This window comes from Arthrobacter sp. TJ-265 (assembly GCF_058269135.1).
In genome coordinates, this window is sequence record NZ_JBZCND010000001.1 from 731,689 (window position 1) to 787,063 (window position 55,375).

Below are 55,375 nucleotides of genomic sequence, written 5' to 3' on the forward strand. Positions count from 1 at the left end.
TGTTATGGTTCTCGACCATCCTTCCGTCGCCCAAGCTGATCAAACGCCACGACATTTCCTACGGCTTCTACATCTATGCCTGGCCCGTGCAGCAGTTGCTGGCCGTGTACGGGCTGCACAAGATCGGACTCGTCGGATACAACGTTCTTGCCGTCGTCGGTACTGCCATCCTCGCGTTGGCCAGCTGGCTCCTCGTGGAACGCCCCGTCATGAGGCGCGTGCGGAGGGGCGGTCGCACGAACGAACCAGAAAAGACGACGTCGCCCGTTTCTCCTGCCGTTCGCTGAGCAACTCGATCCGGGGTCGTCGGGTCGTTGCTGCCGCACCACCTGGACCACGTGTAGACGGTCAGTCGCCGTCCTTGCCCTACCGGAGCGCGTGCCTGAGGAGGAGCTTCAGTGCTTCAACGTCGGGCGAGCGCACGGCCTGCGGGAGGAGGGAGAGAGCATGTGCCCTTGACGTCCAGCGCGTGCGCGCCGCACGCTCGGCCCTCCACCACCCCTTGTCGTGCATGAGTCCGGCCGCGATCACAGCGTAGTCCCGGTCACCTTGAAAGCGGGAGCCGTCGAGCAGGGTCGCCGCGGATGCGCTTTGGGAATGCCTCCGGTAGGAGAAGCAGAGCGTCGGAGCGTACACCAAAGACGTGCCGGCGAGGGCCAGATCGACGACGAGTGCGAGGTCCTGCACGATCGGGAACCCGTCGCGGAAGTCGACCGTAAGTAGCTCCTCCCGGCGGAACACCAGGGAGGGCCAGTAGAGCCAGTTCCCGTGCAGGAGCCCGGTGACGAGTTTTTCACCCGACAGCTCCGTGGCGGTCGAGGTCCTCGGTGCGGTGGCGTACTTCTTCACCTTATCAACCAGTGGGCTGATGACCGTGCCCTGCTCATCGATGATCTGCACCCCGGGCTGGATGATGCCTGCCCCCGGGAAGTGTGCGTGCGTGTCGAGGACGACGTCGACGTAGTTGGGGAGAAGTACATCATCGCATCCGAGGAGGACCACGAGTTCCTCCGTCGCCAGGGAGACGCACCTACGGTAGTTTTCGGTGATGCCCTGATTGCGCTCGTTGCGGACGTAGGTCACCCGCGGGTCGGTAATGGCGTCGAAGTATGCACCGACACTCGCGTCGGGGTAGCAGTCGTCGACCACGGTAAGGGTCCAGCTCGGGCTCGACTGTGCGAGCACGCTCTGTACGGTCTCGAAGAGGAGCTGAGGATCGCCCCAGAACGGGACGAAAATATCGAGTTTCATGAGGACTTCCACTAGTACGGGTGAAATGGCACGCGCCCGGTCCAGCAGGACCGGGCGCGTGAATCGCCTCCACTAGAGTACGCGGGTGTGGGGGCTAGTTGCGGTAGGTGAGGAGGGTGTAGCCCTTGCCGGCGTCCCAGGTGATCTGTCCGTTGCTGAAGGCTTGCCAGCACTGGGTGGCGGTGCAGGATTCGGGGACGACGGGGTGTCCGAAGATGCCGGTCTGTCCGCCGTGGTGACGCCAGGTGGCGCTGATGCCGGAGGGGTGGACCGCGATGGTGCCGCGGGCTGCTGTCCAGGAGAGTTGGCCGCCCTGAAATTCCTGCCAGCAGGCGGTGCTGCCGCATTTCTCGTCGGAGGTGGGGTAGCCGAAGCGTCCGTTCTGTGCTCCGTTGCGGGTCCAGATGGCGGTGATGGCGTTTTTGTAGACGGGCCAGGGGCCCGAGGCGGCGGTCCAGTGGATGGTGCCGTTGGCGAAGGTCTGCTTGCAGGCGTTGCCGGTGCAGTTCTCTTCTTCGACTGGGTAGGACAGGCGTCCTGCTTCGTTGCCTTGCTGGCGCCATTTGGCTCCGATGCCGGAGTTGTAGACGGCGTAGGTGCCGGCGGGGCTGTAGACGATGCGTCCACCCTGGAAGGCCTGAGCGCAGACGGCGGTGCCGCAGGTTTCGTTGGTGGTGGGGTAGCCCAGGCGTCCGTTCTGGGCGCCGAGCTGCTGCCAGCGGGCGTGGATGCCTCGGTAGAGCACACCGTTGGCCCCGGTGCTGGCGGTCCAGTAGAAGCGTCCATTGGCGAAGTCCTGGGAGCAGACGGTGGTGCCGCAGGTCTCCTTGGTCACGGCGCGGCCGAAGGATGAGTTGTCGCCGCCCATGCTGCGCCAGGTCGCCTCGATCGCCGACATCTTCACCGCCGCAGCTCCGTTCCGTGCAAATGTCCTCAGTTGTTCGAAGGAGCCGTTGAAGACGTTCGAGTCACCGGCGAACGGTCCGGCGTCGTCGTGCTGCCACACCGTGAAGTTCTGCCATCCTGCCGGCAGTGTCCCGGGCCCGGAGTTGTTGTAGGCGGCTATGTGAAGGGGGTGGTCCCCGAACGCGGCGCTGTTGCCGGTGCAGGAGGCCCACCAGTCGGTCGTTGAGTAGATCATCGGGACGCGTCCCGTGAGGCCGACCATTGTGTTGGAAAAATCACGGATCCACGAGACCATTTGTGCGGCGCTCATCCCGTAGCAGACGTTGCCCCGGCCCGAGGGGAGGATGTCGGCCTTGTACGGGTTGTACTCAATGTCCAGCAAAGGCGGCAGGGTGTTGCCGTCAGCGGTCCAGCCCCCACCGCGGGCTACGAAGTATCGCGCCTGGGCCGAACCCGAACTCTGCGACGGGATCGCGAAATGATAGGCCCCGCGCAGCATCCCCGCGGAACCGGATCCGTTGTACTGCTGTCCGAAGAGTGGACTCGTATAGTAATCGCCCTCGGAGGCCTTGACGTAAGCGAATCGTGAGCCCAGCGCGCGCTGGTAGGACCAGTCGACCGTGGGTTGGTGTGAACTTACGTCCATACCGTGGACCCCATAGGGTGGGAGCCACCGATCGGCCGTCGGCCGGACTATCCCGACCGGAGCTGCGGGCAGAGCTTGGGAGCTGATGTCGGAGTCGACGAGCTCGACGGCGGACAGGAGTTCCTCCTTAGTGGGCGCCTGTGGATCGCCGTTCTCGATCAGGCGCGACAGACCCTGGCCAAGGCTTGCGCCGGCCGGATGCTTCCCGCCGGTTTCCTCGAACAGCGTCCCGGCCATCTGCTTGGACTCCTCGGCGGTCGGGGTGCCCGGTTCGTCGAGTTTTTGTTCGATTGCGGCGATGTCCGACTCCGACTCGCCCGTCGAAGTCTCGGGAATTACCCGTGCCGGTGCCAGGACGACCTGGGGTTCAGTAGTTCTGGCAGCCTCTGGCGACTCCGCTGCGGGAATCCCACCAGGATCAGTGGACGCCGTGGCCTGTGGGGAGGGATGCGCGGTAGGCGGAGAGGTTGGGGCCACTCGATCGGATGCAAGGCTTGCGCCTGCGGGCATCACAATCAGGGGGACGAGCAGGGCGAGGCCCGCCAGCGTGGCGAGCTTTTTCTGAAGTGTCATTATCAATTCCTTGCCTCGATGCCGCTTCCGACCCCGTTATCGATATCGATGACGGGTCGGACGGCGGGTGTGGGGGCTAGTTGCGGTAGGTGAGGAGGGTGTAGCCCTTGCCGGCGTCCCAGGTGATCTGTCCGTTGCTGAAGGCTTGCCAGCACTGGGTGGCGGTGCAGGATTCGGGGACGACGGGGTGTCCGAAGATGCCGGTCTGTCCGCCGTGGTGACGCCAGGTGGCGCTGATGCCGGAGGGGTGGACCGCGATGGTGCCGCGGGCTGCTGTCCAGGAGAGTTGGCCGCCCTGAAATTCCTGCCAGCAGGCGGTGCTGCCGCATTTCTCGTCGGAGGTGGGGTAGCCGAAGCGTCCGTTCTGTGCTCCGTTGCGGGTCCAGATGGCGGTGATGGCGTTTTTGTAGACGGGCCAGGGGCCCGAGGCGGCGGTCCAGTGGATGGTGCCGTTGGCGAAGGTCTGCTTGCAGGCGTTGCCGGTGCAGTTCTCTTCTTCGACTGGGTAGGACAGGCGTCCTGCTTCGTTGCCTTGCTGGCGCCATTTGGCTCCGATGCCGGAGTTGTAGACGGCGTAGGTGCCGGCGGGGCTGTAGACGATGCGTCCACCCTGGAAGGCCTGAGCGCAGACGGCGGTGCCGCAGGTTTCGTTGGTGGTGGGGTAGCCCAGGCGTCCGTTCTGGGCGCCGAGCTGCTGCCAGCGGGCGTGGATGCCTCGGTAGAGCACACCGTTGGCCCCGGTGCTGGCGGTCCAGTAGAAGCGTCCATTGGCGAAGTCCTGGGAGCAGACGGTGGTGCCGCAGGTCTCCTTGGTCACGGCGCGGCCGAAGGATGAGTTGTCGCCGCCCATGCTGCGCCAGGTCGCCTCGATCGCCGACATCTTCACCGCCGGAGTGACGGTCACGGACGCAAAGTCGCCACTAAGGGAGTTGATCTTCACTTTGGTGCCGGAAAAGGTCGTGAACGTCTGGCCGGCCTGCCACGTAAGGGCCCCGTTGCCGTATCCGTAGTTGCGGCTGTTCGGGCTCAGGACGACCGAGGCATTGCCGTTCCAGCCTAGATAGTCCTGTTTGATGACTTTGATCCCGCGATTGCCATTGACGGCTGAGACGCCGTCATAGCCCACGGCGGCGCGGTACTCCAAATAGTAGATTTCGCCACTGTCTGGATCGGTGAACTTCAGTGCACGGTTGGACGCGCTTCCGGCCCATGGCCTCAGGGTGTGGGTCCCGGCGCCCGTCGGCACCCCGATGTTGCGGATCTCGTCGCCGCGACCGAATCCACCGAAATCCCACAGGAAGGAGTTGATGGCGGGGGAACTCGTCTGTGCAAAACCCATCAGATCCGAGGTGTCACCGTACTCATAGCTCCAGCAGGCGCTATCGGCCCAAGAACCCCCGGAGCGAGCGACGTCGGTCTTTCCGGTGTTGCAGACCAACTGGTTCGCGTGGTGCAGGCCGAGCACGTGGCCGAACTCGTGCGTCACGACGTTGTTCGTGAGTGCGGAGGGGTAGGGCATGATGACGCGACCGCTGGTGGCACTGTCCGTGAAGCCACCGCCCAAGATCCCCCAGGACCCGTTGTAGTTGAGGTCCGCGTGGGGGACGAAAATCACCAGGGCTTCATAGGCCCGGTACTGCCAGTTCAGTTCCTTCGTGACCGTTGCCATGATCGTGCCGTAGGAGTCCGTGATCTTCGCCTTAGAGACGTGCCGGAATTCGTTGACCTTCGTCATCGAAAGCCGCCCGGCAGAGGCCGAGTTCCAATACGCGTTGGCACTCGTGATCGAGTTGCGCGCAGCCGTCATGTTGATCGCATTGGTGTCGGCAACTGTCTTCCCCGACAGTTGCACGGTGACCAGCGTGACCTTGAAGGCTCCGGTACGGGGGGCGATCGCCGCCGTCCCGGCGCTCCCATCGAGGTTCAGCGGGGACCCCGCCTTCAGCGGGGTGACCGGTTCCGCGTAGTGCTCCCCGTAGCGGGCGTTCGAGCCCGGCTCGTCGAGCGGATTCCAGTTTAGATCCGGCACGAACGAGGTCACTTCATCCTGCGCCGCGGGCTGCTTCACCGGCGGGGCTTCCTTGATGGGGGCCGGAGGAGTGGGCGCGACCGTCGCAGCCGGCGCCGGAGCTGCACTCGGCGTGGGGGCCGTCGCCGGAGGGGTCGGCCCAGCGGTCGGGGCAGCTGGGGTGGTCGATGGGGCGACAGGAGTCGCTGTCGCCGACGGCGACGGGGCGGTCACCGTGTCGGTTGCTACAGCGGGGACGGCGCTGCCCAGAAGTCCGAAGGACAGCAGGGCTGCGCTCAAAAGTCGGGCGGGGAAGGGCAAAGTCACGGGTTTCTCCAGCAGATTCCGGGCGTCAGCCAGCTGATTGAATTCCCGTGCAGACTACAGTTCTGTTACGAACGTGACTAACGTTTCGGAAGTGAAAGTGGAATCTTAGGCAAAACCTGCGCTTATGTCCGTATCCGCGCTGGCGTGTCGCTCTTGCGCGGTGCCCGTTGCCGTGATTGTCATCTCGTCCTGGGATTTATGCACATGCCTAGCACGCTCTATTCGGGCAGGCTCCTGTTCAGTAGGGTGAAGGCGGCGGAAGCAATTCCGCGCCCGAACGGCGGAGAGACGTCGGTGGGTGGACATATGGGGGACATCAATGGATGCTGTTCGCTTGGTCGAGGGTGAGGTGCGCGAACTCATCCGCCGGCGCGGCCTCGACCCCGCCCGCCAGGTCGGCGAGGTGCAACTCCTCGTGCACGACGCCGTCGCCGACTACGAGGAGCGTTCGGTGCTCGGGGTCCTCCCGCCGCTCGGGCGGCTGGACGCCGCGCGCAAGCAGATCTACGACGCCGTCGCCGGGTTCGGTGCCCTCCAGCCCCTGCTCGACGATCCGACCATCGAGGAGATCTGGATCAATGCGCCCGCGGAGATCTATATCGCACGGGACGGGGAGTCGGAGCTCACGGCGCTGTCGCTGACCGACCAGCAGGTCCGGGACCTCGTCGAGAAGATGCTGAAGTCCTCCGGGCGGCGGCTCGACCTGTCCTCGCCGTTCGTCGACGCCTCTCTGCCCGACGGTTCCAGGCTGCACGTCGTAATCCCGGATGTGACCCGCAACCACTGGTCCGTGAACATCCGGAAGTTCGTCGCGCGTGCTTCGAGGCTCGAGCACCTCGTGGAGCTGGGGACGCTGTCTCCCCAGGCGGCGCGATTCCTCGGAGCAGCTGTCGCCAGTGGCCTGAACATCCTGGTCTCCGGGGCGACCCAGGCAGGCAAGACGACGATGCTGAACTGTCTGGGGGCATCCATCGGCCCACGGGAGAGGGTCATCACCGTCGAGGAGATCTTCGAACTGCAGCTGCCGCTGCGGGACGTCGTCGGCCTGCAGTGTCGCCAGCCCAACCTCGAAGGACACGGCGAGATACCCCTGCGGCGCCTCGTGAAGGAGGCCCTCCGGATGCGCCCCGATCGGCTGATCGTCGGCGAGGTGCGCGAGGCCGAGAGCCTGGACATGCTCATCGCCCTCAACAGCGGCCTGCCCGGGATGTGCAGCGTCCATGCCAACAGTGCGCATGACGCCATCACCAAGATCTGCACGCTGCCGCTCCTGGCGGGGGAGAACATCTCGAGCAGTTTCGTGGTGCCGACCGTCGCCTCCTGCATCGACCTCGTGGTGCATTGCGCACGGCTGCCCGGCGGTCAGCGCCGGGTCACCGAGATAATGGCCCTTGGACGACGGGTGGAGAACGGGGTCATCGAGTCCTCCCCGGTCTTCACACGGATCGACGGAAGCCTGGAGCTGACGGCCACCGGCATGCCCGCCGAGGAGAAGTTCGCGGCCGCGGGCGTCGACGTCTCGGCCGTCCTGGGCGTGCGGGCGTGAACACGGCGGCAGGGGCGGGCCTCGGCGTCGGCCTGTTCCTGATCTGGTGGTCGTGCTGGGAGCGGCCCGCGCGCGACCGTCGGGCCCCCGCGCGCCGGTATCCACTCGAGGACCTCCTCCTGCGTGCAGGGATCGAGCGTGTCTCGGCCCGCGGGCTGCTCGCCACCTGCGCCGCCACGGGACTGATCGTGCTGCTCATCGGGTTCGTGGTGACCGGCTCGGCACCGATCGCGCTGTGCTTCGCCCTGTTCGGTGGATTCCTGCCGTTCTCGATCGTGAAATGGCGTGCGACGAAGCGCACCGCTTCGCTGCGCGAGCTGTGGCCCGACGTCGTGGACCACCTTCGGTCGGCCATCCGCGCAGGGCTTTCGCTTCCCGAGGCCCTCATCCAGCTGGGAGAGAAGGGGCCCGTCGAACTGAGGGCGGCCTTCCGCGCCTTCGGCTCCGACTACCGCGCGGGCGGACGGTTCGACGACGCGCTCAACCGGCTCAAGGAGCGGCTGGCGGACCCGGTCGCGGACCGCATCGTCGAGGCACTCCGCATGACCAGGGAGGTGGGCGGGTCGGACCTCGGCCGCCTCCTGGGCACGTTGTCCGAATTCCTGCGGGACGCCGCCCGCACCCGTAGCGAACTGGAGGCGCGGCAGTCCTGGACGATCAACGCTGCGCGCCTGGCCGTCGCGGCACCGTGGTTCGTCCTCATGCTCCTGTCCACCCGTCCGGAGGCCGTGCGTGCCTACAACACGGCAGGTGGCGCGGTCGTGCTGCTGGGAGGGCTCCTCGTGTCCGCGGTCTGCTACCGCGTCATGCTCCGGATCGGTGCGCTGCCCGAGGACGAGCGGGTGCTCCGATGACGCCGACCCTTGCGCTGGCGGCGCTCTGCGGTCTCCTGCTCGGAGCGGGTCTGTGGCTGGTCCTCGTCCGCCTGCCGGCCATGCGCGCCACAACCCTGACACAGCGCATCGCACCCCAACTGCGCGCGGTGGACCTCCGGTCCAGGCTGCTCGCAGACGCGCCGGGCAACGCCACACCCTTCGGGCCGCTAGAGCGGATCCTCCGCCCCCTGCTCGCCGACGCCGTCGCGTGGTCGCACCGCTTCAACCCGGCAGCCGCGACCCTTGCGCGCAGGCTCGCCCAGGCCGGCCGGGCGCAGACCGCCGCGGACTTCCGGGCTCAGCAGCTGCTCTGTGCTGCGGGCGGCCTCGCCGCATCGACCCTGATCATGGTGCTCCTGGCGGCCTCGGGATCGGTCAACGTACCGCTCGCCGTCGTGATCGTCCTCGCCGGCGCCGTTCTGGGATTCGTCGGCCGCGACTACGTCCTCTCGTCCGAGATCAGGAGACGCGAGGCACGCATGCTCGCCGAGTTCCCCAGCCTCGCCGAGCTCATGGCCCTGGCTGTCTCGGCGGGGGAGAGCACCACGGGCGCGCTCGAGCGCATCTGCAGGACTGCCACCGGGGAGCTGGCCGGCGAGTTCGCCCTCGTGCTCGCCGCGACGAGGGCGGGCAAGCCGCTCGTGGAGGCGCTGCAGGAGTTCTCGCACCGCACCCGCCTCGCGCCGCTCGCGCGCTTCGTCGACGGCATCACCGTGGCGGTGCAGCGCGGGACGCCGCTGGCGGACGTGCTCCGCGCGCAGGCGCAGGACGTCCGCGACCTGGCGAAGCGCGAACTGATGGAGTCCGCCGGGAAGAAGGAGATCGCGATGATGGTGCCGCTGGTGTTCGGTGTCCTTCCGCTGACCGTCCTCTTCGCTGTCTACCCTGGCATCGCCCTGATCAACCTCGGTTTCTGACACCACAACGACGACGACTGAAAGGGGAACGCCATGAAGATCCTGACCGGAGCCTCACGCCTCGCCCAACTCCTCCTCGGCGCCATCGCAGCCCTGCTGGCCGGAGCCGGGGACCGGGAACGGGGGGATGTGCCGGGCTGGGTGATGATCACGCTGATGTCGGCGGTCCTCGTCGCCGCCCTGCTGGCGATCGCCGGGCCCGCCCTGAAGGGCTTGTTCAACCAGGCGATCGACCAGGTATCGCCCTAGGCCATGGCCCTCGCGCTGGTCGTTCCACGCACCGCTCGGAAGGACCCGGAGCGTGGTGCCGCCGTCGTCGACTTCGCCCTGATCGGGGGCCTGCTGACGGTCGTCTTCATCGCGATCCTCCAGCTGACGCTCGTCCTGCACGTCCGGAACACGCTCATCGACGCCGCCGCCTCGGGAGCACGGTACGGCACGCTCGCGGACCGCTCCCCGCAGGACGCCGTCGGACGCGCGGAGGACCTGATCCGCGGGTCACTCGCGGATTCCTACGGGTCCGACGTCTCGGTCGGTGAGAGCACGGTCGGCGGCGTGAGGACCCTCGAAGTGGTCGTCCGCGCTCCGCTGCCCGTCATCGGACTGATCGGACCGGCAGGAATCATGGAGGTGCGCGGCCATGCAGCGCTCCCGTCCTGAGTGCAACCCCGGACGGTCCGGAGAGCGCGCAGGGCCACGGGCCTGCGCTGTCCCGGCGGCAGGCCGTCCGAGCCCGGGACACCTGTCCCCAAGACGCCCGCGGTTCGGGGCGGAGCGCGGGAGCGCCGTCGTGGAGTTCGTGTTCCTGGGGGTCCTGCTCCTCGTGCCGGTCGTCTACCTTGTCCTGACGGTCGGGCAGCTCCAGGGTGGCTCCTTCGCCGTCGTCGGGGCGGCCGACCAGGCAGCGAAGGTGTACGTGGATGCCGCGTCGCCCCAGGAAGCCGACGCACGGGCGCGAGAGGCGGCCCGCATCGCGCTCGCGGACTTCGGCTTCGGGCCGGAGCAGGCCGCGGTGGACATCGCCTGCAGCGGTCGATGCCTCGCGCCGGGGACGACCGTGACCGTCGTCGTCCGCCTCGACGTCCCCCCTCCGCTGGTCCCCGCGATCGCCGGGACCCACCCCTCGGCCGCCACCGTGGACGCCACCTCCACCCAGATCGTCGAGCGCTTCGGGTGACGAGGCGCACAGGCGGTGCAGACTCGACGGCCGACCGCTCGGAGGAGGGGCAGATCGGTGTCCTGGTCATCGGCTACCTTCTCGTCTGCCTCCTCGTCGTCACCGTCGTCCTCGCGGTGTCGGCCGTCTACATCGAGCACAAGAAGCTGCTGTCGGTGGCGGACGGTGCGGCACTCGCTGCCGCCGACAGCTACAGCATCGACGTCGGAGTCGGCGGAGGGGACCCCATGCCGCCCCTTCCGGCCCTGCAGGATTCCGGCGTGGAGGAGTCGGCGGCCGGTTACCTCGCCGCCACCGGGGCAGCGGCGCGGTTCGAGCAGTTGGCCGTCGACCCGTCCTCCGGCGCGGAGGACGGGCGGACCGCGCGGGTCGTGCTCACCGCCGTCGTACGCCCACCCATCGTGAACTTCCTGGTGCCCGCGGGCATCCCGATCGTCGCGCAGGCCGATGCACGGGCCGAGCTGGTCCGATAGACGGGCGGGAGAGCCCATGACGTAGGCTGGAAGGACCATGGCAACCACTGATTTTCCCGCAGAGATCCGCGCCCTCCGCGCCAAGTACCAGTCCATCGAGCAGGTCTCCGACGTCGAGGGAATCCGCAAGGACATCGAGGAGCTGAGCGAGGAAGCGGGAGCCCCCGACCTCTGGGACGATCCCGCCGCGGGCCAGAAGGTGACCTCGAAGCTGTCGCACCGGCAGTCCGCCCTCGAGCGCCTCGAGACCCTCGAGAGCCGGATCGACGACCTCGAGGTCCTCGTGGGACTCGCGCAGGACGAGAGCGACGAGGACACCCTGGCCGAGGCCGAGAGGGAGCTCGTCTCCCTCGGCAGATCCCTCGACGACCTCGAGATCGTCACGCTGCTGGCCGGGGAGTGGGACGAGCGCGAGGCCGTCGTCACCATCCGCTCCGGCGCCGGGGGTGTGGACGCCGCCGACTTCGCCGAGATGCTCCTGCGCATGTACCTGCGGTGGGCCGAACGCCACGGCTACCCCACGCAGGTCCTCGACACCTCCTATGCGGAGGAGGCGGGCCTCAAGTCCGCGACCTTCGAGGTCAAGGCCCCCTACGCCTTCGGCACGCTGTCCGTGGAAGCCGGGACGCACCGCCTCGTCCGCATCAGCCCCTTCGACAACCAGGGCCGCCGCCAGACCTCCTTCGCCGCGGTCGAGGTCATCCCGCTGATCGAGGGTACGGACGTCATCGAGGTTCCGGACAACGAGATCCGCGTCGACGTCTTCCGGTCGTCGGGACCCGGCGGCCAGTCGGTGAACACGACGGACTCGGCGGTCCGCCTGACGCACCTGCCCACGGGGGTCGTCGTCTCCATGCAGAACGAGAAGTCGCAGATCCAGAACCGCGCCGCAGCCATGCGGGTGCTCCAGTCACGGCTGCTGCTGCTCAAGAAGGAGCAGGAGGACGCCGAGAAGAAGGCGTTCGCGGGCGACGTCAAGGCCTCCTGGGGTGACCAGATGCGCTCCTACGTGCTCAATCCGTACCAGATGGTCAAGGACCTCCGCACCAATCACGAGGTCGGCAACACGTCGTCGGTGTTCGACGGCGAGATCGACGACTTCATCGATGCCGGCATCCGCTGGCGCACGAACAACCGCAACGACGCCGGGTAGGGCTACGCGTCTTCCGGCGCAAACCACTTGTTTTCTGCTCGAGCTCTTGCCCGCGACACACCGCAGAGGTAAAGGGCGTTTCTCGACAAGTCGTTATAGTCGAGGAGCCGGCGCTTCCTTCCCCGAGCCAATGCCCGTGCCCCGGCGATCCACGGGCGCAGAGTGATCATGATCAGATTCGACGACGTCACGAAGACCTACGACCCCACGTCGCAGCCCGCCCTCGATGCCGTCTCCCTCGACATCGACCGCGGCGAGTTCGTCTTCCTCGTGGGCGCCTCGGGCTCCGGCAAGTCGACGTTCATCCGTCTGGTGCTCAAGGAGGACCGGGCCTCGCGGGGCGCGGTCTACGTGGCCGGCCAGAACGTCGCGAACATCCCCAGCTGGCGCGTGCCCCGCCTGCGCCGGGGCATCGGCGTCGTCTTCCAGGACTTCCGCCTCCTCCCCAACAAGACGGTCTTCGCGAACGTCGCCTTCGCGATGCAGGTCATCGGCAGGAGCCGGGCCGTCATCCGCGAGACCGTGCCGGACGTCCTCGCCACCGTGGGCCTCGAGGGCAAGGACAACCGGATGCCGCACGAGCTGTCCGGCGGCGAGCAGCAGCGCGTCGCGATCGCGCGCGCGATCGTCAACCGTCCCGGTATCCTCCTCGCCGACGAGCCCACCGGGAACCTCGACCCGACCACCTCCATGGGCATCATGAAGATCCTCGACACGATCAACCAGAACGGCACCACGGTGGTCATGGCCACGCACGACGACGACATCGTCAACACGATGCGCAAGCGCGTCGTGGAACTCCGCGGCGGGTCCGTGGTGCGCGACGACGCCCAGGGCATCTACGCGGCCCGCCCCGAAGCGATGGCCGGATGAGGGTCGCCTTCATCCTGTCCGAGATCGGCTCGGGCATCCGCCGCAACCTGTCGATGGTCACCTCGGTGATCCTGGTGACCTTCATCTCGCTGACCTTCGTGGGTGCGGCGGGCCTGTTCCAGCTGCAGATCAACCAGATGAAGGGGTACTGGTACGACCGCGTCCAGGTCACCATCTACCTCTGCGTGGACAACTCCTCCGAGGCGAGCTGCGCTGCCGGACCGGTCACGGAGGACCAGCGTGCAGCCATCGAGGCCCGGCTCGAATCCGATCAGTTCGCCCCGTACGTCGACACCGTCACCCACGAGACGCAGGAGGAGGCACTCGTCCACTTCCGCGACCAGTTCGCCAACTCGCCGATCGTCGACTCCGTCACCGCGGAGCAGCTGCCCGAGTCCTTCCGGGTCAGCCTCGTCGACGCCGAGAAGTACGAGGTCATCGACGAGGCCTTCTCCTCCGAACCGGGCGTGGATGCGGTCAGCGACCAGCGGGACTTCCTGGAGGCGATCTTCCGCTACATGAACTGGGCGTCCGTCGTCGCGCTCGCGATCGCCGGCATCATGACGTTCTGCGCGATCCTGCTGATCGCCACGACCATCCGGCTCTCGGCCTTCAGCCGCCGCCGTGAGACGGGCATCATGCGCCTCGTCGGCGCGTCCAAGGCGATCATCCAGCTGCCGTTCATCCTCGAGGGCGTCATCGCCGCCGTGATCGGGGCCGTCCTCGCGTCGGCGACGCTGTGGGGGGCCTCCCGCTTCCTGATCGACGGCTGGCTCGTGAACACCTTCCCGCAGACGGCGTTCATCTCCTCCCAGCAGGTCCTGCTCCTGGTTCCGGTGCTCATCCTGCTCGGAGCCCTCCTCGCAGGGATCTCATCCCTGCTCACCCTCCGACGATACGTAAAGGTCTGACAGCGATGACGCCCAGCGCCAGGGGACCCGTGCGCCCGCCAGGATCATCGTGGCGACCACGGCAGGACAGGCGGACCTATCTTGTCCGCGCCACCGCAGGGACATCGATCGCACTCGTCGCGGCCCTCGCCCTCGGCTTCGGTACCCCGGTGGTCGCGGATGAGCTCGAGGACCGCAAGAGTGCCCTCGAGAACGAGGTGGCAGAGGTGCAGCGGTCCATGGAGTACCTCGACGCGGACATCGCCGAGACCATCGGTGCGCTGAGGACCTACCAGGGCCAGCTCCCCGCAGCGCAGCAGTCCCTGGCTGAGGCCCAGGGCCGGGTCGAGACGGCGGCGGACGACGTCGGAGCCCTCGCGGTGCGCGTCGACCTGGCGCAGGAGACGAAGACGAAGATCACCGAGGAGCTCCGCGCCGACCGGCAGGAGATGGACGAGACTCGCGAGGTGATCGGCCAGATCGCCACGGAGGCCTACAAGAACGGCGGCGTCCCCACCAACGTGTCGCTGCTCCTGGGTGCCGACGGCGTCGAGGACTTCACCCGGTCGATGGACATGGTGGACCAGGCCCTGCGCAGCCAGAACGCCGCAATGGCCCGGCTGTCCGAGCAGAACGCGACGAACGCGAACAGCCAGGCACGCCTGATCGCCGTCGAGGCCGAGATCGCGAGACTCAAGGAGAAGGCGGACGACGCACTCGCCGCAGAACAGTCGGCACGGGACGCCGCGGCGGGGGAGAAGGCCAAGGTGGACCGGCTCGTGGCGGACACCTCCGCCCTGTCCGCGAAACTCCAGGAACAGAAGCCCGTCATCGAGGCGAAGCTCGCAAGCGTCGAGAAGGCCCAGCAGCAGGTCAACGCGGACATCGCCGAGCGCCAGCGCCGTCAGCTCGAGGAGGCGCGCAAGGCCGAGGAGGCCCGCCAGAAGGCCGAGCAGGCCCGCCAGAAGGCGGAGCAGGATCGCCTCCGCGCCGAGGCGGAGGCGGCGGCCGCCGCCGAGGAGGCCCGCCGGAAAGCCGAGGCCGAAGCTCTCGCAGCTGCCGAGACGGCTCGCCGTGCAGCCGAGGCGGCCGCCGCGAACAGGCCCGCGCCCGCTCCCGTACAGCCCAAGGCGGTCGCTCCTGTCGCGCCCGTCGTCCCCGTCATCCCGGACCCGCCCGCTCCCGCGCCGTCGAACCCCACCGCGTTCGGCCTGAGGTCGCCGGTCGGCGCCCCGATCTCGTCCGGCTTCGGGTGGCGCCCGACGCCGGTGGGAACCATCGACTTCAATGGCACGGGCGGCTACGTGCACACGGGCATCGACTACGGGGTGGGCTGCGGCACGCCCCTGTACGCGCCCGCCGCCGGCGAGGTCTGGTACGCGGACTCGAACGTCCTGCCCGGTGCGGGCAACCGGATCGTCCTCAACCACGGCGTGATCGGCGGGAACGCGCTCGCGACGAACTACTACCACCTCACGAGCTACGTGGTCTCGGTCGGGCAGCGCGTCAGCGCAGGCCAGCTGATCGGCCACACCGGCACCACGGGGAACTCCCAGGGCTGCCACCTCCACTTCGAGACGATGCTGAACGGTACGCTCGTGGACCCGCTGGGCCTGCTCGGGTCGTAGGATGGAAGGCACTGCCCACCCGCGGGCCGCCGTCCGCAGCAGTGTCGCGAGAAGGAGTATCGCCGTGCCGAAGGAAAGTGGCCGGAAAGTGGTGGCCACCAATCGGAAGGCCTTCCACGACTATGCCGTGCTCGACACCTACGAGGCCGGGCTCGCCCTGATGGGCACCGAGGTGAAGTCCCTGCGTGCCGGACGCGCCTCCCTCGTCGACGGCTATGCGGTCTTCTACAACGACGAGCTCTGGCTCGAGGGCATCCACATCTCCGAGTACTCGCAGGGCAGCTGGACCAACCACGCCGCGCGTCGCCGCAGGAAGCTGCTGCTGCACCGCGAGGAACTCACCAAGATCTCCCAGAAGATCCGCGAGTCCGGCTTCACCCTCGTCCCGCTGCAGCTCTACTTCCTCAACGGCAGGGCCAAGGTGGAGATCGCCGTCGCCCGGGGCAAGCGCGACTACGACAAGCGGCAGACCCTGCGCGAGAAGCAGGACAACCGGGAAGCGCTGCGCGCCATGCGCGAGAAGAACCTCGGCGCATGAGCGATGTCTTCTGGGAGACCCAGGAGGACGACGGACCCGAGCCGTCGGAGCTGCGGTACAGGCGGCCCTGGTGGGTGACGCTCGGCGCCCTGGTGGACCTGGTCCTGCTGCTGATCGTGGTGCCGGTCGGCATCCTCTCCCTGATCCCGTTCGTCTTCCTCGTCTACGTCTACTTCGCGCAGGTCCTCGTCTGGGTCTCGCCCGTCCTGGTGGTGATGAACGCAGCCATCTTCTGGTGGGGTTTCCGGCGCAAGCAGGCGGCAACCACCGCGCTGGCCGCCCTCGGCATCGCCTTCGTCACCCTCGCCTTCGTGATCGTGCGCCTCTGGCAGTCGCCCGTCGTCATCCTGGGGGTCACCCTGGGGCAATGACCCGGCCTCGTTCACCTGCGGCGAAGCCCTGCCGGCAGACCATGCGGGTGCGGTAGAGTGGAGGAACTGGACGGCCGGTGGGCCGGGCAGCGCAGGAATCACGCTCAGGAATCATCTGACGCCTGAGCACCTTGATAACTGAACATGGGGATGACAGGTTTCGACGATGTTAGTCGCGACAGGGGAAGCGGGCCGAGGACACAGGGTCATCTCGTAAACGCTCCTTGTAAAACAATAAGTGCCGAACAAAAGCGCACTGACTTCGCTCTCGCTGCCTAAGCAGCCTAGCTAGTCCGTCAGCCCGGGTTTGCTCTCGCCCCGGATACTGGCGTCATTTAGAGGGCCACTGCTCCCGGTCCTCGTTGTAGGGACCGGGGGGACTCTTATACAACTGGGCTCGGCAGTCACTCGTTCGCACGATGACTGGAGCCGAGAAAAACCGACGCGAACTGCGCCCGGAGAAGCCCTGACTACACTGCATCGGACGCGGGTTCAATTCCCGCCATCTCCACAGCTCCACGACGAAGCGCCCTGCCGGTCTCCGGCAGGGCGCTTCGTCGTTCCTCCGGCCGGCCGACTCTTGTCCGGCGCTATCGGCGCGTCTACCGTTGAGCCACGCCGACGTCCGGGGGACAGAGTGAACCGCATGCTCGTGCATCTGCTGATCGCCCTGTGCTGCGCCCTGATGACCGCTGGAAGCCTCGCCACAGCGCCGTCGAGCCACGCCGGGACGGCGATCGACGCGCGGCACGCGCAACTCGGCGGCGCCGGCGGGCGCCTCGGCCCCCCTACGGGTGCCGAGTTCTGTGGACTCCGCAACGGAGGGTGCCAGCGGAATTATCAGCGCGGCGTCATCGTCTGGTCGCCGGCCACCGGGGCACAGCCTTCGTACGGCGCCATCGGTCAGACCTGGCGGGCCTATGGCTCCCAGAACGGCCGCTTCGGGTACCCCACCGGGCCCGAGGTGTGCGGCCTGCGCGGCGGCGGCTGCTACCAGAACTACCAGGGCGGTTCGATCATCTGGTCCCCGACCACGGGAGCAAGGATCTCGGTCGGGGCCATCAGGGCCCGGTGGGCCTCCACCAACTTCGAGAACGGCGCCCTGGGCTATCCGATCTCCGACGAATCCTGCAGCGCGGGAGCCTGCAAGCAGCGATACCAGCGTGGCGTCATCACCTGGACCGCCAGGGGTGGAACCGTGCTGAGCCGTGACATCGACGTCGCCGCATCGTCGGTGGTCGTCGTCAACAAGCGACGCATGCTGAATCCCGCCGGCTATACCCCGGGCCCGCTGGTGAACGTGGGGGGCCCATTGCTGCGCAGCGACGCGGCGCAGCAATTCACCCGGCTGCTCGCCGATGCGAGGGCCGCGGGTGTCGCCATGGTGCCGGTCAGCGGATACCGGTCGTTCGCTACGCAGGCCTCCCTCTACGCCTCCTACGTCAACCGGTACGGGCAGGCGAGGGCAGACCTCATCTCGGCGCGTCCTGGCTACAGCGAACACCAGACAGGCCTCGCCATCGACATCGGGAACCGCAATGGATCGTGCGGTCTGCAGGAATGCTTCGCGGGCACGCCGGCGGGGGCCTGGGCCGCGCAGAACGCGTGGCGGTACGGATTCATCATCCGCTACCCCCAGGGCCGGACCTCGACCACCGGGTACGCGTACGAGCCCTGGCACCTGCGTTACGTCGGCACCACGATCTCCTCGGAGATGCGTGCCCACAGGCTGCCGACACTCGAGCACTACCTGTCGATCCCGGCGGCGCCGTCCTACTGATCGATCGCCCATGGGGAGGGCCGTTCCGGGAACTACACTGGGGCCATGAGCTGGACCGACAGGACGCCGTCGTGGCTCCCTCCACTACCGCCGCCCCGCCGGGGACGTGCCTTGATCGTGCTCGGCTGGATCCTCGTGGGGAGCACCTTCGTGTACATCTTCGCCATGAGCTACTTCGGCGGGACGCACACGCTGTACACCCTCGTCCCCCTCCTGCTCGGTCTCCTCTGCCTGATCGTCGGCCTGCTCCGGCGGGACACGCGCGCACGGTAGGTATTTTGTCCGGGGGGTTATTTACACGGTAAAAATAACCAATGACCTCCGAACCCCTCCATCTCTCGCGCGGCGGCACCAGCGTGGTGCTCGATCCGCATCCGCACGGCATGCCGACGATCGCCTACTGGGGTCCGGCCCTCGGCGACGTCGGCCTCGACGAACTGCGGGGGATCACCGCAGCGCACCAGCCGCAGCGTGTGTCCGGCGGCATCGACGTCCCGGCCCTCCTGACGCTCCTGCCCCTCGAGTCCGCCGGCTGGCAGGGGACCCCCGGACTGGTGGGCGACCGCGCGGGCGCCCAGCTCTACCCGCGGTTCACCGTGACCTCGATGGAGCGGGAAGCCGGCGGCGCACTCGTCGAGGCATGCGACGACGACGCGGGACTCGCCGTGCGCGCCCGCCTCGGCCTCACGGCGTCGGGCCTGTTCACGCAGGCTCTGGAGCTCACCAACACGGGCGACGACGACTACGAGGTGCGCGCGCTCAATCTGTTCTTCCCGCTGCACCACACGGCGGCGGAGATCCTGGACACGACCGGGCGGCACCTGCGCGAACGGTCGCCGCAGCGCCACGACCTGACCACCGGCACCTACTCGCGGACGAGCAGGCGCGGCAGGCCGGGAGCGGACGCCACGGTCCTCCTCGCCGCGGGTACCCGCGGCTTCGGGTTCGAGCACGGCCTCGTCCAGGGCATCCACCTGGCATGGAGCGGCAACCAGCAGGTGCTCGCGGAGAGGACCCCCGCAGGCTCGGTGTTCCTCTCGGCAGGCGAGGTGCTGTCCCCCCGCGAGGTCGTCCTGGCGCCGGGGGAGAGCTACTCCACCCCGCCCGCCGTCGGCTCCTGGGGGCACGGCCTGAACGAGCTGTCCGGCCGGTTCCACCGACACCTCCGGGCCCGTGACTCCCACCCGCAGCGCCCCCGCCCGGTCACACTGAACACGTGGGAGGCGGTCTACTTCGCGCTGGACCTCCCGCGCCTGCTGGCCCTCGCGGACCGCGCGGCGTCCCTCGGCGTCGAACGGTTCGTGCTCGACGACGGCTGGTTCCGTGGGCGGCGCGACGACACCTCCAGCCTCGGCGACTGGTATGTGGACGAGACCGTCTGGCCCGACGGACTCGCTCCGATCATCGATCACGTGCGGAACCTCGGGATGGAGTTCGGCCTGTGGTTCGAACCCGAGATGGTCAACGCCGACTCGGACCTCGCGCGCGCCCACCCGGACTGGATCCTGCAGGCGGAAGGCCGCCTGCCACTTCCGGGCCGCCAGCAGCAGGTACTGAACCTGGGCAATCCGGACGCCTACGCCTACATCCTCGAACGCCTCGACGACATCCTGACGACCAACGACATCGCCTACGTCAAGTGGGACCACAACAGGGACCTGCTCGAGGCCGCGGATGCGAGGACGGGCCGGGCCGCCGTCCACCGGCACGTCGAGGCGCTCTACCGGCTGCTCGACGAACTGCGGCGCCGGCATCCGGGGCTCGAGATCGAGAGCTGCGCCTCGGGCGGTGCACGCGTGGACCTCGGGATCCTCGCACGGACGGACCGCATCTGGACGAGCGACTGCATCGACCCGATCGAACGGCTCGTGAACCAGAAGTACACGGGTCTCGTCGTGCCGCCCGAACTGCTGGGCATGCACATCGGCGGCCCCGTCTCGCATTCGACGGGCCGCGCCCACACCCTGCCGTTCCGGGCCGCCACCGCGATCTTCGGCCACTTCGGCATCGAGTGGGACATCTCGGACCTGACGGAGGCGGAGTACGGGGTCCTCGGCCGCTATGTGGCCCTCCACCGGTCCTGGCGCGACGACCTGCACCGGGGGAGGGTGGTGCACGCCGAGTGTCCGGACCCCGCGATGGACCTGCGGGGCATCGTGTCCGAGGACCGGCGCCGCGCCCTGTTCGGTTACTCGCTCACGGCGTCGAGCGCGAGCTACCCGCCCGGTCCCGTGACCTTCCCGGGCCTCGACCCCGACGCGCTGTACGAGGTGCGTCCCGCGGTACCGGAGGAGGGGCATCCGGGCAACGGACAGTCGCCGCTGGCCTGGCTGCAGCGGGCACTCGACGGGGACCCGGTGCGCCTGTCCGGCCGCGCCCTGGCGCAGGCCGGTCTGCAGGCGCCCGTCCTGCTCCCCGAACAGAGCATGCTGATCGAGTTCCGCGCGGTCGGCGCCTAGCGGGTCCCGGGCGGCCCCGACCCGTGACGGACACTGACTGCCGGAGCGGTCGGGGTCTTGGTGACGGCCCGGACCGTGGGGCATACTGGCGCGATGCATCGGCGCTCCAGGCCCTCGGCCCCATGACCATCCCCAGACCGCAGGTCGTCTTCGTCACCGGGGGCAGCCGTGGCGTGGGCCGGGGTATCGCACGGGCGTTCGGCGAGGCAGGAGCCACCGTCTACGTCGGCGGCCGGACGACCACCGAAGGAACAGCGCCCTCGCGGATGCCGGGAACCATCCACGACACCGCGAGGCTGGTCACGGAGTCGGGCGGCACGGGGATCCCGCTGAGACTCGACGTGAGTGACGACAGTCAGGTGGAGGCCGCGCTCGCCCGCATCGACGCCGAGCAGGGACGCCTCGATGTGCTGGTCAACAGCGCCTGGGGTGGCTATGAGCGGTTCACCGACGGCAGCGAGTTCAATCCCGGTCCGTTCTGGCAGCAGCCCCTGTCCTTGTGGGATTCGATGCACCGCACAGGGCTGCGGGCGCACTACGTGGCGTCGTCGTTCGCCGCACCACTCCTGATCGAAGCCGGTACGGGGCTGATCGTCACCCTCTCCTCCTTCGCCGGCCAGGTCTTCGTGCCGCCCGTGCCCTACGGGGTTGCGCACGCGGCCATCGACCGCCTCGCGGCGGATATGGCCGTGGACCTCGAACAGCACGGGATCACGTCGGTGTCCCTCTATCCGGGGCTCGTCCTCACGGAAGGCGTACTTGCGAACATCGAGCATTTCGAGCACGAGACGAACCGCGAGACGCCCCTCTTCGTCGGTCGGGCCGTCGTGGCACTGGCCGCCGACCCGCACGTTCTCCGTCTCACGGGCCTGCCGCTGGTCGCCGCGGAAGTGGCCCGCGCCTACGGGGTGAAGGACGAGCACGGACATCAGCCGTACTCGAACCGGCCGGCGATCAGCGGTGAGCCGACCCCGGCCTTCCCTGATCCCTTCGCACCGCCCGCCTGACGCCCCTACGCGCCCTCGGTGAGAGTCCGTCCGAGGAGAGACAGCAGCGAGTCGATGCCGCCGTCGTGCATGGCGCGGCGCTGGCGCTGCGCGCCGGTGCCTCGTTCGGCGATGGTCTCGATGCTTGCCTTGACCCAGTCCGTGTCGCCCTCGTCCTCGAGGGCGGGGCCGATGTGTTCGAGGAAGGCCGCGAGGTGCCGCTCCGCGGGCACGGGCTCGGCCGTGGCGAGGTCCACGAGGTGGCGCCCCATGCCGTCGCGTGCGGCCTGCCAGAGGGCTGCGTCCAGCAGCTCCGGATCCGGGACGAGGGGAGCGGTATCGGCCTCGGCCGCCCGGAGTTCCGTGACGACGAGCGCGCGCGTCAGGGCGCCGAGCAGCACCGAGTCCCGGGCCTCGAGCTGGACGTCGCACGCCCTGAGTTCCAGCGTGGGGTAGTGGTCGGAGAGCCGTGCGACCCAGGTGAGGACACCGCGGTCGAGGATCGCACCCGTGGCGGCCAGGCGGGTGATCCGGCGTTCGTAGTCGGCGGCGTCGGCGAAGTACGGGGCGATTCCCTGGACGGCCCAGCGGCGATAGTGGATGACCCGCCAGCTGGCGAACCCGCTGTCGCGGCCCAGCCAGTACGGCGAATTCACGCTCAGGGCGGCCAGCAGGGGGATCCAGGGCCGGATCCGGTTGAGCGCCTGCACGCCCTGCTCGGGATCCGGTACGCCCACGTGCACGTGCAGGCCGTTGACGAACTGGTCGCCCACGATGCCGGGCGCGCTGGCCCGGAGGTCCTCGTAGCGCTGCTTGTCGGTGAGCTCCGGATACGCCTGGGGGATCCGTGGTGCCGTGCCGGTGGCCGCGCCGATACTCCCCGTCCGGGCGGCAGCGTCCGCGAACTTCCTCCTGAAGTTCAGCAGCGACTCCTCGGCCTCGGTCAGGGTCGAGCAGACCGGGGTGGCCGTCTCGATCTGGCACGAGAGCAACTCCCGCTGGATCTCGTCCGAGTCGACCTCCGGATGGGATTCGAGCATGCCCTCCACCTCGGCGGCGTGATGGGCGGGCAGCCCCGACCGCGGGTCGAGGAGCAGGTACTCCTCTTCGAGTCCGAGTGTGGTCATCGGGGCACTCCGTTCAGCTGGCAGGGCGCGGGGCAAGGCGGGTCCCGACCAGTCTAGGAGGAGACGCCACGCCGTCGTGACGCGGCGTCGATCGTGCAGTCCTCGTGCGGGACGGTGCTCTCGATCCACAGCGACCGCGCGAGGGCGCCGTCCGCGGAGAGGCTGGGCGCCGAGGGGTCTGCACCGAGGCGCAGCTCGATCGACGGCCCGGGGCCGCGGCGGGCCACGAGGAGGACGGCGTCGAGGGCGACGCCGTGCCGGTCGAGGAGGCGTAGCACCTCGGGGTCGTCGTCGCTGACCCGTGCGAGCCTGCCGAGGTGGCCTTCGTCCAGGTTGTCGAGCCGGTGCGCCGGAGGGTAGTGGACGCGGCCGTCCGCCCCCGGGATCGGATCACCGTGCGGGTCGCGCGTGGGCCGGCCCAGTTTGTGGTCGAGGCGCTCCACGAAGGCATCCGAGACCGTGTGCTCGAGCAACTCCGCCTCGTCGTGCACCTCGTCCCAGCCGTAGCCGAGCTCCGTGACGAGGAAGGCCTCGATGAGCCGGTGGCGGCGGACCATCGCGAGGGCGAGTGCCCGGCCCGACGGCGTGAGGCCGATGGGCCCGTACTTGCGGTGCTCGGCCAGGCCCAGGCCCACCAGCTTGCCCACCATCCCGGTGACGGACGAGTTCGCGACGGTGAGGCGGACGGCCAGGTGCGTGGCGGTGATCGGCTCCGCCTGCCATTCCGTGAAGGCGTAGATGGCCTTCACGTAGTCCTGCACGCTCGTCGATTCGATGCTGAGCACGGCTCCCCTGCGGCCCGTCATCAGGCGTCCCGCAGCGACGTCGCGGCGGGCGTGCTGGACGGGGCGACCGTCCTGCGTCGTCGTCGTGCCCGCCAGAGCATGCCGTCCGGCCGGCCCACGAGGTAGACGACGGCGAACACGAGGGCCTGGCACAGCACGACCGCGGCACCGGTGGAGATGTCGAGGTAGTAGCTGGCGTAGATGCCGGCCACGGACGCGGCCACGGTCAGCACGACGGCGATCACCAGCATGCGGTCGAAACTGCGGGAGAGGAGGAACGCCGTGGCGCCGGGCGTGATCAGCATGGCCACGACGAGGATGATGCCCACGGCCTGGAGGCCGACGACGACGGTCAGCGCGAGCAGGCCGAGGAGGAGCGCGGACAGGAACCGGGTGTTCAGGCCGATCACGTGGGCGTGCGTGCGGTCGAAGGCCAGCAGGGTGAGGTCGCGCCGCTTCACGAGGAGGACGGTGAGGGTCACCGCGCCGAGGATCAGCACCTGCCGGACATCGCCCGCGGACACCCCGAGGACGTTGCCGAACAGGATGTGCATGAGGTCGATCTGCGACGGCGTGGCCGAGACGATGGCCAGACCGGCGGCGAAGAGGCCGGTGAAGACCACACCGATCACGGTGTCGGCCTTCAGCTTGGTGGTGGACCGGACGAGCCCGATCAGAGCCACGGCCCCGACGCCGAACACGAACGCTCCGATGGAGAAGGGGATGCCGAGGATGTAGGCGAGGGCGACGCCGGGCAGGACGGCGTGCGACACGGCGTCCCCCATCAGGGACCACCCCATGAGGATGAGCCAGCAGGAGAGCACCGCGGCGACGACGGCCGCTGCGACGGTGACGGCGAGGGCCCTCGTGAGGAAGCCGTACTGGAGCGGTTCGAGGAGGAACGCGAGGACGTCCATGTCAGGACGCTCCCTTCGGTGAGGAGGGAGCCGCACCGGGGGAGGCGGAGGGGATACCGGCGGGCAGGGGGCCGAAGGCGAGGGCGAGGTTTCCGTGGGTCAGGACCCGCGACGGCTCGCCCTGCGCCAGGACCCGCTGGTGCAGGAGGACGGCTTCGTCGCAGAGGTCCGGCACCCCCGCGAGGTCGTGCGTGGACACGAGCACCGACCGCCCCTCGTCCCGCAACGCCTTCAGGAGTGCGGTCATGGTGTGCTCGCTCGACTGGTCGACCCCCGCGAACGGCTCGTCGAGGAGCAGGAGCCGGGCGTCCTGGGCGATGCTCCGCGCAATGAACACGCGTTTGCGCTGCCCGCCCGACAACTGCCCGATCTGGCGCTTCCTCAGTTCCGACAGCCCGACGCGCTCCAGTGCGTCGTCGACGGCCGCCCTGTCGGCCGCCCGCAGCCGGCGTGCCGTCCCGAGCCGCCCGTACAGGCCCATGCCCACGACATCCGACACCGACACCGGGAAGGTCCAGTCGACGCCCTCCGCCTGCGGCATGTAGGCGACGAGCCCGTTCTTCCTCGCCCGGGCGATGGAGCTCCCGAAGAGCTTCACGGACCCCGCCTGGGGCGTGAGGAGACCCATGAGGGAGGTGAAGAGCGTCGACTTCCCGGACCCGTTGACGCCGATGAGCCCGCAGATCCTCCCGGGCGCGAGGTGCACGCTGACATCGTCCAGGGCCAGCACGTCGTCGTAGCGGACGGTGAGGTGCCGTACGTCGATGACAGGCACGGGCTCTGCCTCCCGGGGGGTGGTCATCGTGTGAGTCCTTCCGCGATGGTGTCCAGGTCGTAGCGGATGAGGTCCAGGAACGTCGGCACCGGCCCCTCGGGTCCGGACAGCGAGTCGACGTACAGCGTTCCGCCCAGCCGGGCGCCGGTGGCGAGGGCCACCTGTTCCTGGGCGGAGGGGTTGACCGTGGATTCGCAGAAGAGCGTCGGCACGCGGTTCTCCTCGACGAACGTGATGACACCGCGGATCTGCCGTGGCGTCCCCTCGGAGTCGGCGTTGACCGGCCAGATGAACGCCTCCTGGATCCCGGCGTCGCGCGCGAGATAGGAGAAGGCCCCCTCGCAGGTCACGAGTGCCGCGGCGTCGACGTCCGCCAGGTCCTCGCGGAAGTCGGCCAGCAGGGCCGCGAGCTCGGCCTTGAGCTGCCGGCCGTTCGCCTCGAAGTCGGCGGCATGCTCCGGGGCGAGTTCGGAGAGGGCCGCGACGGTGTTGTCCACGTAGGTCTGTGCGGCGACGGGGGACATCCACGCGTGGGGGTTCGCCCGTCCGCGGTAGTCGCCGGTGCGGATGTCGACGGGTTCGACGCCGTCGGACAGGACCACATGGGGCGCGTCGACGGAGTTCAGGAACCGCTCGAACCAGCGCTCCAGCCCCAGCCCGTTGTCGACGACGAGGTCTGCGTCCTGGGCCCGCACGAGGTCGGACGGCGTGGGTTCGTACCCGTGGATCTCCGCTCCCACCTTGGTGATCGACTCGACGCGGACGTGCCCGCCGCCCACGGTGTCGACGAGGTCGGCGAGGACCGAGAAGGTCGTCAGGACGCGCGGGCGGTCGTCGGGGGCGGAGGACGGCGGGGCCTGACGGGCGCACCCGGTGACCAGGACGGCGAGGACCAGGCACTGGAGCACCGTGGCCCGGCAGGACGTCCACCACCGGTTTTGAGGCATGCCTAAACCTACCGTTTAGGCATGCCGAAATCTAGGCCGTTCGCAGGGAGGTACGCCAGGCGTGGGTGTAATAGGGCAGGCGGAGGGACGCCGTCCCGGCGAAGGCGAGGTAATCGGTGAGGTACCACCGGAGATTCGCTTCGACGCGGCCCTGCAGCGCAGGCGCCGCCCGCTGGTAGTAGCTGCGGGACCGCGCAAGGTCGAGGATGCCGGGGACGTCCAGTTCCTGGGTCCAGTGCACCACCAGGTCCTCCGGGGCGTCGAAGGCGGCCCCGAACACGGGGCGGTAGGAGGGCGAGAACACGTCACCGGCGTGCATGATGCGGGACAGCCGGTGCACCCACGGGACCGAGACGTCGAGCTGGTTCCAGAGGAGGGCGAGCCGGCCCGCCGGCTTCAGGATCCGTGCTGCCTCCCGGACCGTGGCGGTGTGGTCGCACCAGTGCCACGCCTGCGCCAGGGTGAGCAGATCCAGGGAGGCCTCCGGGAGGTGGGTCTCCTCCGCCGTGCCCCGGACGGCGGGGACCCCGGGCAGCCTGTCTCCGAGGACGGCCAGCATGTCCTCGGAGGGATCCACCGCCGTCACCGCGACTCCGCGCTCCACGAGCAGTTCCGTGAAGAGGCCGGTCCCGGCGCCGAGGTCGGCTGCGCGGCGAGCGCCTGCGGGGATGATCCAGTCGGCGGCGGCCTCGGGGTAGCCGGGGCGTACGCGATCGTAGCGACCGGCTCCGGACAGGTAGGCGGCGGCGAGATCCCTCCGGCGTTCCTCCCCGAGCCGCGGCCCGCCCTTCACCACGGCGCGCCCGCCGCGCTGCGCGTGCTGCTAGAGCAGGTCATCCACATCGGGGTTGAGGGTCCGCAGCACCTCGCTGTGCAGGGTGCCGTTGGTCGCGAGGGCGTTGCCGCCGTGAGGTCCGTCCTCGCCGTCGAGGGAGGTGAAGCGACCCCCGGCCTCGGTGACGATCGGCACGAGCGCCGCCATGTCGTACAGGTTCAGGTCGGGTTCGCAGGCGATGTCCACCGCTCCCTCCGCCACGAGGCAGTAGGACCAGAAGTCACCGTAGGCACGCGTGCGCCAGACCCGGTCGGTAAGGTTCACGAATTCGGCGAGCGTCCCGCGTTCGCGCCAGCCGGAGAGGCTGGAGTAGGACAGCGAGGCGTCCTCGAGGCGGGAGACGTTGGAGACCCGGAGGCGCTGTGCGGCGGCGAGGGACTTCCCGGTGTAGGCGCCGGTGCCCTGGGCCGCCCACCAGCGCTTGCCCAGTGCGGGAGCGCTGACGAGGCCGACGACGGGCTTGCCGTCGTCGATGAGCGAGATGAGCGTGGCCCAGACCGGGACGCCGCGTACGAAGTTCTTGGTGCCGTCGATCGGGTCGATGACCCAGCGGCGCGAACCGGACCCGGTGCTGCCGAACTCCTCGCCGAGGATCGCATCCCGGGGCCGTGCCCGGGAGAGCTGCCCGCGGATGGCCTCCTCCGCGCTCTTGTCGGCGTCCGTCACCGGCGTGAGGTCCGGCTTGGTCTCCACCCGCAGGTCGAGCGCCTTGAAGCGCGACATGGTCTGGTCGTCCACCGAATCGGCCATGATGTGGGCGAGGCGGAGGTCGTCGTTGTAGCCCTGCGTGAAACTCATACCGTTCAACCTATCGTCTCGGTGGGCGCATCCCGTGCGGGGCGCGAGGAGTGGCCCGGAACAGCAGAAAGCCACCGGGGGCTCGCGCCGCGCGGTGGCTTTCTGACCGTCACCGCCAGGCGGTGTCGGAGGAATCAGAGAACGGTGATGTTCTCGGCCTGGGGACCCTTGGGACCCTGGGTGGTCTCGAAGTTGACCTTCTGGTTCTCTTCGAGGGAACGGTAGCCGTTCGAGTTGATCGCGGAGAAGTGGGCGAACACGTCAGCGCCGCCGTCCTCGGGAGCGATGAAGCCGAAGCCCTTTTCGGCGTTAAACCATTTCACTGTGCCAGTAGCCATTGAGATTTCCTTACCATGTGAGAGCGTCCCGACGTTCGGGGCTCATCGTGCAGTTCGTTACCCGCTTATCAAAAAAGCTGTCGAACTCCAGGTGGAGGGTCAAGGCTTAGAGATGTAATGCGCAAACAACAACAGGATCGAGCCTACCAGTGATCGGGCCGATCACTGGTGTCCGAGTTCCTTGGCGTCGTGTGAGCTGCCTCGCGCCTCGGCCGTCCCGGCGCTGAGCAGGCGCCGCAGCGAGGCCAGGCGCACGGGCCCGGAGTCGCCGGCGAGGCCTTCAGCCACGTAGCTGTCCAGTCCGCATCCGACGGCGTGGTCGTCGTGCCGGCAGCCACGCTCGCAGCGCTCGGTCCCGGGGTCGAGGTCGGGGAACGCCTTGAGGATCCTGTCGGCCTCCACGTGCGCGAGCCCGAAGGACCGGATGCCGGGGGTGTCGATGATCCAGGTGCCGGGCGCGGCATCCGCGGCTTTCAGCGCGAGCGCGGAGGAGGACGTGTGCCGCCCCCTGCCGGTCACCGCGTTCACGCCGCCCGTCGCGCGTGTGGAACCCGTCAGGGCGTTGACCATGGTGGACTTGCCGACGCCGGAGTGGCCGAGCAGCACGCTCACCTGTCCGTCGAGCTCCTCCCTCAGGGCGTCGACGGCGGTGGAGGACAGGTGCGCGGACTCGCCGTCGTCGGAGGTGGCCTCGATGCCTGTGCTGTCGTCCGTCCGGCTGATGATCACGCGGAGGTCCAGGTGTTCGTAGTTGGCGAGCAGGGGCGCGGGGTCGCGGAGGTCGGCCTTGGTGATGCACAGCAGGGGTTCGATACCGGCGTCGTAGGCGGCGACGAGCGCCCGGTCGATGAAGCCCGTCCTCGGCTCGGGGTTGGCGGCCGCGACCACGATCACGAGTTGGTCCGCGTTGGCGACCACCACGCGCTCCACCGGGTCGGTGTCGTCCGCGCTCCTGCGCAGGACCGTCGTCCGTTCCTCGATGCGCACGAGCCGCGCGAGGGAGTCGGGGCCGCCCGACAGATCACCGACGAGGGCCACGAGGTCACCGGCGACGACGGCGTTGCGGCGTAGTTCGCGGGCCCGCGCGGCGATGACCGTCCGCTCGCCGGCCGTGCCCTCGTCGACCACGGTGGTGTAGCGTCCGCGGTCGACCGTCACGACGCGGCCCGTCTCGGCGTCCTCGTAGGCGGGGCGGTTCTTGGTCCGCGGACGGGTCCCCTTCTTGTTGGGGCGGATGCGGACGTCGGACTCGTCCCAGGCCCGCGATCCGCGGCGGTTGCCGGTCTCGCTCATGCCCTGGCCACGGGTGCGGTGGAGAGCGGCGCGCCGTCGGATCCCGGCTCGCCCGCCGTGCGCGCGAGGGCGGTCCAGAGATCGGGGAACTCCGGCATGGTCTTGGCCGTGGTGCCGATGTTCTCGACGTCCACGCCGTCCACGGCGAGTCCGATGATCGCGCCCGCGGTGGCCATCCGATGGTCGTCGTACGTGCTGAAGAGACCGCCGTGGAGCGGTGCCGGGCGGATGACGAGGCCGTCGGCCGTCTCCTCCGCGTCCCCGCCGAGCCCGTTGATCTCCGCGACGAGCGCAGCGAGCCGGTCGGTCTCGTGCCCGCGCAGGTGCGCGATGCCGGTGAGGGTCGACGGCGTCGTGGCCAGGGCGCAGAGCGCGGCGACGGTGGGGGCGAGCTCCGAGGTGTCGGCGAAGGTCCCGCCGTCGACCGACGCCCCGCCGGTGACGGTGAGGACCCCGCCGTCGAGGTCCGCCGTGGCGCCCATCAGCGGCAGGATGCGCCGCCAGGCGTCGCCGACCTGCGTGGTGCCCTCGGGCCAGTTCCGCACACGGACGGTGCCGCCCGTGACGACGGCGGCTGCGAGGAAGGGGCCGGCGTTGGAGAGGTCGGGTTCCACGGCGGCGTCGAACGCGGTGATCGGCCCGGGGGAGACGCGCCAGTGGTTCGGCACGGAGTCGTCGACGGCCACGCCGACCGCCCGCAGGGTCTCGACGGTCATGCGGACGTGGTCGAGGCTGGGCACGGGCTTGCCCACGTGCTCGAGGTGCAGCCCGTCCGTGAAACGCGCGCCGGCGAGCAGCAGCGCCGACACGAACTGCGAGGACGCGGAGGCGTCGATGACCAGGCGCCCGCCGCGCACCCGGCCCTCACCCTCCACCGAGAAAGGGAGGGATCCGGCCCCGCCGTCGTCGATCCTGAGGCCGAGGCCCCGGAGGGCGTCGATGATGCTGCCCATGGGGCGGCGGCGCGCGTGCGGATCGCCGTCGAACGTGGTGGTGCCGGACACCAGGCCGGCCAGCGGGGGCACGAAGCGCATGACGGTGCCCGCGAGGCCGCAGTCCACGGCGCGGGAGGCCGGCCCGCCGCTCCGCAGGGGGATCACCCGGAGGTCCGGGCCGAAGTCGCCGTCGCCGGGGACCTCCTCGATGACGGCGCCGAGCGCCCGCAGTGCGGCGATCATGAGGGCCGAGTCACGTGAGTGCAGGGGCCGGCGCAGGCGGCAGGGGCCGTCCGCCAGGGCGGCGAGGACGAGATAGCGGTTGGTGAGGGACTTGGAACCGGGAACCGAGATGTCGGCGTCGACCGGCCGGGTCAGGCGGGGCGCCCTCCATCCGGTCCGGTGGGGCACCCCGCCTGATGACGCTGCCATGGAGCCTAGGAACCGACGACGTCGGACGCGGTCTTGCGGACGGCCTTGTCGGCCTTCTTCAGCTGCTTCCTGGCATCCGTCGCGAGGTGCTCGGCGCGCCAGGCGATGCCGGGGCGTCCGTTGGTGTCGACGGCGGCGAGCAGGACGGCGCCGATCAGCGAGAGGTTCTTGAGCAGCTGCGAGCGGCGGGCCTTCTTGCCCTCGGGGCTCGATGCATCGGCCGAGCGGTAGTCGACGAGCGCGTTCACCGTGGTGGTGACCGTCAGCAGCAGCGCCGCCACCCGGGAGAACCGGCCGATACCCAGGAGGATGGCCGCGCCGACCTGCGTGGCACCGAGGACCTGACCCACGAGCTTCTCGTTGCCGGTGATCGCGCCGGCCGAGGGGACGATCTTCGCCACGCCGGTGAGGACCGGCTTGAGCTGCGGTGCCGTGGCACCCGCCGTACGGAGTCGATCGACGCCGCTCACGACGAAGCTGCTGGCGATCAAGGGTCGGGCTACTACGCGGACAAGGGTCATAACTGCCTCCTGGTTGCCGGCGGGTCGGCCGGGCATCGGTTTCTCGGGTACGAAGCACGCTGGTCCTAGTTTTGCATGCCCCACCACCGGGGACGATCCGCGAGCCCGCGAGCGCGTGGGGTTGCGGCGCGGCCGGGAGGGGACGGTCCGCGCACGGCGGGTGCGGGGACAGGAATAAGGGGACGCGGGGAGGGGTTGGAACAGGCGTAACGGACATGGAAACGGGAGAAGGGATTCGGGATGACAGGTGCGTGCACCGCGACGGTCGAAAGACCGGATTTCCAGTTGTCGACGTCTCCCGGGCGGGTCGACACCACGGTGTCGCAACGGCGGGAACGCGTAGACTTTGGCTCGATGAATACCACAGCCCCCGCAGGCAGCAACCAGGCCGAAGATGCACAGTTGGACGTGTCGACGGAGTCGGAAGCCGACCGCAAGGCACGCTTCGAGCGTGATGCGATGCAGTACGTCGACCAGCTCTACTCGGCCGCCATGCGCATGGCCCGCAATCCCAGCGATGCGGAGGATCTGGTGCAGGAGGCCTACACCAAGGCGTTCTCGGCCTTCCACCAGTACAAGCCGGGCACCAACCTGAAGGCGTGGCTGTACCGCATCCTCACCAATACCTACATCAACCTGTATCGGAAGAGGCAGCGCGAACCCCTCCAGTCGCACTCGGACACCATCGAGGACTGGCAGCTGGCCAAGGCTGCCGAGCACACCTCCCTCGGGCTCCGCTCGGCCGAGGTGGAGGCGCTCGACCACCTGCCCGATTCGGATGTGAAGGACGCGCTTCAGGCCATCCCCGAGGAATTCAGGCTCGCGGTGTACTTCTCGGACGTCGAGGGCTTCGCGTACAAGGAGATCTCAGAAATCATGAACACGCCCATCGGGACCGTCATGTCCCGGCTGCACCGCGGCCGCAAGCTGCTCCGCGAGCATCTCGCGGAGTACGCGCGTGATCGCGGGCTGGGCGCCAGCACCGCTGCTGGCGCGAAGGCCAAGGTCGCAGCGGGCGCGAAGGGTAAGGAACAGGAGATGGAGAAATGAGCGATTGCGGGAGCATGGGCGACTGCGCCGATGCGAGGATCGAACGTCTGTACGAGTACCTGGACGGTGCGCTGTCCCACCAGGACCTCGTCGAGATCAAGGATCACCTCAACGACTGCCCACAGTGCGCCGAGGAGCACGACCTCGAGTGCGTCATCCGGTCCGTCGTGAAGCGATCCTGCACCGAGGTGGCGCCCTCGACCCTGAAGGCGAGCATCCTCGACCGGATCAGCCACCTCAAGACCGTGGACCACTGACGACCCGGGAGACACAGAACCCGGTTCACCCGATCAAGACAAAACCTCCGGCCCCTTCAGGGACCGGAGGTTCTGTGTCTGCGTCCTCCGGTGTCGGAGGACGCCTCGTACGCCTGGACTCAGGTGTTGGGGCGCTTACCGTGGTTCGCGCCACCACGCTTCCGGTCGCGACGCTTGCGTGCTCGCTTGCTCATGGCTGCCTCCTTCTTCTTCAGGCTCTGTAGTCGTGCAGAACTGCACCCAAGTCTCCCACACGGCGAGGGGCGTCGCCTAAACAGCCCGCCGCCTAGGATTGGGGGACCATCCATGATCGAAGGAGCTTGTGTATGCGCGCCGCCTACGCCGCAACCCAGTCCGCGGACACCCCTCTCGCCGGCCTCACCGTCGGGGACTTCGACATCCCCGCTGCGCCGGACGGCTTCGTCCGGGTGAGGGTCGTTGCCTCCTGCCTGAACCACCACGATCTGTGGTCGCTGAAGGGCGTCGGCCTGCGGGAGGACAGCCTGCCGATGATCCTCGGCTGCGACGCGGCGGGGATCGATGACGACGGCAACGAGGTGATCGTGCACGGCGTCGTCTCCTCGGAGGGCTGGCGCGGTGACGAAACCCTCGACCCGAAGCGCTCCCTCCTGTCCGAGCGCCATCCCGGCACGATGGCCGACTACGTCTGGGTCCCCGAGCGCAATCTGGTGCCCAAGCCGGCGGAACTGTCCTTCGAGGAGGCGGCCTGCCTGCCCACCGCGTGGCTGACGGCGTACCGCATGCTGTTCACGGTCTCGCCCGCGGCCCCCGGCTCGACGGTGCTCGTCCAGGGATCGGGAGGCGGGGTCGCCTCGGCCCTGATCGCGCTCGCCTCCGCGGCCGGCTTCCGGGTGTGGGCGACGAGCCGCAGCGGGCAGAAGCGGCAACGGGCCCTCGACCTCGGGGCCGAGCAGGCGTTCGATGCCGGAGCCCGCCTGCCGGAGCGCGTCGACGTCGTCTTCGATTCCGTGGGGGAGGCCACGTGGGCCCACTCCCTGAAGTCCCTCGTACCGGGCGGCACCGTGGTCACGTGCGGCGCGACGAGCGGCCCGGCCCCCTCGGCGGACCTCAACCGCGTGTTCTTCCTGCAGCTGCGCGTGCTGGGCTCCACCATGGGGACACGGGACGAGCTCGTCCGGTTGACGCGTTTCCTGGTGGCCACCGGGGTGCGGCCCGTCATCGACGCCGTGCTCCCGCTCGACGACGCCGCCGAGGGGTTCCAGCGGATGCTCGACGGCGACCTGTTCGGGAAGATCGTCTTCCGCCACTGAGCGGGACTCCCGCACGACGACGAAGGACCCCTCCGCTTGGAGGGGTCCTTCGTCGTCGTGCGGGGACTGCTACTCGGCCACGCCTGCCGCCAGGATCGCCGAGCGCTGCCGGCGCCGCAGCGACTGCTCCGTCGGGTCCGGCACGGGCGCCGCCGCGAGCAGCCGGCGCGTGTACGGGTCACGGGGATATTTCAGGATCTGCTCCGTGCTGCCCTGCTCCACGAGTACGCCCTTGTTGAGCACCGCGATGTGGCTCGCGAGCAGTTCGACGACCGCGAGGTCGTGGCTGACGAAGAGGCACGCGAAGCCCCGCTCGCGCTGGAGCTCCTGCAGCAGGTCGAGGACCTTCGCCTGCACGGAGACGTCGAGGGCCGACGTCGGCTCGTCCGCGACGAGGAGGTCGGGCTGGAGCGACAGCGCGCGGGCGATCCCGACGCGCTGGCGCTGGCCGCCCGAGAGCTCGTGCGGGTACCGGTTGCGGAAGGCGACCGGCAGCTGGACGTCCTCCAGCAGCGACGCGACCCGCTTGTCCAGGTCCGCGCGGTTCAGCTTCTCGTGCAGGAACAGCGGCTCGCCGATGCTCTCACCGATCGACATCCGCGGGTTGAGGGACGCCGCGGGATCCTGGAACACGATCGCGAAGCGCTTGCGCAGCGGCAGGAGCTGGCGGGCGCTGAGCTCCGTGATGTCCGTGCCGCCGATCCGCACCCGGCCCCCGGAGGTCCTGATCAGGCCGGTGACGGCGCGCGCGATCGTGGACTTGCCCGAGCCCGACTCCCCGACGAGCCCCATGACCTCGCCCGGGTTGATGGTGAGGGAGACACCCGAGACCGCCTTGAAGGGCGGCTGGCGGAAGCGCCCGGGGTACTCGATGTCGACGTCCGTGAGTTCGAGCGCCGGGACGACGCCGGACGCGGTGTGGGATTCGCGCGCGCGCAGGGTCGCCGCGGCGTACTCCTCGTGGATGCTCAGGTGCCCGTCGACCACCTCGACGTCCGTGAGGACGCCGCCCACCTTCGAGCCCAGGTGGGGCACGGACCCGAGGAGCTGCTTGGTGTAGGCCTCGGCCGGGGCCGCGAACAGTTGCGCCGTCGGCGCAGCCTCGACGATCCGCCCGCGCTCCATGACGACGACGCGGTCCGCGAGGTCGGCGACGACCCCCATGTCGTGGGTGATCAGGAGCACGGCGCTGTTGAGCCGCTTGTTGAGCTTGCGCAGGAGGTCCAGGACCTCGGCCTGGACGGTGACGTCCAGCGCCGTCGTCGGCTCGTCCGCGATGAGCAGCATCGGGTCGTTGGCCAGGGCGATGGCGATCATGGCGCGTTGCCGCTGGCCACCCGAGAACTGGTGCGGGAAGTTGTCGTAGCGGCGCTCCGGCTCCGGGATCTCCACCATGCGCAGGAGCTCGATGGACCGCTTCTTCGCCTGCGTGGGGGAGAGCTCGGTGTGCTGCTCGACGGCTTCGCGGATCTGCTCGCCGACGGTCAGCACCGGGTTGAGGGCGGTCATGGGCTCCTGGAAGATCATCGCGATCTCGTTGCCGCGGACCCGCCGGAGCGTGCCCTGCGAGGCGCCGATGAGTTCCTTGCCGAGCATCTTCGCGCTGCCGTGCGAGCGCCCGTTGCGGGGGAGGAGCCCGAGCAGGGCCATGGAGGACATGCTCTTGCCCGAGCCGGATTCGCCGACGATCGCGAGGATCTCGCCGGGGTGGATCTCGTAGGAGACGTCCTCGGCGGCCATGACCCACTCGTTGTCGACGTTGAACTCGACGCCGAGGCCCTGGACGGCGAGGATCGGTCCGTCGACGGGGGATGCCTGCTCGTCCGAGATGGTGACGGTACTGGAACTCATTACTGCTTCACCCTTGTCTGCTTGGGATCGAATGCGTCGCGCAGGCCGTCACCGATGAAGTTGACGGCGAGGGCGATGCCGATGATGAAGGCGCCGGGCCACAGGAACAGCCACGGCCGGACGGTGAGCGCCGAGCGGTTGTCGTTGATGGCCTTGCCGAGGGAGGTGTCGGGGGCCGTGACGCCGAGGCCGAGGTAGCTCAGGGCGGTCTCGAGGAGGATGGCCCCGGAGATGGCGAGCGTCGTGGAGACGATGATCACGCCGACCGTGTTGGGCAGGATGTGGCGGAAGATGATGCGGGCGGAACTGGCGCCGACCGACTTCGCGGACTCGACGAACTCCTTCTCGCGCAGGGACAGGAACTCGCCGCGGACCAGGCGCGCGAGGCCGGTCCAGGTCACGAGGCCGAGGAAGACGGCGAAGGGGATGATGCCGTATTCGGCGACGATGCCCGCGACCGCGGCCGCGATGACGACGGTCGGGATGGTGATGACGACGTCGGTGATGCGCATGAGGAAGGCCTCGGTCCAGCCGCGGAAGTAGCCGGCGACGGCGCCGACCGTGGTGCCGATGACCATGGCCACGATGCCGACGACGAACGCGATGATCAGCGAGGTCTGGATGCCGCGCATCGTCAGGGCGAAGTAGTCGCGGCCCAGCACGTCCTGGCCGAACGGGTGCTCGCCCAGGCTGAACGGCCACAGCGTCAGGGTGGGCTTGCCTTCGTTGAACCGGTCAGCGAGGACGTCGTAGTCCTTGTCCCACCAGCCGGGGATGCCCGCGAAGCCGATCGAGGTGAACGCGAGGAGGAAGATCAGCGTGAGGAGCGCGATGCCGGCGAGGGCGCCCTTGTGCCGGAAGAACCGTTCCCGGATGAGGCGCCCCTGGCTCTTGGCCTCCGTGGTCCGGATGCGGTCGGTCTGCTCGCGGGTGGGGATGGCCGTGGCGATGTCCGTATCCTGGCTCTGCAGGGTCATCTCGGACAATTCGACCGACGGGCGGGAATCGTCCCGCGGGTTCTGGTGATTGCTCATGATCGGGTCCTAGCTCAGGGTGATGCGCGGGTCGAGGAACGCGTAGGCGATGTCGGCGAGCATGTTGAACAGTACGGCCGCGGTGCCGACGACGAGGAAGAAGGCCATGACCGGCCCGGGATCCACGTGGTTGATGCCGTCGATGAACATCTTGCCCATGCCGTTCCAGCCGAAGACCTGCTCCGTGATGACGGCGCCGCCGAGGACACCGGCGAAGTCGAACGCCATCAGGGTGGTGATCGGGATCATCGCGTTGCGGAACGCGTGCTTGACGAGGACGGTGCGCTCGCTGAGGCCCTTGGCCCGTGCGGTGCGGATGTAGTCCTGGTTCATGACGTCGAGCTGGCTGGCCCTGGTGTACCGGGTGTAGGTGGCGAACGAGATGAGCGTCAGCGCGATCGTCGGCAGGATCAGGTGCAGCGCGTAGTCGAGGTTGATCTCCCAGAACGTTCCCGCCAGGTTGGCGGACTGCGAGCCGGTGGTGGGGATGGGCCGTCCTCCCGCCTTGGCGGACAGGGTCGGGTAGGCCTGCAGGAGACGGTCCAGCAGGATCAGCAGGCTCACCGACACCGCGATGACGGCGCCGATCTTCGCGGCCTGGGCGCGGAACGGGCCCCCGACGACCCCGGCGACGACGTAGGCGAGCACCGCCGTGACGATCACGAGCGCCAGCACGACGAACCAGGTCGGATCATCGAGGATGAGGAGCGAGACGAGGTAGCCGAGGAAGCTGACGCCGGCGGCCGCGAGGGCGGCGTTCAGGACGCGCCGACGGCGGAAGCCGGCGAGGAGGGCCGTCCACAGGACGGCGATGCCCGCGGCGGAGACCAGCATCCCGACGACGCCGAGTCCCGGGCTGACGAACCAGCCGGTGACGAGGAGGAGGTAGAGCGCGACGGCGGTGGCCGCGGCAGCGATGCCGAAGGTGGCCAGGCGCCGCCTCCGGTCGCCACCGACGACCACCGCCCAGATGACGCCGGCGATCACCCCGATCAGGGCGATCGTGAGATAGGAGAACTGCGGATTGGCCAGCCACGTGTTGAGGTCGATCGCAAGATACTGCTTGAGGAGCGTGGAGAGCCAGAACAGGGGCAGCGAGAACAGCAGGAAGGAGATGAAGGTGATCGAGTAGTCGAAGACGCTGTACTGGCGGATCGCCGTCACGATCCCGACGATCACGCCGAGCACGAGGGCGAGGACGGTCGCCACGACGACGAGGCGCAGCGTCGAGCCCATCGCGTTCTCGAGCTGGGGGAGGACTGCGGCACCGGAGCGGTCCATGCCGAGGGTGCAGCTCACTCCGCCGGGGACGAGGCAGTGGCCGACCTCCTGCAACCAGAGGAAGTAGCGGGGGATGGGAGGGACATCCAGGTTCATGGCCGCTGTGCGGGCGGCGATGGTGGCGGCCTTCTCCGGGCCGCTGGTCTCCCCGAGGTCCTCGAAGGGATCACCCGACGAGATGGTGAGGAAGTACATCAGCGTGGTGGCTGCAAGCATGATGAAGAACGAGATGATCGTTCGTTTGGCGATGAAGTAGAACACGTGGGGGCTCCTTGGGAACGGTGCAGGCTGTAGCGGTGCCGGGCACAGGGACGGGCAGGCCCGCGGGCCTGCCCGTCCTCATGCGTCAGCGGAAGGCTGCAATCAGTTCTGCTTCGTCCAGCTGTAGGCGTTCCAGGTGATACCGGTCTGCGTCGGGTTCATCTCGACGCCCTCGAGCTTCGAGGAGGACCCGATGATGTCGGCGTTCGCGTAGAGCACCACGTTGTACTGCGTCTCGGCGAGACGCTGTTCGAGCTCGGTCTTCAGGGGCACGACCTGCTCTTCGTCCGTGTTCGTGACGATCTCGCTCCAGAGGCGGTCGACCTCCTCGTCGGCGTAGCCGCCGAAGTTCTGCTCGCCACCCGAGACGTAGATCGACTCACCGGAGGCGACGAGGCCGGAACCGGCCCAGCCGAAGAGCACTGCGTCCCAGGCGCCGGGCTGCGAGAGCTTGGCGCTCCACTCGGCCTCGGGCTGCGGGATGATCTCGAACCCTGCCTTGTCGCAGGAGTCCTTGACCAGTGCCACCATGTCGGCGCGCAGCTGGCTGGTGGACGCGTACATCAGCGAGACCTTGACGGGCTCGGTCTTGCCGGCCTCGGCGAGCAGGGCCTTGGCGCCCTCGATGTCCGCGGCACCGTCACCCTGGGCGGCGGGAGCGCCGTCGAGGACCGTGTCGTAGTCGGGCTGTCCGGGCTGGTACTCGCGCAGGTTCATGACCGTTCCCTCGGGATCGATCGGCGTCACGAACTTGTCGACCATGTCCGCGCGGGGCGTGCAGGCGTTGAAGGCCTGACGGACCTTGAGGTCCTCGAAGACGGCGCCGGGACGCTGGTCGAGGTCGATGTGCGAGAAGGTCAGTGAGGTGCCGGTGTCGACCGTGACGGTCTCGCCGATCTGCTCGAGGGCGGCCTTGGTGTCGACCGTGGGGCTGGAGGGGTCGATCACGTCGACGTCGCCGTTCTGGAGGGCCTGGACGGCCTCTTCGTCGACGACGGTCTTGAAGACGATCATGTCCGTCTGGCCGGCCCGCTCCTCACCCCAGTACTGGTCGTTCTTCACGAGCGTCAGGGTGCCGTTGGTCGCGTTGTCCAGCTTGTACGGGCCGGACGAGGGGAGCAGCGCGGTGTCCGGCAGGGTCGGCAGGTCCACCTCGTAGTCCCAGCCGGTGTTCCAGAACTCGGCGACGGGCGTGAGTGCTGCGATGTCGGTCGCCTTGACGGCTTCGACGAGCTCGGCGCCGTCGCCCTCAGGGGACAGCCCGCCCTGCTCGGCGGCGATGTGCGCGGGCATGAGGGTACCCGGCGTGAGGAGGGCTTCCCAGTCGGCGTAGGGCTCCGAGAAGACGACCTCGAACTCCTTGTCGCCCGGCTCGCCCTCGATCATGTCCATCAGGGCGAAGCCGTTGGTGGAAGCGGCCTGGAAGAGGTCCGACTCGGCGCCCGTCTCGGGATCCTTCTCACCGGTGGGGTGCGTGCCCGACAGGGCTGCCCAGGTGAGCAGGACGTCGTCGTAGTCGATCGGCACGCCGTCGGACCACACAGCATCTTCGTTGATGGTGTATTTGACGGTGAGCGGGTCATCGCTGACCTTCTCGTACGAGCCGAAGTCCGGGTTGGCCTCGAGCTCCCCTGCCGCCGTGAAGGCAGCGAACCCGCCCGAGGTCAGGTTGTCCACGTAGGTGTTGTAGACGGAGTTCGTGGCGGCCGTATTGCCGTTGTAGCCGGTCGGAGCCTGGCTGATCGCGACGTTGATCGTCGTGGCCAGGTTCTCCTCGGCACTTTCCGAGGCCGGGGCCGCGGCGGTCCCGCCCGCCGATCCACAGGCACTCAGGGCGAGCGCTCCGATGGACAGTGCGGCGAGCGTCAGTGTGCGCTTATTACGCATTCGATAGTCCTTACTGTGCTGGGCGCGAGGGACGCAGCAATGTCCCACGAGGCGGATTGCCGCCGTGACGGCAATCACACTCGGTCAGCATAGCGAAGGATCGTTGCCTTCGGACACTCAGTAAGTCACTGATAACCCATTTGTTACCCCGGCGAAACATAAGGCGTCTGAGCAATGAGAAAGGCCCCGCGGACAGCGTGTCCCCGGGGCCCTCCAGCTCGTGGATGCCTTACTCTGGCGCGGGCACTTCCAGCCACTGGAACCACCCGCGGTGCAGCACGAGCCAGGCCATCAGGCCATAGCCGGCCTGGCCCGGCGTCCCGCCGTTGGACGCGAGGTCATGGCGCCACTGCTCGTGGGCGAGCAGGGGGCTGAAGGTGTCGACGAAGACGTGCTTGCGGCGCGTGGTCACGTCACCGAAGGCGGCGGAGAGATCGGCCAGGCGGCGGTTCCGTTCGGGGTCGAGCCCGGGGGGAGGTCCGACGACGAGTGCCTTGACGCTCGACTGCGAGGCGCCGTCGAGGATGTTCGCGAGATTGAGGCGGCTCCTCGCGGTGGACAGCTCCAGGTCCAGGTCGCGGTCCGACAGCCCGATCACCAGGCGGTTGTCGTAGCCGTCGGCGAAGCGGCGCCCCGCCTCCTGCAGCCAGCGGTTCGCCAGGGCCTCGGTGCCCTCACCGGGAGCGGCCAGGCTGTACGCCTCGACGGACACGTTGTCGGGTCGGGTCCGCGCCATCACGCGACCGAGCCAGCCGAGAGCCCTCGGATCACCGAGCCCTGCGAGGAGTTCGTCGCCCACTGCTGCTAGCCGGATTCTGCGTTGTTCCACTGGTTCCTCGGTGTACTCGTCGAAAAGTGCATGGCTGCCCGGGCATGCCGCTGACAGGCCCTTAAAGACATCGGGTGGGACCGGAGCCCCACCCGACATCATACTGATGGCTTACTATTGCCGGCCGAACGCCAGCTTGATCAGGAGTTCCTGCTCCTTGGCGTGGTTCTTCGCCGAACCCGTCGCCGTGGAGGCCGAGGCGGGGCGCGACGCGAGCCGGAGGGGCCGGTCGAGCTCCTGGGGGAGGTTGAGCCCGATGAAGGGCCACGGTCCCTGGTTGGCCGGCTCGTCCTGGGCCCATACGAGCTCCGCCCCGGGGTAGGTGTCCAGTGCGGCCCTGATCTCCTCCACCGGCAGCGGGTAGAGCTGCTCCACGCGCACGATGGCCGTCCTGCCGTCGTCGAGCTTCTGGCGCGAGGCCAGCAGGTCGTAGTAGAGCCGGCCGGAGACGAGGATGACCCGCTCGACGTCCTTCCCTGGTGTCTCGAGCGTGTCGGGGATGACGGGCCGGAAGGTGCCCTGCGTGAAGTCCTCCACCGAACTCGCGGCCGCCTTGAGGCGGAGGAGCTGCTTCGGGGTGAAGATGATCAGCGGCTTCCTCGGACGCGTGTAGGCGTGCCGGCGCAGCAGGTGGAAGTGCGAGGCGGCGTTGCTCGGGTTCGCGACGACCATGTTCTCCTCGGCGCACATCTGCAGGAAGCGTTCGATGCGCGCGGACGAGTGGTCGGGGCCCTGGCCCTCGTAGCCGTGGGGCAGCATCAGGACGAGCGAGGACCGCTGTCCCCACTTCTGCTCCGCGGAACTGATGAACTCGTCGATGATGGTCTGCGCGCCGTTGACGAAGTCACCGAACTGCGCTTCCCAGATCACGAGGGCGTCGGGACGCTCCACCGAGTAGCCGTACTCGAAGCCCATGGCCGCGTATTCGCTCAGCAGGGAGTCGTAGATCCAGAACTTGGCCTGGTTCTCGCTGAGGTCGTCGAGCGGCAGCCACTCGTGCCCGGTGGCGCGGTCGTGGAAGACGGCGTGCCGCTGCACGAAGGTGCCACGGCGGGAGTCCTGGCCCGCGAGCCGGACGGGGACGCCCTCCATAAGGAGGGAGCCGAAGGCCGCGATCTCGCCGAAACCCCAGTCGATCCCGCCTTCGCGGGACATCTGCTCGCGCTTGTCGAGCAGTGCCTTGAGCTTCGGGTGGACCGTGAAGCCCTCCGGGATCGCGGTGTGCGCCGCTCCGATGTGCGCCAGCGTCTCCGTGCTGATCGCCGTCTGAGGGGCGGCTGCAGCCTCGCTGTCGGACTGCTGCGCGTAGGGCCGTTCCAGGTCCGAGACCGCCTGCGGGTCCTTGGCGATGACCGGGATCGGGGAGGTCTGCGCCGCATGGGTCTCGGCGAAGACGCGCTCGAGGCGCTCCTGGTAGTCGCGCAGTGCCTGTTCGGCTTCCTCCTGCGTGATGTCCCCGCGACCGATCAGCGCCTCGGTGTACAGCTTCCGGACGGAACGCTTGGCCTCAATCAGGTTGTACATCATGGGCTGCGTCATCGAGGGATCGTCGCCCTCGTTGTGGCCGCGACGGCGGTAGCAGACCATGTCGATGACGACGTCCTTGTTGAACCTCTGGCGGAACTGGTACGCCAGCTGGGCCACGCGGACCACGGCCTCGGGGTCGTCGCCGTTGACGTGGAAGATGGGTGCCTGGACCATCTTCGCGACGTCGGTGGAGTACACCGAGGAGCGCGACGACGTCGGGCTCGTGGTGAAGCCGACCTGGTTGTTCACGATGACGTGGATGGTGCCGCCGGTGCGGTAGCCGCGCAGCTGGGAGAGGTTGAGGGTCTCCGCCACCACACCCTGGCCCGCGAAGGCCGCGTCGCCGTGGATGAGGATCGGCAGGACGGGGAACGTCTCACCCTGGTCCAGCAGGTCCTGCTTGGCGCGGACGATGCCCTCGAGCACGGGGTCCACTGCCTCGAGGTGGGACGGGTTCGCAGCGAGGTAGACCTTCGTCTCGTTGCCGGCGTCGGAGGTGAACGTCCCCTCGGTGCCGAGGTGGTACTTCACGTCGCCCGAGCCCTGGACCGAGCGCGGGTCCTGGGTCCCCTCGAACTCGCGGAAGACCTGGGCATAGGTCTTGCCGGCGATGTTGGTGAGGACGTTGAGCCGCCCGCGGTGCGCCATGCCGATGGCGACCTCGTCGAGTCCGTCGTCGGCCGCGCCGGAGATGACGGCGTCGAGCAGCGGGATCAGGGACTCGCCGCCTTCGAGGGAGAAGCGTTTCTGGCCGACGAACTTGGTCTGCAGGAACGTCTCGAACGCCTCCGCGGAGTTCAGCTTGTGCAGGATGCGCAGCTGCTCCTCGCGGCTGGGCTTGGAGTAAGGGTGCTCCAGCTCGTCCTGGAACCACTGGCGCTCTTCGGGGTCCTGCAGGTGCATGTACTCGATGCCGGTGGTGCGGCAGTAGGCGTCGCGGAGCACCCCGAGCATGTCCCGGAACTTGAGCGACGGCTGACCGCCGAAGCCGCCCGTCGGCCATTCGCGGTCGAGGTCCCACAGGGTCAGGCCGTGCGTGCGGATGTCGAGGTCGGCGTGCTTGCGCTGGACGTACTCGAGCGGATTGGTGTCCGCCATGAGGTGCCCGCGCACGCGGTACGCATGGATGAGCTGCTGGATCCGGGCGACCTTGTTGATCTGGTCCATCGGATCGACCTGGATGTCCGCGCTCCAGCGCACGGGCTCGTAGGGGATGCGCAGCGACTCGAAGATCTCGTCGTAGAAGTTCTGCTCACCCAGCAGCAGCTGGTGGATGATGCGCAGGAACTCGCCGCTGCCGGCGCCCTGGATCACGCGGTGGTCGTAGGTAGAGGTCAGGGTGATGGTCTTGCTGATCGCGTGCTTCGCGAGCGTCTTCTCGCTGGAGCCCTGGAACTCGGCGGGGTACTCGAGGGCGCCCGCGCCGATGATGCAGGCCTGACCCTTGGACAGGCGCGGCACCGAGTGCACCGTGCCGATGCCGCCCGGGTTGGTCAGGGACACCGTGGTGCCCGCGTAGTCGTCGGCGCCGAGCTTGCCGGCGCGGGCCTTCTTCACGAGGTCCTCGTACGCGTGCCAGAACTCCGAGAAGTTCATGGTCTCGGCCTTCTTGATGTTCGGCACCACGAGCGACCGCGTGCCGTCCGGCTTCGGCATGTCGATGGCCAGGCCGAAGTTCACGTGGGCGGGCTGCACCGCGGACGGCTTGCCGTCGACGACGTCGTAGTAGACGTTCTGGGAAGGGAACTGGGCGAGCGCGCGGATGATGGCGTACCCGATCAGGTGGGTGAAGGACACCTTGCCGCCGCGGGCGCGGGCGAGGTTGCTGTTGATGACCACACGGTTGTCGATGAGCAGCTTCGCGGGGATGGCGCGGACGCTCGTCGCCGTCGGTACGCTGAGGCTCGCCTCCATGTTGGTGGAGATCGCCTTCGCGGGGCCGCGCAGCACGCTGACCTTGTTCTCATCCATTTCGGGGTTCCGGTCCGAGGCGGGAAGCTGTGCGGGGATGGGCTTTGCTGCGGGCTTGTCCTCGCGCGAGGAGTCCGGCTTCTTCGCCGGCTCGTTGGCGACGGGAGGCTTGCCGCTCTGCTGGGTGCTCGCAGGCGATTCGCCGGAGGCCTTCGGCGCCGCGGTCTCGGTCTTCACGACCGGCAGTTCCCGCGTGGAGGGATTCGCTGCCGACGGGGAGGCCGACGGCGGGCTGGCCGGTGCCGGGGCGGCGGGCTTCGTGACGGCGGGCGGCGTCGCCCTGTCTGCCGGGGCGTCCGCGCCGCTGCGGCCGTTCCCCGACGGCGCACCCTCGGCGTCGAACGAGTCGAAGAGCTCCCACCACTTGCGGTCCACCGAGTGGCGGTCCCGCTTGAACTGCTCGTAGAGCTCGTCAACAAGCCACTCGTTCCCGCCGAATTCTTCAGGTAGACGGTGGCTGGTCTGTTCTGGCACTTGGTATACGCCTCTTCCGTAAGTTGCCCTGAGCGCGGTGCGGTCGGCAGGATCGGCGCGACGCCGTGTCTGGACCCTGTCCAAGTGTAGTGACAGGAGGAACGAACAATCCAATCAGCAGGGCCGGGACGCACTAGACTCTTTGCGGCTGTCTATCAAGGAGAACCATGCGCTTCATCAATCCGCCCACCACCGACCTCACCTACTCCGATGTGTTCCTCGTGCCCTCCACGTCCGAGGTCATCTCCCGCTTCGACGTCGATCTGTCCTCGGACGACGGCACGGGCACCACGATCCCGCTCGTCGTCGCCAACATGACGGCGGTGACCGGGCGGCGCATGGTCGAGACCATCGCGCGGCGCGGCGGCATCGGCGTCCTGCCGCAGGACGTCCCCGTGGAGGTCATCTCCGAGGTCACCTCGTGGGTCAAGGAACGCCATCCCGTCTTCGAGACACCGCTGCAGCTGCAGCCCGGCAACACCGTGGTGGATGCGTTGCACCTCATGCACAAGCGCGCGCACGGGGCGGTCCTCGTCACGGACGACGCCGGTGCCTGCGTCGGCGTGGTCGACGCGGACGACTGCGAGGGGGTGGACCGCTTCGCCTCGCTGGAGTCGGTGATGCGCCCGGCGCCCGCCGCCTTCGAGGCGTCGATGTTCGACGCCGATCCGGCGGTCGCGCTGCAGAAGGCCTTCGAGGACCTCGACGGGTCCCGCGTCTCCCTGGCGCCGGTGGTGCGCGACGGCGTGCTCCAGGGCGTCATCACCCGGACCGGGGCGCTGCGCTCCACCATCTACGAGCCCGCGCTCGACGCCGCGGGCAGGCTGAGCGTGGCGGCCGCCGTCGGCATCAACGGTGATGTCGGGGCGAAGGCGGCAGCACTGCTCGACGCCGGTGTCGACGTCCTGGTCGTCGACACCGCCCACGGCCACCAGCGGAAGATGCTCGACGCGCTCGCCGTCGTGCGCGGCCTGGACCCGACGGTGCCGATCGTCGCCGGGAACGTCGTCAGCGCCGAGGGAGTGCGCGACCTCGTCGCCGCCGGGGCCTCGATCGTCAAGGTGGGCGTGGGTCCGGGTGCCATGTGCACCACGCGCATGATGACGGCGGTCGGCCGCCCGCAATTCTCCGCCGTCCACGAGTGTGCCCAGGCGGCCGCCGAGCTCGGCGCCCATGTGTGGGCCGACGGCGGCGTGCGGTACCCGCGTGACGTCGCCCTCGCCCTCGCCGCAGGCGCGAGCCAGGTGATGATCGGCTCCTGGTTCGCCGGGACCTACGAGAGCCCGGGCGACCTGCAGACCGACAGCAGCGGGCGCCGGTACAAGGAGAGCTTCGGGATGGCCTCCGCCCGGGCCGTGCAGAACCGGACCCGGAGCGACGACGTCTTCGCGCGAGCCCGCAAGGGACTGTTCGAGGAGGGGATCTCCACCTCGAAGATGTACCTCGACCCGGCACGGCCGGGCGTCGAGGACCTCCTGGACATGATCACCGCCGGCGTCCGCAGTTCGATGACCTACGCCGGGGCGGCCACGCTGGCCGAGTTCCGTGACCGCGCGGTGGTCGGCGTGCAGTCCGCCGCCGGCTACGAGGAGGGGCGCCCGCTCCCGCAGAGCTGGTAGGGGCGGGTCCGGGCGCCGATGCCGCGGCGCCCGGACCCCCGTTGCGCTGTGAGCGAAGAAGCCGGGGGTGCCGCGCGGATTGCGTCCGCCGGACGGGGGCCCGGCACGTAAACTGGGAGTCTTATGGACAGTCCTCCCAGGGGCCGGCTCGACGCCGGCGCACCCTCCTCCCTTGCCCACCCGCTGCCCGGGGACCCCGGACGAGCCGTGGACGCCGATTCCGACCAGGGTGCGCTGCCTGCCCCGTCGGACACCGCGGACCCCCTTAAACGCGGACCGCTGCTCTCCCGCCCGGACCTGATCGGGGAGGGGAAGTAGCGGTGGAGTGGATCTACCTGGCTGCCGGCCTCCTGCTCGTGCTGGGTACGGGTTTCTTCGTGGCCGTCGAGTTCGCCCTCGTGGCCCTCGACCAGACGTACGTCCAGCGCGCCGTGGACGAGGGGGACACGAAGGCCGCACCCCTGCTGCGCTGCCTCAAGTCGCTCTCGACCCAGCTCTCCAGCTGCCAGCTGGGCATCACGCTGACCACGCTGCTGACCGGCTACGTCATGGAACCCTCCGTCGGCAAGCTCCTCGAGACGCCGCTCTCCGCGCTCGGCCTCTCGGAGGCCGTCGTCGGGTCCGCCTCGCTCATCATCGCGATGGTCCTGGCGACCCTGCTGTCGATGCTCATCGGCGAGCTGGTCCCCAAGAACCTCTCCATCGCGCTGCCCTTCCGGGTGGGCCGTGCCCTGGCCCGCCCGCAACTGATGTTCACTGCCGTCTTCAAGCCCGCCATCCTCGTGCTGAACGGGTTCTCCAACCGCATCCTCAACATCTTCGGACTCGAGGCGAAGGAGGAGATCTCCGGCGCGCGGACGCCGTCGGAGCTCTCCTCGCTCGTGCGTCGATCCGCCGAGATGGGCACGCTGGACCAGGGCACCGCGAACTTCCTGGCGCGCACCTTCAGCTTCTCCGAGCGGACGGCGGCCGACGTCATGACCCCGCGCATCCGCATGGAGGTGATCGACTCGGACCAGTCCGTGGCCGACGTCGTCGAGGCCGCGCGCCGCACCGGCTACTCGCGCTTCCCGCTGATCGGCGACTCCGCGGACGACATCCGCGGCGTGGTCCACGTCAAGAAGGCCGTCGCGGTACCGCGCCACAAGCGCGCGGACCTGCCCGCCGGCACCATCATGACCGACGTCCTGCGTGTCCCCGAGACGGTGCACCTCGATTCGCTCCTCAGTGAACTGCGCGAGGCGAACCTCCAACTGGCCGTGGTGCTCGACGAGTACGGCGGCACCGCCGGTGTCGCCACGCTCGAGGACCTGGTCGAGGAGATCGTGGGCGAGGTCGCGGACGAGCACGACAAACTGAAACTGGGCGTCCTGCAGAGCGCTGCAGGGGACTGGTTCTTCCCCGGTCTCATGCGTCCCGACGAGGTCACCCTGCAGATCCCCGGGCTCGTGGTGCCGGACGAGGCAGGCTACGAGACCGTGGCCGGGTTCATTATGGCCGAGCTCGGCCGGGTCGCAGCGCCCGGGGACGCGGTCGAGGTCCCCGCGGGCACGCTGACCGTGGAGCGCATGGACGGACGGCGCATCGACCGCGTCCAGTTCCGTCCCGCGCCCACCCCTGAGCACGACGACGAGAGCGCCGTCGTGCCCGAGCACCAGCCCGTGCCCCAGGGGTCCTCGGGTGCCGAATCGACCACCGGGCCCGTCTTCGCCGGCAGCACGGCCTACCGGAAGGACCACCGATGAGCGACTGGGCGGGAATCGTCTGGCTCGTCGTCCTCCTGGCCGGCAACGCGTTCTTCGTCGGCGCCGAATTCGCCATCATGTCGGCGCGCCGCAGCCAGATCGAGCCCCTGGCGGACACGGGGTCGAAGCGGGCGAAGACCACGATCTGGGCCATGGAGCACGTCTCCCTCATGCTCGCCTGCGCGCAGCTGGGCATCACGGTCTGCTCGCTCCTGATCCTGCAGGTCGCGGAGCCCGCGATCCACCATTTGCTCGTGGTGCCGCTGGAAGCCGTCGGCATCCCCGAGGGCCTCGCCGGAGGGCTGGCCTTCGGGATCGCCCTGGTCCTGGTGACCTTCCTGCACGTGACCTTCGGCGAGATGGTGCCGAAGAACATCTCGGTCTCGGTCGCGGACAAGGCTGCCCTCCTCCTGGCCCCGCCGCTCGTGATGATCGCGCGGGTGGTCAACCCGGTGATCTCCTCGCTGAACTGGGCCGCGAACCATATCCTCCGCGCCCTCAGGGTGGAGCCGAAGGACGAGGTGTCCTCGACCTACACGCTGGAGGAGGTGCAGTCGATCGTCGAGGAGTCCACGAAGAGTGGACTCGTGGACGACGAGTCGGGTCTCATCACCGGTGCGCTGGAGTTCTCCGGGCAGACGGCCGAGACGACGATGGTGCCGCTCAGTGGGCTCGTCACCGTCCGCACCGATGCGACGCCGGAGGACTTCGAGCGCGCGGTCGGACGGACCGGGTTCTCCCGGTTCGTCATGGTGGACGAACACGGCAACCTCACCGGCTACATGCACCTCAAGGACATCATGTCGATGCCGCAGGCCATGTACCGCAGGCCCATCACGGAGAACAAGGTCCGCACGCTGGCCAACCTGTCGCTGCACGACGAGATCGAGGACGCCCTGACCGTGATGCAGCGGACAGGGTCGCACCTGGCGCGCGTCCTCGGGCCCGATGGCTCGACGCGCGGCGTGCTCTTCCTCGAGGACGTGATCGAACAGCTCATCGGCGAGATCCGCGACGCCACGCAGAACCAGGGCGCGCGGAGGTCGGGGGAGGGCATCGGCGGTCCCGACGCGCCGGTCACCTCCTGACCGGTCCGGTGAAATGCGAATGGTTCGCGTCTGGGTTATGCTCGAAGCACTAACCTGAACAATTCTCATTAGTCTGATCGAGGTTCCCCGATGCCAGTTCCCCGCCGTCTCGCTCTTCCTGCCCTGGTGGCAGTCTCGGCCCTCGGTCTTGCCGCCTGCGGAGACGGCGGGTCCGATGCCGCGAACGGGCAGGCGGACGCCGGCGGGGGCGCGATCACGGTCGTCACCGCCACCAACGTGTACGGCGGTATCGCCGCGGCCGTCGGCGGCGACGACGTCGAGGTCACCTCGGTGGTGAACAGCCTGAGCCAGGACCCGCATTCGTACGAGCCGACCGTGCAGGACAAGCTGTCCGTCTCGGAGGCGGACCTCGTCATCGAGAACGGCGGAGGGTATGACACCTTCCTCGGGCGCCTCGCGGACGAGACCGGCGTCGAGACGGTGCTCAACGCCGTCGAGTTGTCCGGCCTCCAGGAGCCCGGCAGCGCAGGGGAGCATGCAGGCGAGGAGCATGCAGGCGAGGAGGAGCACGGCCACGGGTCCTTCAACGAGCACCTCTGGTACGACCTGCCCGCCATGGCGACGCTCGCCGACGCCATCGCGGACGAGCTGGCCCGACTCGACGAGCCGAACGCCGATGCCTACCGCGAGCGTGCCGACGCCTTCATCGAGGATCTGCAGCCCCTCCAGGACCGGCTGGCCGCACTGGCGTCGGCACGCGGGAGCGACCGCGCGCAGGTCGCGGTGACGGAGCCCGTCCCCGCGTACCTTCTGGAGGCGGCCGGGCTCGAGGACGTCACACCGGAGGACTTCATCGAGGCGATCGAGGAGGAGTCCGACGTCCCCGTGGCGGCGCTCGAGGAGATGAAGGCCCTCGTCTCGGGTGGCAGCCTCGCCTTCCTTGCCTACAATGGCCAGACCGAGGGAGCACAGACGGAAGCCGTCCGCTCCGTCGCCGACCAGGCGGGCCTGCCCGTCGTCGAGTTCACCGAGACCCTGCCCGACGGCGAGGACTACGTGTCCTGGATGGCGGGCAACACCGACAGCATCGAAGCCGCCCTCGGCTCCTGAAGAACCCGCACCACGCTCCTGCACCACCCGGAACCACTCCTGAACCACGACAGACTGGAAGCCGCTCCGCATGACCTCGACAGTGCCCCGGTCGGCGTCCTCCTCCTCCGACGGGACGGACGCCCGGCCGGCGATCAGCCTGCGGGACGCGGCGCTGTCCTTCGGTGACCGCACCCTGTGGGAGGGGCTGGACCTCGACATCATGCCCGGTGAGTTCTTCGCGGTCCTGGGCCCCAACGGCTCGGGCAAGACGAGCTTCCTGAAGGTCCTGCTGGGTCTGCAGCCGCTCGACTCCGGCACGGCGACCGTCCACGGCGGCCCGATCACGCGTGGCAGCCGGGCGCTCGGATACATCCCGCAGCAGAAATCCTTTCCCGCCGAGACGCCGCTGAGGGCCCGCGACCTCGTGGGCCTCGGAGTGGACGGCCACCGCTGGGGACTGCGCCTGAGGGGCCGCGGGTACCGCGAGCAGGTGGACCGGCTCCTGCACGACGTCGGCGCCGACTCCTATGCGGATGCGCCCGTCGGCCTCCTCTCGGGAGGCGAGCAGCAGCGCCTGCGGGCCGCGCAGGCCCTCGCCACGGACCCGGCCGTCCTCCTGTGCGACGAGCCCCTGCTGTCGCTGGACCTGCACCATCAGCAGGCGGTGAGCTCGCTCATCAACAGGCAGTGCCATGAGAAGAACAGCGCCGTGGTGTTCGTGACCCACGAGATCAACCCCGTGATCGACTACGTGGACCGCGTGCTGTACCTCGCGGACGGGAAGTTCCGTGTGGGCAGCCCCGCCGAGGTCATGACGAGCGAAGTGCTCTCCGACCTCTACGACAGCCCTGTCGAGGTACTGCACAGCAACGGGAGGATCGTCGTCGTCGGTCTGCCGGACGCCACGACCCACCATCACGAGAGCGCCTAGGCCATGGACTTCCAGGACGTCTTCGACGCCATCTTCACGTTCGACAACTACGCCCAGTTGCTGCCGCTGGTCCGGAACTCGCTCATCGCCGGGGCGGTGCTCGGACTCCTCGGCGGGCTGATCGGGATCTTCGTCATGATGCGGGACCTCGCCTTCGCGGTGCACGGCATCGCCGAACTGTCCTTCGCCGGGGCCGCGTTCGCGCTGCTCGTCGGGGCCAATGTGGTTGCCGGTTCCCTCGTCGGCTCCGTCCTCGCCGCGCTCGTCCTCGGACTCATGGGAATCCGCGCCCGTGACCGGAACTCGATCATCGGCGTCGTGATGCCCTTCGGCCTCGGCCTGGGCATCCTGTTCCTCGCCCTCTACGAGGGGCGTGCCGCCAACAAGTTCGGCCTCCTGACCGGGCAGATCGTCTCGGTCGACGACGTGCAGCTGAACCTGCTCGTGGGGTGCGCTGTCGTCGTCATGCTCGCCCTGGCCGCGATCTGGCGCCCGCTCACGTTCGCGAGCGCGGATCCCGATCTCGCGGAGGCCCGCGGCGTGCCGGTCCGGGGCCTCTCGATCCTGTTCATGGTCCTGCTGGGGATCTCCGTGGCCCTGTCCATCCAGGTGGTCGGTGCCCTGCTGGTCCTCGCGCTGCTGATCACGCCGGCCGCCGCTGCCCTGAAGGTCTCGTCCGCGCCCGGCGTCGTGGTCCTGCTCAGCGTGGTGTTCGCGTGCACCTCCGTGGTGGGAGGGATCCTGCTCGCGCTGGGCGGCCGCATCCCGATCAGCCCGTACGTCACGACGATCTCGTTCGCCATCTACCTCCTGTGCCGCCTGATCGGGTCCCGCCGCTCGGTGCGGAGATCGCGCCTGCCCGGGGATGCGACCGGATCGCGGCGGATGGCCGCCGGCGTCCCGGCCTGAGCGCGGACGCCCCGGCACGGACGATCCCGGGAAGCGGGAAGGCCTAGGAGCCGGAGGTGTGACCCGGCTGCTGGACGGCGTCCGCGATCGCTCGTTCCATGCTCCGCAGGAAGCGGGTGACCGTCTCGGTCTCCTCGCCCGTGAGGCCGTTCGCGGCGGCGAGGACACCACGCTTCTCGATGTCGAAGGCGGACCGGAACTCCTCGGTGGCCCTGTCGCCGGGTTCCAGGATCACCGCGCGGCGGTCGACCGGGTGGCGGCGACGCCGGATGAAGCCGGCCTTCTCGAGCCGGTCGATGACGAGGGTGGTCGATGCACTCGAGATCCCGAGGGCCAGCGCGAGCTCCTTGGGGCTGGCCCCCTCGTCCTCCTGCCAGACGCCGAGGAGGTAGCGCAACGCTCCGAGATCGGTCTCGTTGATGCCGAGTCGCTGGCTGAGCTCCCGGCGAAGGCCGCTCTCCACGGTCCGGTAGGCGCGAAGGGCATTGAGGACGTCGACGCCGGTCGCCGGCTGGTGGGTGGCACCCCCGCCGGACGGGGGGTACCAGTAGCCCGCTCCCGGCCGTGCGTCCGAAGGATCCATGGCCTTATCCTAGACCATCTAGTAGTCAATCTCCCTAGATACATGGTCGGTTGCGGATCCTCGCGGGATCCCGGATCAGGCAGGCGGGCCAGCGGTCCCGGTCGCGGGGAAGTCCAGCTCCGTCATCGCCTGCCCGAGGGCGTCGAGGAAGCGGTGGATGGTGCTGCAGTCCCCGGGCGGGAGTGCGGAGGCGATCTGCATCATCCGCTCGTGCATGGTGCCCATGGTCGACCGCACCTCCTGCTCGGTCGTCGCCGTCGGCCACACCTCGATCGCACGCCCGTCCGTGCTGCTCCGGCGCCGTTCGGCGTGGCCGCTCTGTTCGAGGCGGTCGACCAGCACCGTGGTGGCGGCCGAGGAGATCCCGAGCTCACGGGAGAGGGCAGCGGCACTGAGCGGGTGCCCCGCCTGGCGCGCACGCAGCATCAAGCGCAGCGCTGTCATGTCGGTCCTGCCGAGGTGCATGGATTCCCTGCTCTGGCCCCGCATGGAACTCTCGGCATCCCGGTAGCGACGCACGGCGTCCACGAGATCGAGGACGGGATCCGCGTCGCCGGCCGAGGCGGCACGACCGCGTCCGGCACCGGCCGGGGCCGGCCCGGCGGGGACGGAACTGTCGGGGGACATCACGGGACCAGCCTAGTCGCCCGCACCGACATGATCAGCGCCAGGACTGCGGTGGCGCGGGCAGGGGAGATGCTGTGCACCGTGGGAGGACGGCTCAGGGCCGGTCCCTCGCCGCTGTGCATTCCGGGCACAGGCCCTGGATCTCGACGGTGTGGGCGGCGTCCGAGAAGCCGTGCTCCGCCGCGATCCGGGCGGCCCACTGCTCGACGGCGGGCGCCTCGATCTCCACGGCGCGTCCGCAGTTCCGGCAGAGGAGGTGGTGGTGGTGGTGCTCCACGGCGCAACGCCGGTAGACCGCCTCGTTGTCGCCGTTCCTCAGCACGTCCACGAGGCCGTCGTCGGCCATGGACTGGAGGATGCGGTAGGCGGTGGCGAGCGAGACCGATTCGCCGCGCTCGTGGAGCACGCGGTGGAGCTCCTGCGTGCTCACGAAGTCGTCGAGGGCGTCGAGGGCGGCGCTCACCGCACGCCGCTGCCGCGTGACGCGCTGCTCGGATCCCCTGCGGGTGGGCGGTGCGGGCGGTGTGGGTCGCGCTGACGGCGCGGCCGTCCCCGTCCGCGGTCCTGCCTCGGAGGTCGCCTCAGGCGTCATGTCCTACCCTTCCTGCGGGCTCGGGTGCCCGGGATCAGAGTCAAGATTATCAGCGCGGGCGGCGGTAGTCTGAGGCGATGCGGCTGACCAAGTACACCCATTCGTGCGTGAGGCTCGAGCAGGACGGCTCCGTGCTCGTGGTCGATCCAGGGTCCTTCTCCGAGGTCGAGGAGGCGCTCGAGGGTGCCGCCGCCGTCCTCATCACACATGAGCACCCCGACCACGTCGCCGTCGACCGCGTGGTCGCCGTGCTCGCGGCTGACCCCTCGATGGGACTGTGGGCGCCGCCGGCCGTGGTCGACGCCGTCGTCGAGGGTCTGGGTGCTGCGGCGGAGGAGCGCGTGCATCCCGTGGCCGGCGGCGAGGAGTTCACGGCCGGCGGGTTCCGGGTCAGGACCTTCGGCGGACAGCACGCCCTGATCCACCCCCTGATCCCCGTGATCGCCAACGTGGGCTTCCTCGTCGAGGAATCCGTCTACCATCCGGGCGACTCGCTGATCGTGCCGCACGGGATCGCCGTCGGGACCCTGCTGGTCCCGGTGCACGCGCCGTGGTCGAAGCTCGCCGAGGTCGTGGACTTCGTGGCGTCGGTCCGGGCGCCCCGCGCGTTCCAGATCCACGACGCCCTCCTCAACGAGGCCGGGCTCGGCATCGTCGAAGGCCACCTCACGCGCCTGGGAGCCCGGTACGGCACGTCCTTCCGGCACCTCGCGGTCCGCGAGGGCGCGGACGTCTGACCCGGGCCCGCCCTCCCCGGTCGCCGGGCGGGTTCCTTGGTGGGCGCATGCCGGTGTGGTGGACTGGCCTGCATCAGGACCGGCCGCGGTGAGCCCGCGGTCCGGTCACACGTTCCGACAGGAGATCTCGATGAAGACTCTGATGGATGTGCAGGAGCTGCGGGACCGGATGACCTCCGGTGCGCAGACCATCCTGCTGGATGTGCGCTGGGCCCTGGGTGACCCCCACGGCCACGGACACTACCGCGAAGCCCACATACCCGGCGCCGTGTACGTGGACATGGAGACGGAGCTGTGTGCCCCGGGCGGTCCCGGGCTCGGGCGCCACCCGCTTCCCGACGCGGCGGCCCTCCAGGAGGCGGCCCGCCGATGGGGACTCAACGACGGCGACACCGTGGTGGTCTACGACGACTCCGGGAACCTTGCGGCGGCCCGCCTCTGGTGGCTCCTGCGCGACGCCGGCTTCGCGTCGGTCAGCCTCCTCGACGGCAGCCTGGGGGCCTGGCGCGCGGCAGGGGGCGACGTCGAGGGCGGGGAGGAGCGGCACTGCGTGGGCAGCGTCCGCCTCACCTCGGGCCACATGCCGGTCGTCTCCATCCCCGACCTGCTCCACCCCGCGCACGGCGACGTGATCCTCGACGCCCGCGCCGGTGAACGCTTCCGCGGGGAGCACGAGCCGATCGATCCGCAGGCCGGG

The 55,375-nt window shown here is 69.0% G+C and carries 54 protein-coding genes and 1 other RNA gene (2 of these 55 running past the window's edge); 31 read left to right on the plus strand and 24 right to left on the minus strand.

Annotation, left to right across the window (positions count from 1 at the left end; genetic code table 11):
• On the plus strand, nt 1–287 hold the 3' end of the coding sequence (locus AC4D2E_RS03450; RefSeq protein ID WP_490951665.1) for an acyltransferase family protein. The gene continues 790 nt to the left of window position 1, outside the view; the window shows 287 of its 1,077 coding nt (coding positions 791–1,077); its start codon lies off the left edge, out of view; its stop codon occupies nt 285–287.
• Nucleotides 288–366: 79 nt separating this feature from the next.
• Here the strand turns inward: AC4D2E_RS03450 and AC4D2E_RS03455 are convergent, their stop codons facing one another.
• The 3 genes from AC4D2E_RS03455 to AC4D2E_RS03465 all read right to left on the minus strand — a co-directional run bounded on the left by AC4D2E_RS03455 (nt 367) and on the right by AC4D2E_RS03465 (nt 5,444).
• Nucleotides 367–1,251 carry a glycosyltransferase family 2 protein gene (locus AC4D2E_RS03455; protein WP_490951666.1) on the minus strand — a complete coding sequence of 295 codons (885 nt, stop codon included), beginning with the start codon at nt 1,249–1,251 and terminating at the stop codon, nt 367–369.
• A 94-nt stretch (nt 1,252–1,345) separates the two neighbouring features.
• Nucleotides 1,346–3,376, minus strand: coding sequence for a GH25 family lysozyme (locus tag AC4D2E_RS03460; RefSeq protein ID WP_490951667.1), 2,031 nt, complete (start codon nt 3,374–3,376; stop codon nt 1,346–1,348).
• Nucleotides 3,377–3,452: 76 nt separating this feature from the next.
• A complete protein-coding gene (locus AC4D2E_RS03465) occupies nt 3,453–5,444 on the minus strand; it encodes a hypothetical protein (RefSeq protein ID WP_490951668.1) in 1,992 nt (663 codons plus the stop codon).
• 586 nt (nt 5,445–6,030) lie between these two features.
• On the opposite strand from AC4D2E_RS03465, the gene AC4D2E_RS03470 reads away from it, so the two are divergent.
• From AC4D2E_RS03470 to AC4D2E_RS03555, 18 genes are all read left to right on the plus strand, one after another.
• Nucleotides 6,031–7,257 carry a TadA family conjugal transfer-associated ATPase gene (locus AC4D2E_RS03470; RefSeq protein WP_490951669.1) on the plus strand — a complete coding sequence of 409 codons (1,227 nt, stop codon included), beginning with the start codon at nt 6,031–6,033 and terminating at the stop codon, nt 7,255–7,257.
• Nucleotides 7,254–8,111, plus strand: coding sequence for a type II secretion system F family protein (locus tag AC4D2E_RS03475; RefSeq protein ID WP_104165850.1), 858 nt, complete (start codon nt 7,254–7,256; stop codon nt 8,109–8,111). Before AC4D2E_RS03470 ends, AC4D2E_RS03475 begins: the two co-directional genes overlap by 4 nt.
• Nucleotides 8,108–9,049, plus strand: a complete 942-nt coding sequence (locus AC4D2E_RS03480; RefSeq protein WP_490951670.1) for a type II secretion system F family protein — start codon at nt 8,108–8,110, stop codon at nt 9,047–9,049. The genes AC4D2E_RS03475 and AC4D2E_RS03480 overlap by 4 nt, the downstream gene beginning before the upstream one ends.
• Nucleotides 9,050–9,082: 33 nt before the next feature.
• Entirely contained in the window at nt 9,083–9,298 is a 216-nt protein-coding gene (locus AC4D2E_RS03485; RefSeq protein WP_490951671.1) for a hypothetical protein, read from the plus strand.
• A gap of 3 nt (nt 9,299–9,301) precedes the next feature.
• Complete coding sequence (locus AC4D2E_RS03490) at nt 9,302–9,709, plus strand: TadE family protein (protein WP_104165844.1); 408 nt, start codon at nt 9,302–9,304, stop codon at nt 9,707–9,709.
• 130 nt (nt 9,710–9,839) lie between these two features.
• Nucleotides 9,840–10,226 carry a hypothetical protein gene (locus AC4D2E_RS03495; protein WP_490951672.1) on the plus strand — a complete coding sequence of 129 codons (387 nt, stop codon included), beginning with the start codon at nt 9,840–9,842 and terminating at the stop codon, nt 10,224–10,226.
• Nucleotides 10,223–10,699 (plus strand): pilus assembly protein TadG-related protein, encoded by a 477-nt coding sequence (locus AC4D2E_RS03500; RefSeq protein WP_490951673.1) that lies wholly within the window; start codon nt 10,223–10,225, stop codon nt 10,697–10,699. The genes AC4D2E_RS03495 and AC4D2E_RS03500 overlap by 4 nt, the downstream gene beginning before the upstream one ends.
• A gap of 37 nt (nt 10,700–10,736) precedes the next feature.
• On the plus strand, nt 10,737–11,852 hold the full coding sequence (gene prfB, locus AC4D2E_RS03505; protein ID WP_490909705.1) for a peptide chain release factor 2: 1,116 nt from the start codon (nt 10,737–10,739) through the stop codon (nt 11,850–11,852).
• 168 nt (nt 11,853–12,020) lie between these two features.
• On the plus strand, nt 12,021–12,725 hold the full coding sequence (gene ftsE / locus AC4D2E_RS03510) for a cell division ATP-binding protein FtsE (RefSeq protein WP_490951674.1): 705 nt from the start codon (nt 12,021–12,023) through the stop codon (nt 12,723–12,725).
• Nucleotides 12,722–13,636, plus strand: coding sequence for a permease-like cell division protein FtsX (ftsX, locus tag AC4D2E_RS03515; protein WP_104165836.1), 915 nt, complete (start codon nt 12,722–12,724; stop codon nt 13,634–13,636). Before ftsE ends, ftsX begins: the two co-directional genes overlap by 4 nt.
• A 5-nt stretch (nt 13,637–13,641) precedes the next feature.
• Entirely contained in the window at nt 13,642–15,243 is a 1,602-nt protein-coding gene (locus AC4D2E_RS03520; protein WP_490951675.1) for a peptidoglycan DD-metalloendopeptidase family protein, read from the plus strand.
• A 64-nt stretch (nt 15,244–15,307) separates the two neighbouring features.
• Entirely contained in the window at nt 15,308–15,781 is a 474-nt protein-coding gene (smpB, locus tag AC4D2E_RS03525; protein ID WP_043446231.1) for an SsrA-binding protein SmpB, read from the plus strand.
• Nucleotides 15,778–16,152: a hypothetical protein gene (locus AC4D2E_RS03530; RefSeq protein WP_490951676.1), complete on the plus strand. Its 375-nt coding sequence runs from the start codon at nt 15,778–15,780 to the stop codon at nt 16,150–16,152. Before smpB ends, AC4D2E_RS03530 begins: the two co-directional genes overlap by 4 nt.
• Nucleotides 16,153–16,298: 146 nt before the next feature.
• Nucleotides 16,299–16,666, plus strand: a transfer-messenger RNA (tmRNA) gene (ssrA, locus tag AC4D2E_RS03535).
• Nucleotides 16,667–16,798: 132 nt separating this feature from the next.
• A complete protein-coding gene (locus AC4D2E_RS03540; protein ID WP_490951677.1) occupies nt 16,799–17,932 on the plus strand; it encodes a D-alanyl-D-alanine carboxypeptidase family protein in 1,134 nt (377 codons plus the stop codon).
• A gap of 45 nt (nt 17,933–17,977) precedes the next feature.
• A complete protein-coding gene (locus AC4D2E_RS03545) occupies nt 17,978–18,205 on the plus strand; it encodes a hypothetical protein (RefSeq protein ID WP_490909699.1) in 228 nt (75 codons plus the stop codon).
• A 41-nt stretch (nt 18,206–18,246) separates the two neighbouring features.
• A complete protein-coding gene (locus tag AC4D2E_RS03550) occupies nt 18,247–20,391 on the plus strand; it encodes an alpha-galactosidase (RefSeq protein ID WP_490951678.1) in 2,145 nt (714 codons plus the stop codon).
• A 122-nt stretch (nt 20,392–20,513) separates the two neighbouring features.
• Nucleotides 20,514–21,398, plus strand: a complete 885-nt coding sequence (locus tag AC4D2E_RS03555; RefSeq protein ID WP_490909697.1) for an SDR family NAD(P)-dependent oxidoreductase — start codon at nt 20,514–20,516, stop codon at nt 21,396–21,398.
• 5 nt (nt 21,399–21,403) lie between these two features.
• Here AC4D2E_RS03555 and AC4D2E_RS03560 read toward each other — a convergent pair whose 3' ends face one another.
• From AC4D2E_RS03560 to AC4D2E_RS03610, 11 genes are all read right to left on the minus strand, one after another.
• A complete protein-coding gene (locus AC4D2E_RS03560) occupies nt 21,404–22,504 on the minus strand; it encodes a carboxylate-amine ligase (RefSeq protein WP_490909696.1) in 1,101 nt (366 codons plus the stop codon).
• A gap of 53 nt (nt 22,505–22,557) precedes the next feature.
• Nucleotides 22,558–23,310, minus strand: a complete 753-nt coding sequence (locus AC4D2E_RS03565; protein ID WP_490951679.1) for a metal-dependent transcriptional regulator — start codon at nt 23,308–23,310, stop codon at nt 22,558–22,560.
• A complete protein-coding gene (locus AC4D2E_RS03570) occupies nt 23,310–24,206 on the minus strand; it encodes a metal ABC transporter permease (RefSeq protein WP_490909694.1) in 897 nt (298 codons plus the stop codon). The genes AC4D2E_RS03565 and AC4D2E_RS03570 overlap by 1 nt, the downstream gene beginning before the upstream one ends.
• A gap of 1 nt (nt 24,207) precedes the next feature.
• Entirely contained in the window at nt 24,208–25,008 is an 801-nt protein-coding gene (locus tag AC4D2E_RS03575; RefSeq protein WP_490951680.1) for a metal ABC transporter ATP-binding protein, read from the minus strand.
• On the minus strand, nt 25,005–25,928 hold the full coding sequence (locus AC4D2E_RS03580; protein ID WP_490951681.1) for a metal ABC transporter substrate-binding protein: 924 nt from the start codon (nt 25,926–25,928) through the stop codon (nt 25,005–25,007). The genes AC4D2E_RS03575 and AC4D2E_RS03580 overlap by 4 nt, the downstream gene beginning before the upstream one ends.
• A 31-nt stretch (nt 25,929–25,959) precedes the next feature.
• Nucleotides 25,960–26,721, minus strand: a complete 762-nt coding sequence (locus AC4D2E_RS03585; protein ID WP_490951682.1) for a class I SAM-dependent methyltransferase — start codon at nt 26,719–26,721, stop codon at nt 25,960–25,962.
• Nucleotides 26,722–26,751: 30 nt separating this feature from the next.
• Nucleotides 26,752–27,561, minus strand: a complete 810-nt coding sequence (gene hisN, locus AC4D2E_RS03590; protein WP_104165812.1) for a histidinol-phosphatase — start codon at nt 27,559–27,561, stop codon at nt 26,752–26,754.
• Nucleotides 27,562–27,695: 134 nt separating this feature from the next.
• The gene (locus tag AC4D2E_RS03595) at nt 27,696–27,899 is read right to left on the minus strand and encodes a cold-shock protein (protein WP_043446208.1); all 204 of its coding nucleotides are present in this window, start codon (nt 27,897–27,899) and stop codon (nt 27,696–27,698) included.
• Between the two features lie 162 nt (nt 27,900–28,061).
• Nucleotides 28,062–29,192 (minus strand): ribosome small subunit-dependent GTPase A, encoded by a 1,131-nt coding sequence (gene rsgA, locus AC4D2E_RS03600; protein ID WP_490909690.1) that lies wholly within the window; start codon nt 29,190–29,192, stop codon nt 28,062–28,064.
• Complete coding sequence (gene aroA, locus AC4D2E_RS03605; protein WP_490951683.1) at nt 29,189–30,559, minus strand: 3-phosphoshikimate 1-carboxyvinyltransferase; 1,371 nt, start codon at nt 30,557–30,559, stop codon at nt 29,189–29,191. The genes rsgA and aroA overlap by 4 nt, the downstream gene beginning before the upstream one ends.
• A gap of 5 nt (nt 30,560–30,564) precedes the next feature.
• On the minus strand, nt 30,565–31,080 hold the full coding sequence (locus AC4D2E_RS03610) for a DoxX family protein (protein ID WP_104165806.1): 516 nt from the start codon (nt 31,078–31,080) through the stop codon (nt 30,565–30,567).
• Between the two features lie 354 nt (nt 31,081–31,434).
• Here AC4D2E_RS03610 and AC4D2E_RS03615 point away from each other — a divergent pair, with 354 nt between their 5' ends.
• The gene (locus AC4D2E_RS03615) at nt 31,435–32,130 is read left to right on the plus strand and encodes a sigma-70 family RNA polymerase sigma factor (protein ID WP_490951684.1); all 696 of its coding nucleotides are present in this window, start codon (nt 31,435–31,437) and stop codon (nt 32,128–32,130) included.
• Entirely contained in the window at nt 32,127–32,387 is a 261-nt protein-coding gene (gene rsrA / locus AC4D2E_RS03620; RefSeq protein ID WP_104165803.1) for a mycothiol system anti-sigma-R factor, read from the plus strand. The genes AC4D2E_RS03615 and rsrA overlap by 4 nt, the downstream gene beginning before the upstream one ends.
• Before the next feature lie 119 nt (nt 32,388–32,506).
• Here the strand turns inward: rsrA and AC4D2E_RS03625 are convergent, their stop codons facing one another.
• A complete protein-coding gene (locus AC4D2E_RS03625) occupies nt 32,507–32,581 on the minus strand; it encodes a 50S ribosomal protein bL37 (RefSeq protein WP_369299106.1) in 75 nt (24 codons plus the stop codon).
• Between the two features lie 132 nt (nt 32,582–32,713).
• Here AC4D2E_RS03625 and AC4D2E_RS03630 point away from each other — a divergent pair, with 132 nt between their 5' ends.
• Entirely contained in the window at nt 32,714–33,679 is a 966-nt protein-coding gene (locus tag AC4D2E_RS03630) for a zinc-binding dehydrogenase (protein WP_490951685.1), read from the plus strand.
• A gap of 69 nt (nt 33,680–33,748) precedes the next feature.
• Here AC4D2E_RS03630 and AC4D2E_RS03635 read toward each other — a convergent pair whose 3' ends face one another.
• The 6 genes from AC4D2E_RS03635 to AC4D2E_RS03660 form a co-directional block, all read right to left on the minus strand.
• Nucleotides 33,749–35,530 carry an ABC transporter ATP-binding protein gene (locus AC4D2E_RS03635; RefSeq protein ID WP_490909687.1) on the minus strand — a complete coding sequence of 594 codons (1,782 nt, stop codon included), beginning with the start codon at nt 35,528–35,530 and terminating at the stop codon, nt 33,749–33,751.
• Nucleotides 35,530–36,564, minus strand: coding sequence for an ABC transporter permease (locus AC4D2E_RS03640; protein WP_231554534.1), 1,035 nt, complete (start codon nt 36,562–36,564; stop codon nt 35,530–35,532). Before AC4D2E_RS03640 ends, AC4D2E_RS03635 begins: the two co-directional genes overlap by 1 nt.
• A gap of 9 nt (nt 36,565–36,573) precedes the next feature.
• Nucleotides 36,574–38,106 (minus strand): ABC transporter permease, encoded by a 1,533-nt coding sequence (locus tag AC4D2E_RS03645; RefSeq protein ID WP_490909686.1) that lies wholly within the window; start codon nt 38,104–38,106, stop codon nt 36,574–36,576.
• Nucleotides 38,107–38,208: 102 nt separating this feature from the next.
• Nucleotides 38,209–39,993 (minus strand): ABC transporter family substrate-binding protein, encoded by a 1,785-nt coding sequence (locus tag AC4D2E_RS03650; protein ID WP_104165792.1) that lies wholly within the window; start codon nt 39,991–39,993, stop codon nt 38,209–38,211.
• A gap of 229 nt (nt 39,994–40,222) precedes the next feature.
• On the minus strand, nt 40,223–40,822 hold the full coding sequence (locus AC4D2E_RS03655; RefSeq protein WP_104165790.1) for a GDSL-type esterase/lipase family protein: 600 nt from the start codon (nt 40,820–40,822) through the stop codon (nt 40,223–40,225).
• Between the two features lie 114 nt (nt 40,823–40,936).
• Complete coding sequence (locus tag AC4D2E_RS03660; RefSeq protein WP_490951686.1) at nt 40,937–44,794, minus strand: multifunctional oxoglutarate decarboxylase/oxoglutarate dehydrogenase thiamine pyrophosphate-binding subunit/dihydrolipoyllysine-residue succinyltransferase subunit; 3,858 nt, start codon at nt 44,792–44,794, stop codon at nt 40,937–40,939.
• A gap of 167 nt (nt 44,795–44,961) precedes the next feature.
• Between AC4D2E_RS03660 and guaB1 the strand changes: the two genes are divergently transcribed.
• From guaB1 to AC4D2E_RS03695, 7 genes are all read left to right on the plus strand, one after another.
• Entirely contained in the window at nt 44,962–46,413 is a 1,452-nt protein-coding gene (gene guaB1 / locus AC4D2E_RS03665; protein ID WP_490909684.1) for a GMP reductase, read from the plus strand.
• A gap of 123 nt (nt 46,414–46,536) precedes the next feature.
• Nucleotides 46,537–46,731, plus strand: a complete 195-nt coding sequence (locus tag AC4D2E_RS03670; RefSeq protein ID WP_490909683.1) for a hypothetical protein — start codon at nt 46,537–46,539, stop codon at nt 46,729–46,731.
• Nucleotides 46,732–46,733: 2 nt separating this feature from the next.
• Complete coding sequence (locus tag AC4D2E_RS03675) at nt 46,734–48,158, plus strand: hemolysin family protein (RefSeq protein WP_104165784.1); 1,425 nt, start codon at nt 46,734–46,736, stop codon at nt 48,156–48,158.
• Nucleotides 48,155–49,246: a hemolysin family protein gene (locus tag AC4D2E_RS03680; RefSeq protein WP_104165782.1), complete on the plus strand. Its 1,092-nt coding sequence runs from the start codon at nt 48,155–48,157 to the stop codon at nt 49,244–49,246. Before AC4D2E_RS03675 ends, AC4D2E_RS03680 begins: the two co-directional genes overlap by 4 nt.
• Before the next feature lie 90 nt (nt 49,247–49,336).
• A complete protein-coding gene (locus AC4D2E_RS03685; RefSeq protein ID WP_490951687.1) occupies nt 49,337–50,317 on the plus strand; it encodes a metal ABC transporter solute-binding protein, Zn/Mn family in 981 nt (326 codons plus the stop codon).
• 133 nt (nt 50,318–50,450) lie between these two features.
• Entirely contained in the window at nt 50,451–51,230 is a 780-nt protein-coding gene (locus tag AC4D2E_RS03690) for a metal ABC transporter ATP-binding protein (RefSeq protein WP_490952314.1), read from the plus strand.
• Nucleotides 51,231–51,233: 3 nt separating this feature from the next.
• Nucleotides 51,234–52,139: a metal ABC transporter permease gene (locus AC4D2E_RS03695; protein WP_490951688.1), complete on the plus strand. Its 906-nt coding sequence runs from the start codon at nt 51,234–51,236 to the stop codon at nt 52,137–52,139.
• Nucleotides 52,140–52,182: 43 nt separating this feature from the next.
• Here the strand turns inward: AC4D2E_RS03695 and AC4D2E_RS03700 are convergent, their stop codons facing one another.
• The 3 genes from AC4D2E_RS03700 to AC4D2E_RS03710 form a co-directional block, all read right to left on the minus strand.
• Nucleotides 52,183–52,722 carry a MarR family winged helix-turn-helix transcriptional regulator gene (locus AC4D2E_RS03700; protein WP_490951689.1) on the minus strand — a complete coding sequence of 180 codons (540 nt, stop codon included), beginning with the start codon at nt 52,720–52,722 and terminating at the stop codon, nt 52,183–52,185.
• 75 nt (nt 52,723–52,797) lie between these two features.
• Nucleotides 52,798–53,349, minus strand: coding sequence for a MarR family winged helix-turn-helix transcriptional regulator (locus tag AC4D2E_RS03705; protein WP_490952315.1), 552 nt, complete (start codon nt 53,347–53,349; stop codon nt 52,798–52,800).
• A gap of 94 nt (nt 53,350–53,443) precedes the next feature.
• Entirely contained in the window at nt 53,444–53,941 is a 498-nt protein-coding gene (locus AC4D2E_RS03710; RefSeq protein ID WP_104165772.1) for a Fur family transcriptional regulator, read from the minus strand.
• 77 nt (nt 53,942–54,018) lie between these two features.
• Here AC4D2E_RS03710 and AC4D2E_RS03715 point away from each other — a divergent pair, with 77 nt between their 5' ends.
• Both AC4D2E_RS03715 and AC4D2E_RS03720 read left to right on the plus strand, forming a co-directional pair.
• Nucleotides 54,019–54,678, plus strand: coding sequence for an MBL fold metallo-hydrolase (locus AC4D2E_RS03715; protein ID WP_490909678.1), 660 nt, complete (start codon nt 54,019–54,021; stop codon nt 54,676–54,678).
• A gap of 130 nt (nt 54,679–54,808) precedes the next feature.
• Nucleotides 54,809–55,375 carry the 5' portion of a sulfurtransferase gene (locus AC4D2E_RS03720; protein ID WP_490951690.1) on the plus strand. The gene runs 261 nt beyond the window's last position, so only the first 567 of its 828 coding nucleotides appear in the window; it begins with the start codon at nt 54,809–54,811; its stop codon lies off the right edge, out of view.

Bases quoted from the DNA above. Each gene is read 5' to 3' on its own strand.
- AC4D2E_RS03710 (WP_104165772.1), bottom strand. From the start codon at position 53,941: ATGACGCCTGAGGCGACCTCCGAGGCAGGACCGCGGACGGGGACGGCC.
- AC4D2E_RS03455 (WP_490951666.1), bottom strand. From the start codon at position 1,251: ATGAAACTCGATATTTTCGTCCCGTTCTGGGGCGATCCTCAGCTCCTC.
- AC4D2E_RS03530 (WP_490951676.1), top strand. From the start codon at position 15,778: ATGAGCGATGTCTTCTGGGAGACCCAGGAGGACGACGGACCCGAGCCG.
- rsgA (WP_490909690.1), bottom strand. From the start codon at position 29,192: ATGAGCGAGACCGGCAACCGCCGCGGATCGCGGGCCTGGGACGAGTCC.
- AC4D2E_RS03575 (WP_490951680.1), bottom strand. From the start codon at position 25,008: ATGACCACCCCCCGGGAGGCAGAGCCCGTGCCTGTCATCGACGTACGG.
- AC4D2E_RS03700 (WP_490951689.1), bottom strand. From the start codon at position 52,722: ATGGATCCTTCGGACGCACGGCCGGGAGCGGGCTACTGGTACCCCCCG.
- aroA (WP_490951683.1), bottom strand. From the start codon at position 30,559: ATGGCAGCGTCATCAGGCGGGGTGCCCCACCGGACCGGATGGAGGGCG.
- AC4D2E_RS03490 (WP_104165844.1), top strand. From the start codon at position 9,302: ATGGCCCTCGCGCTGGTCGTTCCACGCACCGCTCGGAAGGACCCGGAG.
- AC4D2E_RS03680 (WP_104165782.1), top strand. From the start codon at position 48,155: ATGAGCGACTGGGCGGGAATCGTCTGGCTCGTCGTCCTCCTGGCCGGC.
- AC4D2E_RS03715 (WP_490909678.1), top strand. From the start codon at position 54,019: ATGCGGCTGACCAAGTACACCCATTCGTGCGTGAGGCTCGAGCAGGAC.
- AC4D2E_RS03520 (WP_490951675.1), top strand. From the start codon at position 13,642: ATGACGCCCAGCGCCAGGGGACCCGTGCGCCCGCCAGGATCATCGTGG.
- AC4D2E_RS03555 (WP_490909697.1), top strand. From the start codon at position 20,514: ATGACCATCCCCAGACCGCAGGTCGTCTTCGTCACCGGGGGCAGCCGT.
- AC4D2E_RS03695 (WP_490951688.1), top strand. From the start codon at position 51,234: ATGGACTTCCAGGACGTCTTCGACGCCATCTTCACGTTCGACAACTAC.
- AC4D2E_RS03460 (WP_490951667.1), bottom strand. From the start codon at position 3,376: ATGACACTTCAGAAAAAGCTCGCCACGCTGGCGGGCCTCGCCCTGCTC.
- hisN (WP_104165812.1), bottom strand. From the start codon at position 27,561: ATGAGTTTCACGCAGGGCTACAACGACGACCTCCGCCTCGCCCACATC.
- AC4D2E_RS03670 (WP_490909683.1), top strand. From the start codon at position 46,537: ATGGACAGTCCTCCCAGGGGCCGGCTCGACGCCGGCGCACCCTCCTCC.
- AC4D2E_RS03540 (WP_490951677.1), top strand. From the start codon at position 16,799: ATGCTCGTGCATCTGCTGATCGCCCTGTGCTGCGCCCTGATGACCGCT.
- AC4D2E_RS03570 (WP_490909694.1), bottom strand. From the start codon at position 24,206: ATGGACGTCCTCGCGTTCCTCCTCGAACCGCTCCAGTACGGCTTCCTC.
- AC4D2E_RS03640 (WP_231554534.1), bottom strand. From the start codon at position 36,564: ATGAGCAATCACCAGAACCCGCGGGACGATTCCCGCCCGTCGGTCGAA.
- AC4D2E_RS03485 (WP_490951671.1), top strand. From the start codon at position 9,083: ATGAAGATCCTGACCGGAGCCTCACGCCTCGCCCAACTCCTCCTCGGC.
- AC4D2E_RS03650 (WP_104165792.1), bottom strand. From the start codon at position 39,993: ATGCGTAATAAGCGCACACTGACGCTCGCCGCACTGTCCATCGGAGCG.
- AC4D2E_RS03560 (WP_490909696.1), bottom strand. From the start codon at position 22,504: ATGACCACACTCGGACTCGAAGAGGAGTACCTGCTCCTCGACCCGCGG.
- AC4D2E_RS03615 (WP_490951684.1), top strand. From the start codon at position 31,435: ATGAATACCACAGCCCCCGCAGGCAGCAACCAGGCCGAAGATGCACAG.
- prfB (WP_490909705.1), top strand. From the start codon at position 10,737: ATGGCAACCACTGATTTTCCCGCAGAGATCCGCGCCCTCCGCGCCAAG.
- AC4D2E_RS03610 (WP_104165806.1), bottom strand. From the start codon at position 31,080: ATGACCCTTGTCCGCGTAGTAGCCCGACCCTTGATCGCCAGCAGCTTC.
- AC4D2E_RS03470 (WP_490951669.1), top strand. From the start codon at position 6,031: ATGGATGCTGTTCGCTTGGTCGAGGGTGAGGTGCGCGAACTCATCCGC.
- ftsE (WP_490951674.1), top strand. From the start codon at position 12,021: ATGATCAGATTCGACGACGTCACGAAGACCTACGACCCCACGTCGCAG.
- AC4D2E_RS03545 (WP_490909699.1), top strand. From the start codon at position 17,978: ATGAGCTGGACCGACAGGACGCCGTCGTGGCTCCCTCCACTACCGCCG.
- AC4D2E_RS03480 (WP_490951670.1), top strand. From the start codon at position 8,108: ATGACGCCGACCCTTGCGCTGGCGGCGCTCTGCGGTCTCCTGCTCGGA.
- AC4D2E_RS03595 (WP_043446208.1), bottom strand. From the start codon at position 27,899: ATGGCTACTGGCACAGTGAAATGGTTTAACGCCGAAAAGGGCTTCGGC.
- AC4D2E_RS03685 (WP_490951687.1), top strand. From the start codon at position 49,337: ATGCCAGTTCCCCGCCGTCTCGCTCTTCCTGCCCTGGTGGCAGTCTCG.
- AC4D2E_RS03630 (WP_490951685.1), top strand. From the start codon at position 32,714: ATGCGCGCCGCCTACGCCGCAACCCAGTCCGCGGACACCCCTCTCGCC.
- AC4D2E_RS03580 (WP_490951681.1), bottom strand. From the start codon at position 25,928: ATGCCTCAAAACCGGTGGTGGACGTCCTGCCGGGCCACGGTGCTCCAG.
- AC4D2E_RS03550 (WP_490951678.1), top strand. From the start codon at position 18,247: ATGACCTCCGAACCCCTCCATCTCTCGCGCGGCGGCACCAGCGTGGTG.
- ftsX (WP_104165836.1), top strand. From the start codon at position 12,722: ATGAGGGTCGCCTTCATCCTGTCCGAGATCGGCTCGGGCATCCGCCGC.
- rsrA (WP_104165803.1), top strand. From the start codon at position 32,127: ATGAGCGATTGCGGGAGCATGGGCGACTGCGCCGATGCGAGGATCGAA.
- guaB1 (WP_490909684.1), top strand. From the start codon at position 44,962: ATGCGCTTCATCAATCCGCCCACCACCGACCTCACCTACTCCGATGTG.
- AC4D2E_RS03565 (WP_490951679.1), bottom strand. From the start codon at position 23,310: ATGACGGGCCGCAGGGGAGCCGTGCTCAGCATCGAATCGACGAGCGTG.
- AC4D2E_RS03635 (WP_490909687.1), bottom strand. From the start codon at position 35,530: ATGAGTTCCAGTACCGTCACCATCTCGGACGAGCAGGCATCCCCCGTC.
- AC4D2E_RS03705 (WP_490952315.1), bottom strand. From the start codon at position 53,349: ATGTCCCCCGACAGTTCCGTCCCCGCCGGGCCGGCCCCGGCCGGTGCC.